Origin of the sequence: Halomonas flagellata (assembly GCF_022487945.1) — a bacterium.
In the GTDB taxonomy this organism is placed as follows: Bacteria; Pseudomonadota; Gammaproteobacteria; order Pseudomonadales; family Halomonadaceae; genus Halomonas; species Halomonas flagellata.
The window spans coordinates 1-44173 of record NZ_JAKVPY010000031.1; the positions used below are offsets into that span (position 1 = coordinate 1).

Genomic DNA, 44173 nt, shown 5'->3' on the forward strand with positions numbered 1-44173 from the left:
AGGCGACCTGGGGGCCGTCGACGCGGGGCTTGGGGTCGGGCGCGGGGCGCCAGGCGGTGTCGGCGGGGGTCAGCACCAGCTCGTTGTGGTACTGGGTCATGCCGGCGCTATCCGCCTGAGTCACCCCGTCCTCCTCCAGGGCCTGGGGCTGCTCGCCGTGGTGCTCGACCGTCACCACCTGCCAGTCGCGGTTGAGGCTCTCGGCATCGTGGTCGGTCAGCGTGAAGCGGGTACCGGGGGCGAGCTCGGGCAGGTCGCTCTCGGCCTCGGCGGTCAGCGCATCGTGGCGCAGGCGTTCGAGGCGGAGGCGGGTGAAGGCCTCGCCGGAGGCGTCGGCCTTGTAGCGGCCGGGGTAGTCGTAGTGCTCGTACTCTCTACCAACGACACCCCGCTGGGCGTGCACTTCCAGGCCGCCGGTCTGGCGATCGTGCGATTGGGCCTGATGTAACTGTGAATAGCCCGGCTGCTTGAACGAGTAGTCCTTCAGGGTCGCCGAGGCCGGCCGGACCCGCGACACCTGGCGGAGCTTGCGCACATGGCGGGTCGGGGCGGTGCCGCCGGCGCGGCCGTGGTAGGGGCGCTCGCCGAGGCCGGCCAGCACCTGGGGGTCGTCGGCGAACACCAGCCGGTGGACGCCGTTCGGCGCCTCCTCGAACTCATGGAAGTAGAACAGCCCCTCCTCGGCGGCCAGGCGCTGGATAAAGGCCAGGTCGGTCTCGCGGTACTGCACGCAGTACTCGCGCTCGGCGGGCTCACGGGTCACCGCGAAGGCCACATCACGCAGGCCGTGCTCCTCGCACAGGGTGTTGATGATGGTCAGCGGCGAGACCTTCTGGAAGACCCGCGAGTTGTGGCGCAGCCCGAGGCGCCACAGCGCCGGCTGGAGGGTCAGTGTGTAGCGGGTGCGGCGGTGGCCGCGGTCGCCGCGGCCGAACTCGGTGGCGATACCGCGGATGCGGCGCAGCGGCGCGCTGTCCTGCCAGATCGTCAGGGTCAGCTCGCGGTCGAGGAAGGCCTCGGGGGAGAGGTCGCCGTCGCGACTGGCGAGATTGACGACCAGCTCGAAGGGCGCCGAGAGGGTTTCGGTCAGCGTGAAGTCGACCACCGCCAGGTCGGGCTCAATGGCCCCGGCGAGCGCCAGGGTGAACTGCAGTCCGGTTGCGTTGGCCATCTGGGCTTCCCTCCTGGAAGGCGTATTGCGCGGCACTCCATTGCCCGGCAGGTTACGTGAGTGCCCCGGCATGGCAAGGGCGCCATGGCCCGAAGGGGCGAAAGCTGACAGGAAGTGTCAGCGATCGCTGACACGCCACGCGGCCAGCACTCGTCGGACAAGCACTGGCCGCGTGACGCCAAGGGCGGGATGCCCCGCCCGCGTCGGCGAGATTGCGAGCGGGGAGCGGGCAGGACATCACGCCAGGCTGACCCTCAGCCCTCGATCGGCGCGCGCCAGTCGTCGGAGCCGGAGGTGCCGGCGACGGTGTGCTCCCAGTCGATCTTGCGGTAGGCCAGGGAGACGTCCATCAGCTGGGTGAACTCGGCCTTGGTGATGTCCTGGGCATGGGGCATGCGCAGGTTGATGTCGACGATGGTGGCGTCGGTCAGGGTGGTGGTGAAGAAGTGCTCCTGCTTGCCTTCCACCGAGGTGCGGTACCACTTCAGCTCGACGTTGGGCAGCATCTCGCCGGAGGCCAGGGCGTTGTACATCAGCGGCACGGCCTTGTTCAGCGCCACGGTGAAGATGAACGGCTTGTGGGCGCGCTGGCCGGAGGGCTGGCCGGACTGCGGGTCGGTAGGCACGGTGACGACGTGCTTGAACTCCTGGACCAGCATCTCGTCCTCGTGGCCTTCCACGTAGATGTTGCCCACGGAATCGGGGGTGAAGGCCCCGGCGGTGATGTTGCCCTGGGTCTGGCCTTCGATGCTGATATAGCAAGGTGTCGGCATGAGTCTGCTCCTTGACGAGGTAAGAGAATGTCCGATGGACACCCCGTATAGGGCAGGCGGCGTGCCAATGTCGGGAAAATCATTGTCCATCAATTAATTAGCTGTTTTTGATGGAATGGGGCTAAATGGAGTTAGGCGAAGCGTTGCGCGGGTCGGGCAAGAAGTTGCCCGCGGGGCCATTTCTTGCTCGCTGCGCGGGGCGCTGTTGCCGGGCACGGTGAAAAAAAGGCGGCCACGAAGGCCGCCCAAGGTACTGCCAGCCGTAAAAGGGTCATGACATCGAGGGAGTGGCCTCAGGCCGCGCAAGATACTCTCTGGCCGCGGGTACATCGCGCTCCAGCGACAGCCGCCGGTCGCACAGCCGCTCGATCAGCGCCGGGTCGTGGCTGACCAGCATGACGCCGCAGCGGTGCTCCCGGGCCAGTTCCACCAGCAGGGCGAGGGTCTCGCGCTGGGTGATGGGGTCGAGCCGCGAGGTGGGTTCGTCGGCGAACAGGAAACGCGGCTCGAGCAGCAGCACCCGCAGGATGGCGAAGCGCTGCAGCTCGCCGCCGGAGATCTCGCCGGGGCGGCGCGCCAGCAGCCGCTCGTCGAGGCCCAGGCGCGCCATCCAGGGCGCGATGGCGCGGCGATCGAGGCGGTGACGGCGCACCAGGTCGTCGAGCAGCCGGCCGAGCGTCCAGTGGGGCGAGAAGGCCGCCGGCGGATCCTGGTAGAGCTTCTGCCGGCCGAGCGGCGAGCCCGGCGCATGGTGTACCTCCCCGGCGTCCGCGTGGGCCACGCCCAGCAGCATATCGCCCAGGGTGCTCTTGCCGCAGCCCGAAGGCCCGACCACGCCGACGATCTCGCCGGGATGGATGGCCAGCGAGAGGTCGCGGAACAGCTCGCGGCCGCCGCGGGCCTTGGCCAGCCCGGTGGCCGCGATCACGGGCGCGCCGCGGTCGCCCGAGAGCGGCGGCGGGGCCGGCCAGCGCGCCGGTTCGGCGGCCAGCAGGCGCAGGCCGTAGTCGCTCTGCGGTGCCGAGAGCAGGCGCTCGGCCGGGCCGCGCTCGACCACCCGGCCCTGGCGCAGGATCGCCACCTCGCCGCCGAGGCGCCGGGCGACGTCGATATCGTGGGTGATGGTCAGCAGGGCCCCGCCCCGTTCCGGCGTGCGCGCCAGCAGTTCCACCACGGCGTCGCGGCGCGGCGCGTCGAGGCCCTTGGTCGGCTCGTCGGCGATCACGATGGTCGCGCCGGCGGCGCTGGCGGCGGCGAACGCCACCCGTTGCGCCATGCCGCCGGAGAGCTCGCCGGGCAGCTTGTGCCCGGCCTCCGCCAGCCCCAGCTCGGCCAGGTCGCGCCGGGCGGCCTCCGTGGCCCGGCGCCGGGACAGGCCGGCCACATGACGATGGCTCTCGGCGACCTGGTGCACCGCCCGCATGGTCGGGTCCAGGGCGTGCCAGGGTTCCTGGGGCAGCAGCGCCAGGGTGCGGCCCCACAGCGGGCGGCGCGAGCGGCCGTCGGCGGCCTCGAAGGCCTCGCCGTCGATCGCCAGCCGGCCGCGGGCGGCGAGGCCGCGGGGCAGGGTGCCCATGATCGCCTGGGCGATCAGGCTCTTGCCCGAGCCGGTCTCGCCGAGCAGGGTGAGGCGCCCGCCCGGGGCCAGGGTGAGCGAGACCGGGGCGATGGTCACGCCATCGCCGTGGATCGCCAGGTCGTCGACCTTCAGCAGGGGCGCGTTCATCGGGGGTCCCTCCCGGCCAGCAGGTTGAGGCTCACCACCAGTACGAACAGCACCAGGATCGGCTGGGCCATGGCCCAGGGGGCCTCGTGGTAGTAGGGCAGCAGCTCGATCATCATCAGCCCCAGTTCGGCGGTGGGCGGGCGCAGGCCGACGCTGACGAACCCGAGCGCGGCCATGGCCAGGATCGCGCTGGCGGCGCCGAAGGCGGCCAGGGTCAGTACCTGGGGGGCGAGCTCCGGCCACAGGTGGCGGCGGAACAGGTAGAGCGGGCCGAAGCCCAGCAGGCGGCTCGCCTCGAGCTGGGGCGAGGCCGCCAGCGCCCGGGTGCGGGCGCGCACCAGGCGGAAGTACTCGATCCACAGCACCAGCGAGATACCCATGTAGAGCGCCCAGAAGTTGCCCGGGGCGATGGCCACCAGCAGCAGCACCAGCAGCAGGCCGGGCAGCGCCAGGCAGGCATCGGCCAGGCTGCCCAGCACCCGGTCCAGCCAGCCGCCGCGCCAGCCGGCGATCACGCCGAGCAGCACGCCGGGCACCGCGGCGGTGGCCACGCTGAGCAGCGCCATGCCGAATGACAGGCGGATGGCGGCGGCCAGCCTGGCCAGCAGGCTGCGGCCCAGGTGGTCGGTGCCCAGCGGCTCGGCCAGCGTGGGCAGCTGCAGGATGCGGGTCAGCTGCTGGCGGGCCGGGTCGGCGTCGAAAAGCCACGGCACCAGCCAGGCGAAGGCCAGCAGCAGCGCCAGCAGCGCCGCCCCCAGGCGCTGGCGGGGGCCGAGCGCCGGCAGGGGCAGGGCGCGTAAGCGAAGAGCGAGGGTCGTCATGCCTGGCGCCTCCTGGGGTCGAGCAGATGGCAGACGATATCCACCAGGGTGTTGAGCGCCACGAACAGCAGCCCCATGACCAGGGCCGTGCCCTGGATCATCGGCACGTCGCGGGCGACGATGGCGTGCACCAGGGCGTGGCCGATGCCGGGCCAGGCGAACAGCGTCTCGACCACCACCACGCCCTCGATCAGGGTGACGAACTGCACGCCGAGATAGGCGATCACCGGTACCGCGGCGTTGCGCAGGCCATGGCGCAGGAAGCTGAGCCGCTCGCTGAGCCCCTTGGTGCGCGAGAAGGCGTAGTAGGCCGACTGGGAGACGTCGGCCATGGCGTTGCGCGCCACCCGGCTGGAGACCGCCGCCAGGGCCAGCGCCAGGGTCAGCGCCGGCAGCACGCTGTGGGCGGTGCGGCCGTGGCCGGCGGCGGGCAGCCAGCCCAGCGTCACCGAGAACAGCAGGATCAGCAGCAGGCCCACGGCGAAGGGCGGCAGGGCGCGCAGCACGCTGGCGGCGACCTCGCTGGCGCGGTCCAGGGCGCCGCCGGGCCTGAGGCCGGCGACCAGGCCCAGCGGTGGGCCCAGCAGCAGCGAGAGCAGGACGGCGGACGCCGCCAGCCCCAGGGAGTGGCCGAGCTGATGCCACAGCTCGTGCACCACCGGTGCGCCGCTGACCAGCGAACGGCCCAGGTCGAACTGCACCAGGTCCCATAGCCAACCGAAGTAGGCGGTGAGGGCCGGCTGCTCCAGGGCCAGCTCGGCGCGTACCGCCTCGGCGGCGGCGCTGTTGACCATGTCATGGCCGTAACGCCCGGCGGCGATGCGGTAGGCCATGTCGCCGGGCAGGGTGCGGGTCAGCACGAAGGTCAGGGTGCCGACCATCCACGCCACCAGCCCGGCCTGGAACAGCCGCGGCAGCAGCAGGCCGCGCAGGCCCGTCATCCAGCGCCCGGGAGCGCTCGGTGCCAGTGCCGTGCTCATTCGGCCCACCTCAGCTCGTCGATGCGGTAGTTGCGTTCCAGCGCGTCGATGGAGAAGCCCTCCAGTTCACCGTTCACCGCGGCGGTCTGCTGGTACCAGGCGACGGGGATGACCGGCATCGCCTCGTGCAGGCGCCTGGCGACCCGGGTCGCCAGCTCGCTGCGGGCGTCGGGGTCGGCTTCATGGCGCAGGGAGTCGAGCCAATCGGCCAGCTCGGCATCCGACCAGCCCATGGCGCCCCAGTCGCCGCCCATGGCGTCCGGATCGCTGCCGAAGTCGTCGAGCAGCGTGCCCAGCGGATCGGGCACCAGGCCGTAGTTGCGGGCCATCAGGCCCAGCTCGAGGCTGCCGTCGCGGTGGCCGGAGGGGATCTCGCTGGCGTTGCCCACCGCCACCTCGAGATCCACGCCCAGCTCGCGCCACTGGTCCTGCAGGGCGGTGGCCACCAGCGGCAGCTCCGGGCGGTCGGCGAAGGTGCGCAGGGTCAGCCGGAAGGGCTCGCCGTCGCGCTCGAGGACGCCGTTGCCGTTCGCCTCCCAGCCCAGCTCGGCCAGTAGCCCCCGGGCCCGGTCGAGGTCCCGGGCCGCATCGGCCTCGAGGCCCAGGTGCCAGGGCCCGAGGCTTTCCGGGAACAGCTCGGCGGCCGCGGCCTCCGGGTGGCGCAGCAGGCCGCTGGCGATGCCGGTGCGATCGATGGCCAGGCCCAGCGCCCGGCGGGCGCGGTCGTCGTCGAGGAGGGGGTGGCCGGCATTGGTCTTGAGCACGATGGTGCGCGGCAGGGGTTCGGCGTGCAGGTCGAGCCGGTCGTGGCGGGAGAGCCGCGCGAGGCTTGCCGGGTCGAGGGTGAAGACGATATCGGCGTCGCCGCTCTCGGCCATCAGCGCGCGGGTCTCGCCGCGGCCCACCGCCAGGTAGCTGGCGTGTTCGATCTCGGGTGTCTCGCCCCAGTAGTCGTCGAAGCGGCTCACCGTGAGCCGTTGGGGCGGTGCCAGGGACTCGACCCGGTAGGGGCCACTGGCGATCATCTCCGTCACCTGGCCATCGTCGCCGTAGGCCGCGGGGGCCAGGATCAGGGTGGTGGAGTGGGCGAGCAGCGCCGGCAGCGGCGCGAAGGCGCTGTCCAGGCTTATCACCACCTCGTCGCCGTCGGCCTCGATGGCGGTGATCGGCGCCGAGTCGAGAATGCCCGGCTTGGCCAGGGCGTGCTCGAGGCTCGAGACGACGGCCTCGGCGGTGACCGGCGAGCCGTCATGGAAGCGGGCGTCGTCGCGGAGGGTGAAACGCCAGCCGAGGCCATCGTCGGCCTGGTGCCAACGGGTGGCCAGCCCCGGCGCGGGTCGGCCGTCGGCGTCGGTGTCGACCAGGGTCTCGGCGACCCGCATGCGGCCGAACACATAGCCCGAGGTGGCAGGGTCGGCGCCGGTGATCTCCCAGGGGGCGACGATATCCAGGCTGCGGGCATCGGCCAGGGCAGCGGTGGAGCTCAAGGCCAGGGCGAGGCCGGCGAGTAGGGGGCGGGGAGGCAACATCTTTTGCAGTCTTCCTTGGTGGGTATGTCGTTGAAAGCGGTGTCGGTGGCGTCGGTTCGGTCGCCTGATCCGGGGCGAGCCATCCGGGGTGGGTCAGCCGGGGTCCAGGGCCAGCAGCAGGCGCGTCCGCCGGGGCCTCGGCCGTGCCAGTCCAGGCGGCCATGGCGAGTCTCTCTTCCACGAATAATAAAGGTTACTATATAACATAACAATTCTTGCTTGGGACAATGCCCCTGGGGGTGAGCGTGTTGGAGGTCGCATCCGTGTCTCGCGGCGGCGGGCGCAGGGCCTGACGTCGGCCAGCACTGTCATGCGTGCCGGGGCTCGGTGAGTCCGGGAGCGAAACGTCATGCGCGTGGCAATCGGCGACCCGGTGGTTGCCGTTTGTCTGCTAACCTCCTAGCCTGACGTCACGATCACGCCCCGTCGGCCTCCTGGACCGGCGGGGTGGTTTTTTGGGCGCCGGCTAGCCGGAGGGGCGGGGAGGGCTCCATGTCATCGTCGTTGAAGGGCATCCTGTTCATGTGTGCGGGCGTCTTCTGCCTGGCACTCGGCGACGCCATCGCCAAGTGGCTGGGCGAGGTGCATTCGCCGCTGCAGATCATCTTCTTCCGTACCCTGGTGTCGCTGCCGCTGATCGCGCTGCTGGCGCATTTCGGCGGCGGCCTGCGCAAGCTGCGCACCCGCCGGCCCGGCGTACACCTGGCCCGCGGGCTGATCTACACCGGCACCATGGTCTTCTTCGTGCTCGGCCTGACCCTGCTGCCGCTGGCCGAGGCCACGGCCATCGCCTTCGCCGCGCCGCTGTTCGTCACGCTGCTGTCGGTGCCGCTGCTCGGCGAAAGGGTCGACCGCCAAGTGCTGGCGGCCTCGTTGCTGGGCTTTGCCGGGGTGCTGGTGGTGGTGCGGCCGGGCGGCGAGGGTTTCCACTCCGGCGCGCTGGTCATGCTGGCCGCGGCGGTCTTCTATGCGTTGCTGATGATCACCTCGCGGCGCTACGGGGGCCGCGAGCATCTCTGGGCCATGGTCTTCTACATCACCCTGGTGCCGCTGATGGTGACCACGGTCACCCTGCCCTGGGTGTGGCAGACGCCGCATCCCTGGCACTGGCTGGGGTTTCTCGGCTCGGGGATCGTCGGTATCGGGGCGACGGCGTGCATCACCCTGGCGTTTCGTTTCGCGCCGGCGGCCATCGCGGCCCCCTTCGACTACAGCGCCATGCTCTGGGCGGTGCTGCTGGGCTGGTGGTTCTGGGGCGAGATGCCCGACCTCTGGGTCTTCGTCGGCAGTCTGCTGATCATCGGCAGCGGCCTGGCGATCGCCTACCACGACCGCCGCACGACCCTGAAGCGCCGCCCCACCTCTTGAGTGCCATCAGTGCCGGGTGAAGAAGGCCCGGGCGGCGGCCTCCGGGTCGGGTTGGCCGCAGATCGCCGAGATCACCGCCAGACCGTCGGCCCCCGCCGAGCGCACCGCCGCGGCATGCTCGGCCTTGAGGCCGCCGATGGCCACCGTGGGCAGGGGGCTGGCGGCGACCAGCGCGGCCAGGCCGTCGAAGCCCAGCGGGCGCGCGTGGTCGTGCTTGGTGGGGGTGGCGAACACCGGGCCCAGGCCCAGGTAGTCCAGCGGGCCCGGATCGAGGCGAGCGAGCTGCGCGTGGGTCTGCACCGAGAGCCCGAGGATCGCCCGCTCGCCCAGGGCGGCACGGGCGGCGGCCACGTCGCCGTCGTCCTGGCCCAGGTGCAGGCCGTCGGCCCCGGCGGCCAGGGCCACCTCGGGGCGGTCGTTGATGATCAGTGGCACGCCGCTGCCGGCGAGTGCGGCCTTGAGGCGGCGGGCCTGGTCGATCAGCTCGGCATCGGAGGCGTGCTTGTCGCGCAGCTGCACCAGGGTCACGCCGCCGCGCACGGCGGCGACCACCGTGTCCACCAGCCCGCGGTCGGCGCAGAGGCCGGGGTCGGTGACCAGGTAGAGGGAAAGGTCGATTGGCATGCTGTCCTCCCGGGCGCGGGACGTGCAGGCTGGCGGGAGCTGCACGACTCCCTACGCCGGCATTATCCGGGTCAGGTTCCGAGGGTGCGTCTCAGCCGTGGCGGTATCGCCGCGGCGCCCCTGTCGTCAGGCCACCACTATCCCTGCCCGCTTCCTGGCTGTAAAGGCAGGTTGTCTAGAGGCGCCGTCTTAAGAATCGCTTAAGGCGGGATGACCGTTGCATGTCAGCGGCGGCGCCGCCCTTCAGGCGGTGCGGGCGAGCCAGCGCAGGGCCACCTTCCGGGCGTGGGCCAGCTCTCGGCAGTAGGTCAGCCGGCCGGCCGTCCGGCGGATGCCTGCACGGCGCAGCTTGACGAGGATCCGCGCCGGCAGGCCGACCAGCACCAGTGCGACCCCCTCGCGGTGCATCTCGTCGATCAGGGCCTTGAGGGCCACGATGGCGGTGCCATCCATGCTCGGCACGTCATGCATGTCGAGGATGACGATCCGCACTTTCGGGTCCACCAGGTGCAGCGAGGTGAGCGCCTTCTCGGCGGCGCCGAAGAACAGCGGGCCGTTGATGTCGTAGAGGGCGACCTCGCCGGGCAGCTCGTCGATGGGGGCATGGGACCCGGTATCGACGCGCAGGGTCTGGGTCAGCAGCGACATGCGCCGGATGAACAGGGCGGCGGCCAGCCCGATGCCCACGGCCACCGCCAGCACCATGTCGAAGAGCACGGTCAGGGTGAAGCAGGTCAACAGGATGGCCACGTCACCCGGCGGGGCCGAGCGCAGGGTGTGGAGGAAGTGCCGGGCCTCGCTCATGTTCCAGGCGACGATGAACAGCAGTGCCGCCAGCGCGGCCATCGGCACCAGCCCCAGCAGGCCCGCCAGGGCGACCACCGCCAGCAGCACCACCAGCGCATGCACCACCGCCGCGATCGGCGAACGGGCGCCGCTGCGGATGTTGGTGGCGGTCCGGGCGATGGCGGCCGTGGCGGTGATGCCCCCGAACAGCGGCGCGACGATGTTGCCGAGCCCCTGGCCGATCAGCTCGGCGTTGGGGTCATGCCGGGTCCGGGTCAGTCCGTCTGACACCATCGCGCACAGCAGCGACTCGATCGCCCCCAGCATGGCGATGGCGAAGGCGGGGCCCAGCAGGGCACGAATCAGCGCGAAATCCAGCACCAGTGGCTCACCATCCGCGCCGGGCAGCCGCCAGGGGGCCGCGAAGCTCGGCGCGATCGGGGGAATGCCACTGCCTGTCTCGCCCTGTGCCTGCCAGGTGAAGCGCGAGGCGATGGTCTCTACCTCCGCGCCCGACCCGGCCAGCCAGAGGTTGACCCCGTAGGCGGCCAGGGCCCCGACCACCAGGCCGACCAGCGGCGCGGGGATGGGCAGCCCCAGCCGCGGCCAGAGCAGCAGGACACCCAGGGTGAAGGCCCCGATCCCCAGCTCGAGCGGATCCAGGCCGGGCAGCGAGACGGCGATCCGTCCCAGATTCTCGACGAAGTGCTCACCCAGCTGCTCGACCTCCAGCCCCAGGAAGTCGGGCAGCTGCAGCACGGCGATCACCACCGCGATCCCCGCCGTGAAGCCGAGCACCACCGGATAGGGCACGTACTGGATGAGGCGCCCCATGCCGGTGATGCCGAGGACCACCAGGATCACCCCGGCCATCATCGAGGCGATCAGCAGGCCGCCCAGGCCGTACTGCTGGACGATGGGGAAGAGGATGACGACGAAGGCCGCCGTCGGACCCGAGACATTGAAGCGTGAACCGCCGGTCAGCGCGATGATCGCGCCGGCGACGATCGCCGTGTAGAGCCCGTGCTGGGGAGGCACGCCGGTGGCGATCGCCAGGGCCATGGAGAGCGGCACGGCCACGGTGCCGATGGTCACGCCGGCCAGGATGTCGCGGCGCAGGTCGACCAGGCCGTAGCCGTCTCGCCAGGCCGCGCGCAGGCCGGTGGCGATGCCGGGAAGGGGTGGGGACGGTCGGTGGCGTGCCATTCACGGGGTCCTCCCTGGGTGGTCACCCGCACCGTGGATGGGCCGGTGGCCACATATCCGGCGGGGATCGATCAGGTTGCTTATGTGAATGACATTAACATGTCGTTAGCATTGTCGACAAATACGTCACCGGCATTGCCCCGGCTGGCAGCGGACATTAACATTTGATGGTAATACTGCCGGAGAATCGCCATGGAGAAGAAGACAGCACGCCTGACCCTGTTGATCGACCCGCACAAGAAGCGAGCCTTCGAGCAGCTGTGTGCGGCCCAGGACCTGACCCCGTCCCAGGTGGTGCGACAGCTGATCCGCGACTACCTGCGCGACCACGGCGTGGAGTACGAGACCCGCCCCGACCTGGCCTCCAGGGACGCGCCGGGGCGGGAGTGATGTGGCGCGCTCCCGCCAGGCCAGCGGCGGCGGGCACGGGGCCCCCGGTGGTCACCGGCACGGCGGGGGGAAGGCAGGGTGTCGGGGCGTCTCCATGACGTTTCCCCGATACTCTGGTCCCGGCAACTTAACGCCCGCTTAAGGGGGCGGATAAATCCACGGCTCGCCGGTTCAGGCGCGGATATAGGCCCAGCCCTCGGCCTGGCGCTCGGCCAGGGTGACCACGGCGGCGTCGATCTCCCCGATGCCGGCGGCGTTGTCGAGTCCCTGAGCCTTGAGGGAGTTGCGGCACAGGCGCAGGTGGGGGTCGGTATCGTCGGACTGTGCCAGGGCGGCGGCCACGGCGCCGCCATTGGCAATGATCAGCACCTCGGCCGCGGGCCGGGCATCGAGCAGGTTACGGGCGTTGCGCCGGGCACGGCCCAGGGCTTGCGGAGTGGGAGCATGCAAGAGTACGCGCAGTGTCGCCATGGGGGGTTCTCCTCGGGTCTTGATCGCCTCAGTGGTCGCCGATACGGGCTTCGACGCCCTGCACCAGGGGGGCGAAATCGGGGTGGTCTCGGCGCTCGTCCAGCGGCAGGTCGACCTCCAGGGTATCCACTACCCTGGCCGGCTGCCCCGGCGCCTGGTCTCCGAGCACCATCACCCGGTCGGCCAGCAGCACGGCCTCCTCGATGTCGTGGGTGACGAACACGATGGCGGCCTCGGTGCGCTGGCGCAGCGCGATCAGCTCCTGCTGCAGCCGCCGGCGAGTGATGGCATCGAGCGCCGAGAAGGGCTCGTCCATGAACAGGACCCGCGGGCGCACGGCGAGCGCGCGGGCGATGCCGACCCGCTGCTGCTGGCCCCCGGAGAGGGTGTGCGGCCAGCGGTCGGCATAGGCGTCCAGGCCGACCAGCGCCAACGGCTCCAGCGCGCGCTGGCGACGCTCGGCCCGCGATAACGCCAGCCCCTCCAGCCCCAGCTCCACGTTGGCCCGCACGCGGCGCCAGGGGAAGAGGCGCGGCGCCTGGAAGACCATCGACCAGGCGCGGGTATCCTCGGCATTGCCGGCGGGAATCACCACCTCGCCGGACTGCGGGGGGAGCAGGCCCGTCAGGGCGCGCAGCAGGGTCGACTTGCCGACGCCGGAGGCACCCACCACGGCGATGAATTCGCGTGGGTAGAGGGTCAGGTCGACGCCGGCGAGCACGGGCGTGTAACCGAAGCCAAGGCTGACTTCGCGTGCACTCAGCACCGGGGACGCGTCGGCGATGGGGCGGTTCATGGCTGCCACCTCAGGACCCGACGCTGGACCAGCATGAACAGGAAGTCGAACAGCGCATAGAGCCCGGCGATGGTCAGCATGTAGACCACCACGATATCGGTGGCCAGCAGGCTCGAGGCCTCCATCATGCGCTGGCCGATACCGGGAATGCCGAACAGCTCGGCGGCCACCACGGTCATCCAGCCCTGTCCCAGGCCGGCGCGCAGGCCGCCCAGGATACCCGGGGCGGCGGCCGGCAGGCTGACCTTGGTCAGCCGGGCCAGGAAGCTGCGCTGGCCAAAGGCCAGGGCCACCTCGTCGAAGCCCGGGTCCACCGAGCGCACCGCGCTGTAGCTGGCGAAGTAGTTGATCCAGAACACGCCGATGCTGATGATGAAGGCGGCGGCAGCCGGATTGATGCCGAACCAGATGATCGCGAAGGGAATCCACGCCAGGGGCGGGATCGGGCGCAGCAGCCGGGCCAGCCAGGCGTGCAGGGCATTGAAGCGCGGCATCAGCGCCGCCGACACCCCCACCGCGATGCCCAGGCTCGAGCCCAGCAGCAGGCCCACGCTGTAGTGGCCGAGGCTCGAGCGCACCACCTCCAGCCAGATGCCGTCGATCAGCTCGTACCAGAAGACCCGCGGGATCGCCGAGGGTAGCGGGACCAGGCTGCCGGGCAGCAGCCCGCTGCGCAGCGACAGCTCCCACAGCAGCAGAAAACCGGACAGGCCCGCGGCGCTGAGCAGGGTGCGCCGCGAGCGGGTCAGGGGAGAGGTCATTGGGTGGCCAGCTCCGCACTCACGTCGTCATACAGGCGGGTGTCGAACAGTGCCTCCAGATCGACCGGCTGGCGCAGCGACCCCTGGGCGAGCTGGAAGTCGTGCATGCGCCGCGTGCCTTCCTGGATCGCATGCGGGTCGCTGACATAGTGGGATGACGGCGAGCTCAGGGCGGCTTCCACCGTCTCCAGGCCGATCAGGCGGCGGCCGACGAACTCGCGCACATGGGGGGCGGCACGGCCGGGCTCCTCGACCAGCATCTCGGTGGCACGCAGATGCAGGGCCATCAGCCGGCGCATCGCTTCGGGCTCCTCCTCGAGCACGCGCTCGCGGGCGGCCAGTACGGCACCGGGCTGGCCGGGCAGCATCTCGCCGGCACGCGCGACCACCCGGGCACTGTCGTCACGTTCCTGGACCGTGGTGAGGATCGGCTCGAGAATCGAGGCGGCGTCCACGGCGCCGGCCAGCAGCGCCTGCTGGACGCGGTCGGCGCCCATGGCGACTATCTCGACCGCCTCCAGGCCGACCCCCAGCTGCTCGATCAGCCAGTAGCGCAGCACGGTGTCGGGGACCGACCCCTGGGGAAAGGTGGCGATCTTGGGCGGGCGATTCTGCTCCTCGGTGAAGCGGGTGATCGCCTCGGCGGCATCGTACTGGTCGAAGTAGCCGGCGAGTTCGCCGCGGGCGACCAGGCCGATCTGCTCCTGGATGCTCGAGGCCAGTACCTTGATCGGCACGCCGTTGGCGCGGGCCACCATGGCGGGGCCGATGCCGAAGTACATGACATCGAGCTCGCCGGAGGCCAGCGCCTGGACCATGGCCGGGCCGCTGGAGAAACGGGTCAGCTCCAGCTCGAGGCCGGCCTCCTCGGTCCAGCCCTCGCCTTCCATCACGAACAGCTGGGCCACCGGCAGGATCGGCATGTAGCCGACCTCGAGCGTGGTCGAATGATCACTGGCCTTGGCCTGGCCGACAGCGCCGAGTACCAGCGTCGCCAGGAGGGCCAGTAGAGGAATGCGTCGTGACATGGGGGGCTCCAGGGGGCGTCGATCGGCATGGCCGATGATCTACTTTTATAACGAAGAAGATTTAATGAGGGCGTTTTTATAATTGTAACCATGCAATCACCCCCTGTGAACATCGACGACAGGCGGAGCGCGCCCGGCCGGAAAGCCGGCCGGCGAGTTCCGTATGGGCAGCGGGCTGGCCCGGGTCGTGGATGCCGGGACTCAAGGCGCCGGCCCGGCGGCGCCGAGGAAGCGCTCCTGCCAGTAGGCGACCTCGAGCGGCACGCTGACCACGTCACGGCCCCGCCCCGGGGCGTGGATCATCTGGCCGTTGCCGCGGTAGATGCCGACATGGGTGGCCGTGCGGCGATCGCCGAAGAACAGCAGGTCGCCCGGACGGGCCTGGCGCACCTCCGGCAGTTCGCGGTACTGGTCGTCGGCGGTGCGTGGCACCGCAATGCCCGCGTTGCGATAGACCAGCTCGACCAGGCCGGAGCAGTCGAGGCCCTCGGGGGTATTGCCGCCCGGGCGATAGGGCGTGCCGAGGGCCTGTTCGGCGGAGGCGAGGATCAGCGCACGCTCGAGGGAGAGGCCCTCGTCGGGGGCGGTGTCGCGGGTGGCCAGGTCGCGGCTGGCACAACCGGCCAGCACCAGCAGCGCCATCCCCGCCGCCAGGAGACGCAGGGCCGGGCCGGAGACAGGGCGCCGCCGGTGGGCGGCGCGACGGGGCGTGCGGGACATGTCGAGCACCGGACGTTATCACTCGCTGAGGGTCATGCCCCCTACATTAGCCCGTGGCGGTCAGGAGCGAAAGGCGATGCGGGTGCCGTAGGCCAGCCGCTCGTCGGGCGTGATGGCATGTCCCGGCACGCCGATCATCTCGTCGCCGCACTGGTCGGCCCAGGTCAGCACGCCGTGGGTCAGGCCCAGGTCGCCGAGCAGGTCCTGGATCTCCCCCGTGCCGAGGAAGGTCCAAGTCTTGCCGTCGGCGTCCGCCAGCTCCGAGACCCCGTTGGCATGGTGGAAGCGCACGATGTAGATGCCGTCCTGGGACTCGACCTCGACGATGGGCGAGAGGCCGTGGGACAGCGCGTAGGACAGTTGCTTGAGGGTGATGTGGTCACCCAGGCTCATGTCGATGGCAGTCATGGTGAACCCTCGACTCCTTCCGGTGGCAGGGGCGTATCCTTATCAACATAGGCGCTCCTTCGCGTCCCTGCCTCACCACCAGGGGGGCTCAGGCGAAGGCGTAGACATCCATGGCCAGCACGCCGTGCTCGACGCTGTGGTGCAGGCGTTGTGCCTGGCCGCCCGCCCCCATCGCCACCAGCAGCGGCTGGAAGTGCTCCGGGGTCGGGTGGTTGGCACGGCCGTGAGGCGTCTGCTCCCAGGCGAGCAGGGCAAGGCGATCGTCGGCCAGCAGGCGCCCGTGCACCCAGTCGATGAAGTCGCTGACCCAGGCGGGCACGGTGCCGTGCTCCGGAGTCATGGCCCCCAGGTTATGGGTCAGGCTGCCCGACCCGATCACCAGCACCTTCTCCTCGCGCAGTCGGGCGAGCTTCTCGCCCAGCGCGACCAGGGCGGCGTTGGACCAGGTGGTGGGCAGCGACAGCGACACCACCGGGATATCGGCCTCCGGCACCATCAGCGAGAGCGGGACCCAGGCGCCGTGGTCGAGGCCGCGCTCCACCGGCGTGGCGCCGAGCTCCTCGGCCAGCCGTCGTGCCAGTTCGGGCTCGCCGGGAGCAGGATACTGGCACTCGTAGAGTTCCCGCGGGAAGCCACCGAAGTCGTGGATGGTCTCGGGACGGGCACTGGTGCTGACGGCCAGGCCGCGGGTCGCCCAGTGGGCCGAGACCACCACGATGGCCGCCGGGCGGTAGCGGCGGCCCAGTTCCCGCAGGAAGTCGTGGGCCGGGGTCGGCGTGAGCGCTAGCATGGGCGAGCCGTGGGAGATGTACAGGCTGGGTAACATCTTGAATCTCCTCTTCATGGGCCAACGCCAGCCCGATTCGGGACCGGCGTCGGCCAGGGGTGATGGCTCAGGCGAAGCGACGGCTGAGGGTCAGGTTACCGCCGCCCAGGCCGGCCTGCACCAGCAGGGCGATGGCCCAGAACACCGGGAATTCCCAGCCGCCGCCTTCGTTGGAGAACATCCAGCCATTGCCCAGGTGAACGGCGGCGGCGCCGAGCAGCACCGGGACCAGGGCCAGGCTCACCCAGCGGGTGTAGAGGCCCAGCAACAGCGCCAGGCCACCGCCGACTTCGGCCAGGATGGTGAGGTAGGCGAGGAAGGCCGGGAAGCCGAGCGACTCGAAGTAGCCGACGGTACCGGGGATGGTGAACACGAACACCTTGAGCAGGCCGTGGGCCAGGGTCATGGTGCCGAGGGAAAGGCGCAGCAGGGTGATGGCATGTGCTTGCATGGGGAATCTCCATTGAGTCTGGCGGGGGGTGATGTCGCTACTCTAGAGAGATTCCTTGGCGGGATAATCACCAATGCTCGAACATCATTGTTTCCTTTTGGGTGACAATCCCAGCTCGGCCTCCCAGTAGGGCGGCTCGCCCCAGGCCTCGGCGAGAAAATCCAGGAAGTGCTCCACCTTGGCCGGCAGGTGTCGCCGGGCCGGATAGAGGCCATAGACCCCCAGCGTCACGGGGGGCGCCTCGGCGAGGATGGGCACGAGGCGCCCCTCCCGGATGCTCTCGGTGAGCAGGAAGCTGGGCTGCTGGATGATCCCCAGCCCATCTTCGGCGGCCTGGACCAGCACCACGCCATTGTTGCTGTCCAGCGGCCCGCTCACCGGCAGGCTGTGATCGCCCAGTTGCCAGGTGGTGCCGCCGCCCGAGGTGCGGTAGCGCAGGCAACGATGCTCGGTCAGCTCCTCGAGGCGTTGCGGTTCCCCGTGGGCGGCCAGGTAGGCGGGCGAGGCGCACAGCAGCAGATGGCAGCGGGTCAGGGGCCGGGCGACCAGGCTCGAGTCCGGCAGGCTGCCGATGCGGATCGCCAGGTCGTAGCCCTCCTCGAGCAGGTCCACCCGGCGGTCGTTGAGGTCGAGGCGCATCTCCAGGGCCGGGTGCCGGACCATGAAGCGTGCCACCAGCGGCGCCAGGTAGTCGGTGCCGAAGGCCATCGGGCCGTTGACCCGCAGCCGGCCGCAGATCTCGGTGACACCGGCGCCGACCTCCGCCTCGGCCTCCTCCAGTGCCTGCAGGATGCCCTGGGCACGTGCCAGGTAGCGTTCGCCGGCCTCGGTCAGGTGCAGGCGTCGGGTGGTACGCTGTAGTAGCCGCACCTGCAGATGCGTCTCCAGCTGCATGACCAGCTTGGAGACCTGGGTGCGCGACAGCTCGAGCTGCTCGGCGGCCCGGGTGTAGCTGCCCAGTTCGGCGACCCGGACGAAGGCCGTCATGGCGACAAGCAGGTTCATGGTGTCTCCTTTCTGCGGCCTGCGACGGCGTCGGGTCGCTTGGCGGGCCGTGTCATCCCTTCAGTAGCCGGTCATCTCCAGATAGCCCACCCCCAGCGCCTCGCCGCCGTCATGGTCGCTGACCGTCACCTCGCCCTCCCAGTAGGACACGCTGGTGGCCATCCAGCGTTCGCTGTGGCGCGCCTCGACCACCAGGTCGAGGCCCTGCGCCGGCAGCTCGAGCCGCCAGCGGGTGGGCATCTCGCGGCCGGCAACGAGGCTGGTGCTCAGTGGCGTCAGGCGCAGTCCTCCCTGGGCGACCGGGGTGGCAGCGCCGTCGGGGGCAATCACATTGCCGAACAGGAAGTCGCCGCCCTCCTCGCCACCGCCCCGCAGCCGGTAGGCCATCAGCTTGTGGCCGCTGTCGAGATGCAGCGCGACCCAGTCCCAGCCGCTCTGCTCGGGTTCGAGCACCTGGCTGCTCCACTCCCGGTCGAGCCAGCCGCGGCCGCTGACCGCGCGGGTCTCGCCGTCGAGCGTGACCTCCCCCTCGATGCGCCAGAAGGGTTGGCTGTAGTAGATCGAGCCCTGGCCGTCGGCGGTCTTCTGGCTGAAACCGGCCTCGCCGTGCAGCACCAGGGGTCCCTCGGCGGTGAGGTCGAGGCGGTAGCCGAAGCCGCCGTGCTCGTCATCCTGGTGGGCGAGCAGCGCGAGTTCGGCGAAGGTATCGGCGTCGGGGTCGTCCACCCGGCTCTCGAGTCGCCAGTCGTCGAGCCAGGCGGCAAAGGGCCGGGCCCGGACGCCAGCCTGGCCATCGTCCTGCCGGGAATGACCGCGGGCGAAGCGCTCCGCCACCCGGTGGGTCGGGCCCCGGGAGACCGCCATATGGGCCATCCACGCCTGGTCGGCGACCCAGGGGCCGGGAGGCGGCCGCTCCTCTGGCGGCACCAGGGCCTGGCGGAACAGGGTCCACTGCAGGCCCAGCGGCTCGCCGCGCTCGTCCTCGAGGTTGGCGGTGAGGTACCACCACTCGATGCGGGTATCCGGGTGGGGGCCATGATCCTCGGGGAAGCGCAGTGTCGTGCCGGGGCGCGCCTGCACGAAGCCCCCGGCCGCCTCGCCCGGCGCGGCGAGGCCGGTGTCGGTGGCCGCATCGCGCTCGCAGCCCATGAGCACCAGCGCGGCCAGCAGGCCGAGCATGGCGAGTCGCGTCATGGGGTCTCCTCCTCGGCCAGCAGGGCCCGGGGCGGGGTGCGCCACAGTGCCAGGGCCGGCAGCACCGTGGCCAGCAGCGCCACCGCCACGGCGGTGGCCAGGGTCAGCAGGATCTCGCCGGGGAAGAGCTGCAGCGGCAGGCGCCAGCCGAAGGCGGCCACGTTGATCACCGCCACCAGCCCCGCCGTGACGGCGATGCCCAGCGGCACGGCGAGCAGGCCGGTGGCCAGCGCCGCGCCGCCAACCTGGACGAGCTGGCTCACCACCAGGCGGGCCCGGGGCACGCCCAGCGCCCAGAGCGGGGCCAGCTGGCGGCGGCGCTCCCGGGCCTGGGCCAGCAGGCTGGCGAACAGCGCCAGGGCCGCCACGCCCAGGGTCAGGGTGTTCAGCGCCCGGGTGATGGTGAAGGTGCGTTCGAAGATTTCGGTGGAGACGCGTTTCACCTCGCGCTGGTCCAGCAGGGACTCGCGGTCCGGGCCGAGGCGGTCGCCGAGGGCGGTGCGCAGCGTCGCCTCGTCGGCGTCGCCGTGGAGCACGATGCCCAGGGACCCCGGCGGTGCCCGGAAGCGCTCGGCAAGCCGTGGCGTGGCCAGCAGCACCTCGCCGCGGGGGTTGCCGTAGTCCGGGTAGATGGCGGCCAGGCTCACCGTCTCCCGGCGGCCCCTGGCGTCGAGGGTCAGCCGGTCGCCCGGCGCCAGGCCGGTGGCGATGGCGAGTTGTTCGTTGATGAAGGCCGCGCCCTCGCGGAAGGCCTGCCAGGCCGCCTCGCGCCCGGCGAGGGTCGACAGCAGCGGCCAGCTCGGCACGAGCCGCTCGCCCGGGGTGATGCCGTAGAGGCCGACCGGCAGGTTGAGCGGCCGGGTGGCGTCGGTGCCGGCGTCGAGCAGGGTGGCGTCGGTGCGGCGGGTGGCCAGCAGTTCGTCGACCTCCGGCCGGTCGGCGAGCCAGTCGTGGATCTCGTCATACCGCTCCGCCGGCGGGCGCAGGTAGAGGTCCGCCACCAGGCGCTGGTCCAGCCAGTCGAGGAAGGTCAGGCGGAAACCGCCCACCATGCTGCTCACCCCCAGGTTGGCGGAGAGCGCGATCAGCAGCGCCATCATCGCCAGGGCCAGGCGCGGCAACTGCAGCTGCAGGTCGGCCAGGGCCCACTGGACCAGCGGCCGCCGCCGGGCGAGGCGTGCGAGCCCGGCGAGGCCCAGCGCCAGCAGCGGCGGCAGCCAGAGCGCGCAGGCGAGCAGCAGCATGGCCATCAGGCCGAAGCCGGCCAGCAGCCCCTCGCCGGGCGGCTGGCGGGCGAGCCAGGCCCACAGCGCCAGGCCGAGCAGGGCACAGGCGGTGCCGGCGGCGGCCATCAGCCGCAGCTGGCGGTGGAACCCCGTGCGCCAGGCCTGGGCCTGGCCGAGGCCCAGTACGCCGAGCCGGGCGGCCCGCCACAGCACGCCGCTGCCGGCCAGCAGCAGGCCGCCCAGGGTCACGGCGAGCCCGCCGAGCCAGTAGTGCCAGGGCAGCTGGAGCTCGGCCGTCACCCCGGCACCATAGAGGCTGTCCAGGGTGGCGGCCACGTCCGGCAGCAGTGCCCGGGCCAGCCAGACGCCGCTGACGATGCCGGCCAGGGCGCCGGCGAGCCCCAGCAGCACCAGTTCGAGCAGCAGCAGACCCACCAGGCGGCGGCCGGGCACGCCCAACGCCCGCAGGGTGCGCAGCATGCCCAGCCGCTGCTCCAGGGCCAGGCCGAGCGCCGCCTGCACGATGAACAGCCCCACCACCAGGGCCAGCAGCGCCATGGCGGTGAGGTTGAGGTGGAAGCTCTCGGTGAGCTGGCCCGGCGCGACCAGGGTCGTCGCCCGGGTCAGCACCAGCCCCTCGGGTGCCTCGGCCAGGGCGTCGGCGGCGCTGACCAGCCGCGTGAGCATTGCGCCGCTGTCCAGCAGAGCCGCCGCGGCGGCGATATCCATCACCAGGGTGTCGGGGGGCAGCGAGGGGGCCAGGGTCAGGGGCGGCAGCCGCCGGCCGTCGGGCAGGCGCGGTTCGGCCCCCGGCGCGTCTCTGGCCGTGACCGCCAGGGCAGGCAGGGTGTCGGGGGCCAGGCGTGTCTGCCACGGCGGCGTGAGGAAGTCGCCGGTGCCGCCGGCGAAGGGGCTGTCGCCGGGCAGGGTCAGCGGGTCGATGCCGATCACCGTCAGCCGGGTGCCGTCCGGGGTCTCCAGCTCGCCCTCGAGCAGCGGCGAGACCGGCAGCCCCGCCCGGCGCAGCCGCAGGAAGTCGTCGCGGGTCAGCGGCTCGCCGTCGCGGCGCTCCAGGCGGTCCAGCCCGGTGGAAAAGAGCGCCTCGGCGCGGGCGTAGCTGTCGCGGGCCGAGGCGTTGATCGCCTGCACGCTGCTCCACAGGGCGCTGGCCACCCACAGGCCCAGCAGCAGCATGGCCAGCTGGCCGGGGTGGCGGCGATAGTGGGAGAGCAGGGTGGCCAGGGCGGTGAGCATGGGGGCACAAGGGTGAGGATCGACCGGGGCCTTGTGGCCCCTTGTGCCGGCATCGTCTCACAGAAGCGGCGAGGCGGGGAGTGGCAGGCACAGCGCGGTCTCGCCCCCCGGCCTCCTTTCGCTGACCGGTCGAGCCCGACGCGGATTAATCGAGATGCAGCCACCTGGCCAGTCGCGAATGACGATGGCGGCTCAGGTACCAGGGCAGCAGGGCCATGACGGCGAGGATCGTGATGGCCGCCGTGGTGCTGAGCAGGGGATGGAGCTCGAACGTATGGCCGAGACTGGCGAATACCACGGTCATCGGCAGCATGCCGATCACGGAGGCCAGGGCGAAACGCCATGCCTTGATGGCGGTCACGCCGGCGGCGTAACTGATCAGGGCGAAGGAAAAGATGGGAATCAGGCGGGTGAGCAGCACGGTGAGGAAGAGCAGCCGCTGCGAACCTTGCGCACCGAACAGCGGATTGTCCCGGAACCGTTCGCGCAACAGGTCACGCCCCAGCAGCCGGGCGAGGAAGAAGGCGATCAGTGCCCCGCACAGGGCGCCGGTCACCGAGAGCAGGGCCCCGGGAAGGATACCGAATGCCAGCCCCGAGGCGGCGGTGACCGGCAGGGTGGGCAGGGGGCCGACCACCACCGTCAGCACCATGAGGGCCACCAGCAGCAGCGGCCCCAGCGCGCCGCGGCCGTTCAGCCACCGCGACAGGGCGTCGGGCGACAGGGAGTCGGGCATGCCCAGCTGCCCCAGCACCAGCCAGACCAGGGTCATGCTCATCGCCGCGGCGATGAGCACGCCCGAACGAAATATCCAGTCACGCCGGGTCATGTCGCTCCCTTGTTGCGTCATTTACCCGGCCATGGGACAGGCGCAGGCAGCGGTCGAGCGGCGCCGCCACCCGGGGGCTGTGGGTCACCACCAGCAGGGCGCTGCCGGCGTCGTGCACCAGGGCCTGCAGCAGCGCGAGCACCTCGTCCGCGGTGGTCTCGTCGAGGTTGCCGGTGGGTTCGTCGGCGAGCAGCAGGGCGGGGCGCGGGGCCAGGGCGCGGCCGATCGCCAGGCGCTGCTGCTGGCCGCCGGAGAGCTGCTCCGGGTAGCGCTTCTCGAGCCCGGCCAGGCCCAACCGCTCGATCAGCCGTGCCGTCCAGGCGGCATTCTCGCGGCCGGCCAGGCGGGCCTGCAGGCGCAGGTTGTCGACGACGTTCAGGCTCGGCACCAGGTGGAACTGCTGGAACACCAGGCCCAGGGATTCACGGCGCAGCCGGGCGCGGTCGGGCTCGGCAAGCATCGAGATCGCCCGGCCCGCCAGTCGCACCTCGCCGGCATCGGGCAGGTCGAGCCCCGCGGCCAGGTGCAGCAGGGTCGACTTGCCGCTGCCCGACTCGCCCATCAGCGCCAGGCTCTCGCCGGCGTGCAGGATCAGGTCGACACCGGCCAGCACCGACAGCGGCCCCTGGGGCGTGGCATAGGCCTTGTGGACCTGGCAGAACTCGAGCATGAAGGGCTCCCGTCACATTCAGGCTTCGATGGTCCCACAAAAAAGGCGCCACCCGTAGGTGGCGCCGGAAACCGTCGTCGGGGACGAGGGTCAGTGGCTATGGCCGTGGCTGTCCTCGTCATGGCCGTGATCGTCACCGCCGTCATCGTCATGGCCCGGCTCGGCCAGGGCGTCATGCAGGGTCTTGGCGTTGTGGCGCATCATGCCCAGATAGGTGCTCGCCTCGCCCTCGGTGGCCAGGGCGTCGGCGTAGAGGGTGCCGGCGATGGGCAGGCCGGTCTCCTCGGCGAGCTGATTGATGACCGCCGGGCTGGTCATGTTCTCGTGGAACAGCGCCTGGACGTTCTGCTCGCGGATCACGTCGATCAGCCGCGCCATGTCGGCGGCGCTGGGCTCGGCCTCGGAGGAGAGCCCGACCGGCGAGAGGAAGCGCAGGCCGTAGGCCTGGGAGAAGTAGCCGAAGGAGTCGTGGCCGGTGATCACGCTGGTGGATGCGGGGATCTCGGTGAGCAGCTCGCGGATCTCGTCCCCGGTGGCCTCGATCTCGTTGATGTAGCGCTCGGCATTGGCCTCGTAGGCCTCGGCGTTGTCCGGGTCGGCCTCGATCAGGCCGTCGCGGATATTGACCACATAGACCTGTCCCAGGGCCAGGTCCTGCCAGGCGTGGGGGTCCTGGTCGCCGTGGTCATGATCGTCATGGCCCTCATCCGCATGGCCTTCATCCTCATGATCGTCATGCGCGTGATCGTCATGGTCGTCGTGCCCATGGGCCCGATCAGGCGCGTGGCCAGGGTAGTCCAGCTGGTCGACGCCCTCGCTGGTGACCACCAGCGGACCGGCATAGTCGCTGGAGTCGATCAGCCGCTCCATCCAGCCCTCGAACCGCAGGCCGTTGAACACCACCAGGTCGGCGTCGGCCAGCGCCCGGGCGTCGCCGGGGCTCGGCGAGAAGACATGGGTGTCGCTGTCGGGGCCGACCAGCGAAGTCACCGCGACGTGCTCGCCGCCGACATTCTCGACCATGTCGGCGAGGATGCTGAAGCTGGCAATCACCTGGATGCGCTCGGCCGCGACGGCGGCCGGCAGTGCCAGCATGGCGGAGGTGCCGATCACCAGGGCGGAGGGTCTGAGACTGCGCAGCATGCAAGGGCTCCTTGGGGGTTAGCAGTATGGAGGCATATCAGTGGGGTTCGGGGGCACCCAGCGGGGCGGCCTGCCGTTGCAGGCGGGCTCGCAGGCTGTGGTGTCGCCCGAGCAGGGCAGAGAGCATGTAGCCGACGCCGGCCAGCAGGATGATCGCCGGGCCGGAGGGAATGCCGAGGTGGTAGGAGAGCAGCAGGCCGCCGCTGCTGGCGACCATGGCGATGCCGACGGCGACGCCGATCAGCCCCTCCAGGCGCTTGCTCCAGAAGCGCGCGGCGGTGGCCGGCAGCATCATCAGGCCCACCGCCATCAGCGTGCCCAGGGTCTGGAAGCCGGCGGTGAGGTTGAGCACCACCAGGCCCAGGAAGATGCCGTGGACCAGGCCGCCGTGGACGCCCTGGCCGCGCAGGAACAGCGGGTCGAGGCACTCCACCACCAGGGCGCGGAAGATGCTCGCGAGTATCACCACGATCAGGCTGCTGATGGCGGCGATCAGGATCAGGGCGGTGCTGTTCACGGCGAGGATCGAGCCGAACAGCACATGGGTGAGGTCGACGCTGCTGCCGCCCAGCGAGACCAGCATCACCCCGGCGGCCAGCGAGATCAGGAAGAAGCTGGCCATGGCGGCATCCTCGCGCTGGCCGGTCATCTGCGACACGCTGCCCGCCAGCACCGCCACCAGCAACCCGGAGAGCACGCCGCCGAGGCTCATGATCGGCAGCGAGAAGCCGGCGACCAGAAAGCCCAGTGCCACGCCCGGCAGGATGGCGTGGGCCATGGCATCGCCGATCAGGCTCATGCCGCGCAGCACCAGGAACACGCCCATGGGCGGGGCGGCCAGGGAGAGGGCCAGGCCGGCCACCAGGGCGCGACGCATGAAGCCATAGTCGAAGGGCGCGATCAGCCACTCGTGAAGCAGTGCTAGCATGTGCCCACCCCCGGCATGGCGATCGACAGCGAGGCGGCCGCCGCGTGGGGGGCCTGGGTCTTGAGGACGGCATCGGGCGAGGACCACTGCACGTGACCGCTGGCGAGGAGCACGACCTCATCGGCCAGCCGGGCGAGCTGCTCCATGTCATGCAACACCACGATGATGGTGGCCCCGGCTTGGGCCATGTCGCGCAGCACGGTCATCAGCACGTCGACGGTTTCGGCATCGACGTTGGCGAAGGGCTCGTCGAGCAGCAGCAGCTCGGCTTCCTGCATCAGGGTGCGGCCGATCAGCGCCCGCTGGCGCTGGCCACCGGAAAGCTCCCCCAGCGGCCGGTGGGCCAGGTGGGAGATGCCCAGGCGGGCCATGATCTCGCGGCCGCGGCGGTAGTGCGAGGCGCAGTAGCCCGTCAGCGCCCCGTGGCTGGGCCAGCTGCCGGTCATCACCAGCTCTTCCACGCTCATGGGGAAGCTGAGGTCCAGGGCCAGCTGCTGCGGCAGCCAGGCGCGTCGCTCCCTGGGCACCGAGCACTCGACACGACCGGCGATCGGCTTGAGCATGCCCATGATGCCCTGGATCAGGGTGCTCTTGCCGGTGCCGTTGGCGCCGATCAGCGCCGTGATGGCGCCGTCGCGGAAGCTGCCTTCCACATGCTCGAGTACGGTACGGTTGCCCTGGGCCAGCTGCAGGTCGTGCAGCCGCAGTCGAGTCGCTGTGGCCCGGGACATCAGGACCACCACCCCGCCGCCCAGGACACCGTCAGCCACAGCAGGGCGAGCGGTATCGTCGCCAGCAGCAGCCGGCGCGTGGCGGAAAGCGACATCAGGGAGAAATGGCAGGGCCCCTCGGGGCGGTGCCGATGGGTGTGTGAGCGGTGTGCCATGACACGGCTCCTCTGGGTATCAGGATTAAGATATAACATAACAAATGCGAGACCCGATCGCAGCCTCGGGATCGACCTCACCCCGCTTGATTCGTCGCGGGGAGTGCAGTATCCCGCATTTCGCGAAAAATGGAACCGCCCCGGGCTGCTCCGCTGTAGATGTAATGTTATATCATAACCATTTGGGCGCTGTCTATCTTTCATGTCGGACCACCCTTCAGGACGGGGCGCGGGTCAGTAGCGCAGCGCGACTCCCAGTCGGTTGGGCCCCACCAGGAAGGCGTACTCCCCCTCGAGATGGATATCGCCGAGCGACACCCGCGCCGGCTGGAAGCGGTTCACCGCCGCCAAGGCCTGGCGCGGCTGGGTCTGCAGCTGCAGCTCGCTGACCAGCATGCCGGTGGCGAAGTTGATCGCCCCGTCGCCCTCGCGGCCGTCGCCCACGGCGATCACCAGCCCCGCCAGGGTGTTCACGGCCAGTGACCCCAGCCGCGCCTCCAGGCTGCGCCGCCGGCGCTCCTCCTCGGCCACGGCCTGGAGCAGCCGCCGGGCGCTCTCGAGATCGCCCTCGCCGTCACGCAGCTCGCGATGGGCCCGAGGGTGTGGCTGGCGATCCAGGAACATGCCTCCCAGTGCCAGGGCGGACTTCACCACCCCCACCCGGGCATCGAAGCGATCGTCGCGGTCGCTCGCCTCGCTGGCCAGCCAGGCGTTGACGGCCAGGCCGGTCGCATAGACCCCGGTCCAGCCCGCCTGCCAGCGGTTGGCGTGGCGCTCGCCACGGGCCAGGGCATCCTCGTAGGCCTGCAACTCCTGTTCGGGCGTCTGGGCCAGGGTGGGGGCGGCAAGACCGGTCAGCAGCAGGGCAAGCAGGGCGGCAAGCAGACGAGTCGATGGCATGGTGGTCTCCGGGTGACAGGGCTGGGCCTTCCAAGCGTAGCACCGGCGGCCGGATGTTCCTCTCGATGGCGATGCAAGCGGCGTGAGCCGGCACCGCCGCCCGGAGAAGTGACCGCTCACCGGCGGATATCGTAGAGTCGAAGGGCGCAGCCATGAGGAGGACCCCATGCGCCCGTCCCTCGACGACCACGCCCTCGACACCCTCTTTCGAGAGGCGCACACCGCCCACGGCTTTCTCGACGAGCCCGTCGACCCGGCCACCTGGCGGCGGCTCTATGACCTGCTGAAGTGGGGCCCCACCTCGATGAACTGCCAGCCGGCGCGTTACGCCTTCGTGACCAGCCTCGAGGCCAAGTCGCGGCTGATTCCGGCGCTCTCCGAAGGCAACCGCGACCAGACCGTCCAGGCCGCCGCCACCGTGATCGTGGCCACCGATACCCGCTTCTACGAGCACCTGCCGACGCAGTACCCCACCTCGCCCAACGCCCGCGAGCGCTTCGCCGCCAACCCCGAGAAGGCCTGCGAAACCGCCCTGCGCAACGCCACCCTGCAGGGCGGCTACCTGATTCTCGCCGCCCGCACCCTGGGCCTGGACGTCGGCCCCATGAGCGGCTTCGACAATGCCATGGTGGACGAGGAGTTCTTCCCCGACGGCCGCTACCGGAGCAACTTCCTGGTCAACCTGGGTGTCGCCGACCCCAGGATGACTCGCCCCCGAGCGCCACGGCTCGCCTTCGAGGAGGTGGCGGAGATACTTTGAGGGCTGCGGGTTCCCGGAAATCTCGATGCAACATCAGTTTGTTGGGGCGTTTATCCCCCGCAATACACCGCCCCGTGCCCTCGAAGGATCGCTGCCTCGCCTGGTGTCCACTAGGCTTGAGGGTGAGCCAGGGGAGGCCGCGGCGTTGGAAGCTGCGGTGGCGGGGCTTGAGTGCAGGTTCACTTGCTGAAGACAGGAGGTGCGTGATGGGTATCTGTGCAACTTGCGGCAATCATTACGAAGGCACTTTCACGGTCAGCAAGGACGGTGAGAGCTTCGATTTCGATTCCTTCGAATGCGCCATCCACAAGCTGGCGCCGGCATGTGCGCAGTGCGGCTGCCGGGTGATCGGGCACGGTGTTCAGCACGGCGACACGATCTTTTGCTGCGCCAACTGTGCCGAACTGGCCGGCGAAGTCGGACTGGTCGACCATGACTGAAACAGGGTCGCCCACCCGCCCGGCTCGACACCGAGCAAGACATGGCGCTGCCGCGCTCTCGTGACGACCAGCACGCCCCCGCCTCTTGGCTCCTCGAGCCTAAGCCAACGCGTAGGCGGGGGGCTTGTTTCGGGCTAGCCAAACTCTTCGGTGTCGATATCCGCCTGCTGGGCCTCGCTGTAGCGGGCGCCCGCCACCTGGTCCGGCGTCATCATGGCGTTTAGCCGGGTGATGGTCGCGGTATCCAGGCGGAGGCTTTCCGCCCCCAGGTTCTCGCGCATGTGATCGACGGAGCGGGAGCCGGGGATCGGAATGACGTCATCTCCCTGGGCCGTGAGCCAGGCCAGGGCCAGCTGGCCGGGCGTCACGTCCAGTTCGCTTGCCACGGCCATGAAGTCTTCCAGCAGGCTCAGGTTCCTGGGGTAGTTCTCAGCGCTGAAGCGCGGCATGTGGCGGCGCATGTCGCTCTCTTCGAGGCGGGCGGGATCCCTGACGGTCCCCGTCAAAAAGCCCCTTCCCAGGGGGCTGAAGGCCACCAGCGCCGTGTATGTCTCCCGACACGCCTCGAGCAGCGCGATCTCGGGGTTGCGGGTCCACAGCGAGTATTCGGACTGCACCGCCGCGACGGGGTGCTCGGCCCGGGCGCGGCGCAGGGTGGCCGCGGACACCTCGGACAGCCCGATTCCCCGTATCTTGCCCTCTTCTACCAACCGCCCCAGCGCCCCCACGCTCTCCTCGATGGGCACCCGGCGATCCAGGCGGTGCAGGTAGTAGAGGTCCAGATGATCGGTGCCCAGGCGCCGAAGACTCGCCTCGCACTGCCGGCGCAGCGTCTCGGGGCGCCCATCGACCACCTTCCGGCCGAGCTCGGGATCGAAGGCCATGCCGCCCTTGCTGGCCAGCAGCACCTGGTCCCGCTTGCCCGCCAGCGCCTTGCCCACCAGGCGCTCGTTGGCCGTCTTTCCGTACAGGGTCGCGGTATCGAAGTGGCGATAGCCCATGTCGAACGCCGCATCGAGGGCACGCAGCGCCTCGGCCTCGGGAACCGGGCTGCCGTAGGCATGGGAGAGGTTCATGCAGCCCAGGCCGCTGCGGGGCGAGGCCACTTCCTTCAGGCGAGCGAAGACGGTCGACATGGAGACTCCTGGTCAGGGGGCGGGAAAGGCAATCACCGGCGGAGCCGGCGACAGTGTCGGGTCATCATGCCGAGGCGGGGTAGGGGATCGCAAGGCAGAACTACCCTGACTGGGCTATCCGGCCGGGTTGCCAGCGCTGGGAGAGCCCTGGGGGGCAGATTCTGAGGAGTCCCTCTGGAGTATTGCTGAAAAATCAGTATGTTGAGGGTGTTCAAGCGGTGGGCTGCCAACGCTGGGAAGCCCTAGGGGGTCAGACCCCGGCGGTGTCGAATCCGCTTGCCAGGGGCACGATGACAAGCCTGGCAACTCGGCTGGGGTCTGACCCCATAGGGGCGGGCATTGGCGCCTTTGTTCGGCGAACGTGCCGCTATTGTCGAGAAATTTGTGGAGAGGTCCCAGGATCAATCCCAGCGGATCCAGGTGGCCAGCGCCTCGCGGTTGGCGATCTCGATCTGCTGGGCGCGCGGATCGGGTTCGCTGTGATGCGGGTTCACACCGAGTTCCCGCAGGGCATAGAGCACCAGCGGGCCTCGGCAATACAGCAGGAGCTCACCATCCGTCATGCCGTAGTCCATGGCGAGGAGCTCACGCTCGGCTTCGGGCAACCGCCGGTCGGGGATCAGCCTGACCGCCACCTGGGTGTGCCACTGCTCGTCATGCTGGCCGCCATGAGCCCCCAGCATCTCTCCGCAGGGCTCCGGCACGCCGCGGAAGCGGCTCAACACGAAGTCCCGATAGGCAAGGTGCTTTTCGCAGAAAGCTCGCACATGCCAGCGCCCGGCAGCGAATACCAGGGTGTGCGGCACGATGATGCGCTCCTCCCCCGCCGGGCTGGAAAACGACGCATAGGTCACCTCCAGCCGTAGCCCCTGGCGCGACGCCTTGACCAGTTCGCGTACTACCCCCGGTGACACCTGGCGGCTGGGCAGGGGCAACGACTCGGTATCCGCCGCCCCCAGGCCGAGCCCGGTGAAAGGCGAGTCCAGCCCCTGACCCGACCCCAGCAGATGTAGGTACTCTTCGACCCGGCCGAGGGTGAAGTGTGGCGAGAAGTCCTCGGCGGGCAGGAAGCCCTTGCGCGACTCGTCATACACCAGGTTCGCGGGCACCAATTCCCGATAGCGCTTGAGCACCTTTTGCGCCTGCTGGCGCCCGATGCCGAAGGCCTGGCCAAGCTGCGACGCCACCACCCGGCCCTCCCATAGCGCCAGGATCTCGATCAACCGGTAGCGGGCCAGGGTGTCCCAGGGAAGTGGTGCCATTGCGGTCATACAACCTCCTTGTAAGGTGCGGTTCTGCGACCATGGCCATGATCAATATCGGCCTGAAAAATATGCTGGTCTCATGGACAGTGGTGGTGGCAACAGGGATAGGGTGCTTAGATGGATACATAATAGAAACATTCTGGATGTGGTGGGCACCTCATGGACGACCTCTCTCCTTCGGATCTGAAGACGATCCTCCATTCCAAACGTGCGAATCTCTATTACCTTCAGCATTGCCGCGTGCTGGTCAATGGAGGACGTGTCGAGTACGTCACCGACGAGGGCAGCCAGTCGCGCTATTGGAATATCCCCATTGCCAACACCACGTCGCTGCTGCTGGGAACGGGGACCTCGATCACCCAGGCGGCGATGCGTGAACTGGCCAAGGCTGGGGTTCTTGTCGGCTTTTGTGGTGGGGGAGGTACACCGCTGTTTGCCGCCAACGAGGTGGATGTCGATGTGGCCTGGCTGACGCCCCAGAGCGAGTACCGTCCCACCGAGTATCTGCAGCATTGGGTCCGCTTCTGGTTCGATGATGAAAAGCGGCTGGAGGCGGCGCGCCGGTTTCAGCTAGCTCGGCTGGAGAGAATCGAAAGGCAATGGGCGGACCGAGCTTTTAAAGATGCTGGGTTCACGGTTTCTCCGGATACCCTGCATCAAGCGCTGGAAAGCCACCGGAGTGCCATCGCCAAGGCACCCAGTACCACCGATCTGCTGACTCTGGAGGCCCGCCTTACCAAGGCCTTGTTCAAGCATGCCGTTCAAGCAGTCAATTACGGCGACTTCACCCGTGCCAAGCGCGGCACTGGCAGTGATCCCGCCAACCGCTTCCTCGACCATGGCAACTACCTGGCCTACGGGCTGGCGGCGACTGCTACCTGGGTGCTGGGTATTCCCCATGGCCTGGCGGTACTGCACGGCAAGACGCGACGAGGCGGATTGGTTTTCGATGTTGCCGACCTGGTCAAGGATGCCGTGATCCTGCCCCAGGCGTTCCTTTCCGCCATGCAGGGAGACGAGGAGCAGGAATTTCGCCAGGCCTGCATCGAACGGCTGACGCGCACCGAGTCGCTCGACTTCATGATCGACTCTCTCAAGTCCATTGCGCTGGACCTTGGGGGGCCGGGCGCATGAATGTGTTGCTGGTTTCCCAGTGCAGCAAGAACGCGCTCACCGAGACGCGCAGGATTCTCGATCAGTTCGCCGAGCGGCGTGGCGACAGGACCTGGCAGACGCCGATTACCATGGAAGGGCTAGACACCTTGCGGCGCCTACTGCGCAAGAAAGCGCGCAAGAATACCGCCGTGGCCTGCCACTGGATTCGGGGGCGCGACCATAGCGAACTGATGTGGATCGTCGGTGATGCCAAACGCTTCAACCTGCAAGGTGCCGTGCCCACCAACACGACTTCCCGGGACATTCTACGCCGCAGCGACGAAAACGACTGGCACACCGGAGAGGATATTCTGCTGCTGGCCGCCATGGCGGCACTGCTGCACGATCTGGGCAAGGCCTGTGAGGCCTTCCAGCGCCGCCTGGCCGGCAAGCTGGAAGGTCGCAACCTGTATCGTCATGAATGGATATCGCTGCGCCTGTTCCAGGCCTTTGTCGGCGATGACGATGATGAGGCCTGGCTGACCCGGCTCGCCGAGGGCTCCGACCTGGGCGTCGATGATTGGCTGGGCCGTCTACAACGCGATGGCTTGGATGAGGTGGCATCGCCATTCCTGACTCTACCACCCCTGGCGGCGGCCATCGGCTGGCTGCTCGTGACGCATCATCGTCTGCCGTTGTTGCCGGGCGACAGCAAGTCCGACGGTGACGCGGCGAGTCGATCAAGAAGGGAAACGCCGGCCTTCCAAGCGGACCGGCTACGCGACCTGCCGGCGGTGATTACGGCTGACTGGAATGAGATGGCCAAGCCCCTGGGTGATAACCTGCCTGGGCTCTACTGGACCTTTCATCACGGCCTGCCGGTCACCACCCATAAGTGGCGCGAGCGGACGCGGCAGCGGGCTGAGCGGCTACTCAAGCGGCTCTCCTCGCACCGAACGGCCTGGCTCGACGATCCGTACACCCTCCATCTGGCTCGGCTTAGTTTGATGCTGGCCGACCACCACTACTCGAGCCTCGAGGATCCTCGTCATCGCGTGTGCGGCGAGTCCAACTATCCGCTGCATGCCAATACGATCCGCAAGACGGGCCGACCCAATCAGCCGCTGGACGAACACATCCTGGGCGTCGAAAAACATGCTGCAGCGGTGGCCAGGGCTCTGCCGAGCCTGACTCGTCACCTTCCCCGCCTGGCGCGCCACAAGGGATTTCGCAAACGTAGCGCGGATCCGCGCTTTCGCTGGCAGGATCACGCCTACGACCTGTCTCAGGCGCTGCGCGAACGCAGCGAACAACAGGGCTTCTTCGGCATCAACATGGCCTCCACCGGTTGCGGTAAGACGCTCGCCAACGGCCGCATCCTCTATGCACTGGCAGACCCCCAGCAGGGGGCACGCTTCAGCGTGGCGCTGGGGCTGCGTACCCTGACCCTGCAGACCGGCCAGGCCTACCGCGAGCGGCTCAGTCTGGGTAAGGACGAGCTGGCGATTCGGGTGGGCGGCAGTGCCAGCCGGGCCCTCTTCGAGCACCACGAACGCGAGGCGGAGCGCACCGGCTCGGCCTCCGTCCAGGAACTGGTCGAGGAGGATGGTCATGTCCTCTACGAGGGCGACTTCGAGGGCCATCCGGTGCTGCGCCGGCTTGGTGGCGATGCCTCGGCCAGGGCGCTGGTCGCCGCACCGATCCTGGTCTGTACCGTCGATCACCTGGTGCCGGCCACCGAGGGCACGCGAGGTGGGCGCCAGATCGCGCCGATGCTGCGCCTGATGGGCAGTGATCTCGTGCTGGACGAGATCGACGACTTCGACATCCACGATTTGCCGGCGTTGACGCGGCTAGTGCACTGGGCCGGGTTGCTCGGGTCGCGGGTATTGCTGTCTTCGGCAACGCTGCCCCCGGGCTTGGTGCGTGGCCTCTTCGAGGCCTACCGGGATGGCCGTGTCCACTTTCAGCGCAACCGTGGCGAGCCGGGGCGGCCGGTGGACATCTGCTGTGCCTGGTTCGACGAGCATGACCGGCAGCACGCCGACTGTGCCAATGGTGAGGCGTTTGCCGTGGCGCATCGCCGTTTCGCGACCCGCCGTCACGGAAGGCTGGCGAAAGCCCCAGTTCGTCGACGTGGTGAGCTGGTGGCGCTGGAGGGGATGGGGCGGCACCGCGATGAGATTCGCCAGGCTCTCGCCGAGCGTTTGAGAGATCATGCCTTCACGCTGCATGCCCGGCACCACAGCGTCGACCCCCATAGCGGCAAGCGGGTCAGCTTCGGTCTGATCCGCCTGGCCAATATCGAGCCGATCGTCGATGTCGCCCAGGCGCTGTTTCGCCTGGGCGCGGCTGAGGGTCAGTGCGTCCACCTCTGCGTCTATCACTCTCAGTATCCACTGTTGATGCGCTCGACCATCGAGCGGCGTCTCGATCGTGCACTGGATCGTCGCGACGCGAAGGCCGTGTTCGACCTGCCCGATATCCGCCGGCGCTTGGATGCCTCCGTCGAGGAGAATCAACTCTTTATCGTGCTGGGCAGCCCGGTGACCGAGGTCGGTCGGGATCACGACTATGACTGGGCCATCGTCGAGCCCTCGTCAATGCGCTCCTTGATCCAGTTGGCTGGACGCGTTCGGCGCCATCGCGATGGCGAATGCGACACGCCCAATCTCATGGTGCTCGAAACCAACCTGAAGTACCTGGAGAGTCCCGATCAGCCGGCCTTCTGCCGGCCCGGCTTCGAGGCTGAGGGCTGGAACCTCGACAGCCACTCGTTGAACGAGCTGCTGCATCCCGAGGAGTGGGAGGTGATCGACGCCCGGCCGCGTATCGTCGAGCGCGAAACGCTGCACCCGCGAACCAGCCTCGTCGATCTGGAGCATGCCCGTCTCGAGCGTGACATGCTGGCTCCTGAGGTCGAAGCCGTGCCGGAGGTTCCGGCAGACTTCGACAAGTTGACGCCTCGCCAGCGCCGACGCCTGAAACACGGTCCGCCCGCGCCTCCCCTGGGGGCCTACACTTGGTACGCCATGCCGCGGGTGAATCTGGTGGGCGTCATGGCTCAGTGCCAGCCCTTCCGGCGTCAGACCATCCCGCAGGTGGAGTTGGTCCTGTTGCCCGATGAGAGCGGTGAAGGCTGGGAGCTGCACCAGATCCATGACGGACAGCGGCGCGGCGAGGCGCTCTACGTCAAGGTTGAGGACAGCCTGCTGCGGCGCATTGATCCCTTGGGCGAAGCAGGCCCACGCATCCGCCCTTGGGGTGAAACGGACTACCTGGAAGCCCTGGTGGCACTGGCGGATGACATGGAGCTGCCGTTGGACGAGGCGGCCAGGCGCTTCGGGACGGTTACCATGCCGGAATCCATCCATGGCTGGTCGTTCCACCCCGTGGTGGGGTTCAGCAAACGGCGTTGAATGGAGTTGGGCCGGCTGGCGCCGGCCCGCTGCCTGTGCGGCAGCCGTATGTTCCCTAAAGGGAAGGCCATGATTTTCTGAGCTGCCTTGCGGCAGGCCTCTAGAGTAGCTACGTTTAGCTTAAGGATCATTTTTCCCTGTATCCCTAAAAGTAAGACCATGATGGATAAAAAGGTGTGACCATGCCGAATTTCACCAGTCAGGAGCTACGCGCCCGGATCGAGACATTCTTGCAGGAGCGCTTCGAGGGCAAGGCCGAGAAGCTGGCCGAGGACGATCCCAAGCGCCGGCTCCTGGCCGAGCAGTTCGCCTTCGAGGCCTGGATCGACAATGCGGCGCGACGAGTGAGTCAGCTCCAAGTCGTCACTCACTCTCTGAAACCCATCCACCCCGATGCCAAGGGCACCAACCTCTATGTGCCGCCAGAGACGCTGACGCGGCATAACCTGGTCGGCAGTCATGCGATTCCCGAGGATTTTCAGGCCGATGTGGTTGGCAATGCGGCGGCGCTGGACGTCTACAAGTTCCTCAAGCTAGAACATGACGGCAAGTCGCTGCTCGAGCGGGTCCTCGAGGAGGATGCCGAGTTGGCAAGCGCCTTGAGCGATGATCCGGAGCAGGCGCGAGAGTGGATGCGGGCTTTCGCCGCGATCACCGAGCCCCGTGGCGAGGCGGCTTCGCATGCCAATGCCAAGCAGCTCTACTGGTTGGCGAAGGGCGACGACCCTGTGGATGACCGGGCGTACCACCTGCTGGCGCCGCTCTATGCCACTTCGTTGACCCACCGCGTCTTCCAGACCATCAACGAGGACCGATTCGGTGAGTCGGCCAAGCTGGCGCGAGAGGCGAGGCGCAAGAACCTGGCCTCCGAGACCGGCTATCGCGACTATCCCAACTTGGCGGTCCAGAAGCTGGGCGGTACCAAGCCACAGAACATATCTCAACTCAATAGCGAGCGGGGCGGCAACAACTACCTGCTGGCCTCATTGCCACCTAACTGGGTGTCGCGAGAGATCCGGGTACCGCTGGGCACGGATTCCGTCTTTCCTCGCTTCGGCCGTCGTCGCGAGGTGCGCCAACTGGTGAGCGACCTGCGACGCTTCCTCGAGTCGAATCCCGATCCCAACTATGAATCCCGCGATCTCCGTGACGACCTGAACGCTGCGCTGATGGACGAATTGATGGTCTTCAGCATGGAGTTTCACCGGCTACCGCCGGGATGGAGCGATGATCCCAAGTGCCGCTTGGCGATCGAGGAAATCTACTGGCTGGATCCTGGCCGCGCTGAGCTGGATGAAGACTTCTGTCAGGCGAGGCAGGAGGGAGACTGGCCCAACGAGGTCAGGAAGCGTTTCGCCAACTGGCTGAATCAGCGACTCGGCCGCCAGCTGCCCATGGGGGATACCGAGCACCGGCGCTGGGACAAGACGCTGGAGCGCGACCCCAGCTTCCAGCGCTGGCTGGAGCGCGATCGCCGCTGGATGGAATCCCTGGAGCATGAACTGGATGAGTGGCAGGAGGGCGTGGGCCATGAATGAGATCAAGAATCTGCTGATCCTGCCTCACCTGCGCGTGCAGAACGCCAATGCCATCTCCAGCCCGATGACCTGGGGGTTTCCCGCCATGAGTGCCTTCGTCGGACTGATGCATGCTCTGGAACGCAAACTGCCCGAGCATCTCGAGCTGGAGTTCCAGGGTGTCGGGGTGATCTGCCATGACTACCAGGCACAAGCGTCGCGGGGCGGCTTCACCCGGAGCTTTCATCTGACCCGGAATCCCGTCGACAAGTCCGGCAAAACGGCAGCTATCGTGGAAGAGGGCCGCATTCATCTCGAGATCACCCTGGTCTTTGCCGTCAGCGGCGAGGCCTGTCACGGCGATGAGGAAGGTCAGCGGGTGGCGCGCGAAGTCGCCGAGATCGTCTCGGGTATGCGCATCGCCGGGGGCAGCGTGGTACCGGCTCCTCTCGGAGAAGAGCCGCGGCAGCATCCCTGGCTGGAGCGGTTGGATGACGATCTCGAAGCTCGGGCCCTCAGGTTCAGGAGGCTTCGTCGCCGCTGGCTGCCGGGCTTTGCGCTGGTCTGTCGCGATGACCTGCTGACCCGGCGGTTGGCGGAGATGCGTGAGGAATCCTCCGAGGCCACCGTCCTGGACGCCTGGCTCGACATGTCACGGCTCAACCATGAATGCCGGCTGACGGAGACCGAGAACACCGAGGGCGAGCTTCGAGAGGAAGTGAGTTGGGAAATTCGACGCCCGCCGGGCTGGCTCGTGCCGATTCCCGTCGGGTATGGCGCGATCTCGCGACTGTTCGAGCCCGGTGAGGTCGCCAGTGCCCGAGACGCCGTCACGCCTTTCCGTTTCGTCGAGAGCCTCTACACCATCGGGCAATGGATCAGCCCACACCGTCTTTCGAGCCCGGAGGAGCTGCTCTGGTACGTGGACAACGATCTCGATGCCGGACTCTATCGGCTGGCCAACAAATTCCCGGCCCGCCACACCGCCACCCAGTGAAGAAGAAGGAATTGACTCATGGCCAAGAACGATACCCTCAAGACCGCTTCCGTCCTCGCCTTCGAGCGCAAGCTGGATCCCTCCGATGCCCTCTTCTATGCAGGGAAATGGGAGGGACGGGCCCAGACCAGTGAGTGGCCCGCTATCAGTATCCGTGAAAAGTCGGTGCGGGGAACAATTTCCAATCGCCTGAAGACCTCGGAGCAGGACCCCGCCAAGCTGGACGCTGCCATCCAGAATCCCAACCTGCAGACAGTCGATGTCGCGACCCTGCCACATGAGGCCGATACCCTGATGGCTCGCTTCACCCTGAGAGTTCTGGGCGGCGCCGGTACGCCCTCGGCCTGCAACAATGCCGAATACCAGGCGAAGCTCAAGCGGGTGGTGCGCGACTATGTCGCTTCTCATGGCTTCCGGGAACTTGCCAAGCGCTATGCGCACAATCTTGCCAATGGGCGCTTCCTGTGGCGTAACCGGGTCGGTGCCGAAGAGATGGAAGTCCAGATTCGTCAAATGGAGCAGGGAGAGGTCGCCAGGTCCTGGACCTTCGATGCCCTCGGGCAATCACTGCGGAAGTTCGAGGGTGGTCAAGATGTCGCCGAGCTGGGCCACCTGATCGCGGATGCCTTGGAAGGGGAGCGCTATCTACTGCTAGAGGTGGTGGCCTTCGCCCGCGTCGGAGCGGGCCAGGAGGTTTTCCCCTCCCAGGAGCTGATCCTCGATCGGAGCCGTGGCGACAAGAGCAAGACCCTCTATCGTGTCGGCGAAGTGGCCGGTATTCACTCCCAGAAGCTGGGTAATGCCATCCGTACCATCGACACCTGGTATCCCCAGCCGGAGGACGGTGATCTCGGCCCAATCGCGGTCGAACCGTATGGCTCCGTGACGACCCAGGGCAAGGCCTATCGCCAGCCGAAGCAGAAAGTGGACTTCTATTCCCTGCTGGATAACTGGCTGCTGAAGGACAAGGAGCCCGACACCGAGCAGCAGCATTTCGTGATGGCCACCCTGATTCGGGGCGGCGTATTTGGTGAGGCGGGGTAAGCCGTCATGGATTACTACATCGATATTCGGCTCCTCCCAGACCCGGAGTTTCCTGCAGCCATGCTGATGGGGGCACTATTCAGCAAGCTTCACCGGGCCCTGGTCGACCTGCGGGCGACCGATCTCGGGGTCAGCTTCCCTGAGCACCGGAATGGCCACAAGAAGTCCCTCGGTCAGGTGCTGCGTCTCCATGGCAGCGCTGCGGCTCTGGATCACCTGATGGCCACTGGCTGGCTGAAGGGGATGCGAGACCATATCAGCGCATCGGACATGGCCGAGGTACCCGCCGATACTCGCTACCTGGTCGTATGTCGCAGGCAGTTCAAGACCAGCGCGGAGCGGCTGAGACGTAGGCGTGCCCGAAGGCATGGCGAAACCCTGGAGCAAGCCCGGGAACATATCCCCGATAGCGTCGAGCGCAAGGTTGATCTGCCCTTCGCTACGATCCGCAGTCTGAGCACCAGGCAAACCTTCCACCTCTTCGTCGAGCATGGCGATATCCGACAGGACCCTGTGGCTGGGCGCTTCAATGCCTATGGTCTCAGCGATGAAGCGACAGTGCCCTGGTTCTGACCCTTTTTGTGATGCGTCCTTGTAGGGGCGTAATATCAATGAGTTAGCGACGCCTTCCTGAATAAGGGAGGCGTCGCTGTATCGAAGCATGGCTCTTTAACAATCAGCATGTTAGCTTGATATAGCTCTACTTCGCTGCCGCATAGGCAGCTCAGAAAGGCTCCTCGTCCTTGGGGGTCAGGCGCAAGAGCTTCGCTGCCGCATAGGCAGCTCAGAAATGTGCCTTCTCTGGCTCTCGAAAACGCTCCTGCTTCGCTGCCGCATAGGCAGCTCAGAAACGGTGTGAATGGCCTGTTTATTACCGGTTCCTCTTCGCTGCCGCATAGGCAGCTCAGAAAACCATCGTCAAGGCGAAGATATCCATCACCCTCTTCGCTGCCGCATAGGCAGCTCAGAAATGTGACACCCGTGGACGTTGAGGCCCACTCGGCTTCGCTGCCGCATAGGCAGCTCAGAAAGCCGAGCAGATGATCAGGCTGGAGAAACAGGCCTTCGCTGCCGCATAGGCAGCTCAGAAAAATGCCAGCGCGCCCGCCACCAGCGGCGGCCACTTCGCTGCCGCATAGGCAGCTCAGAAAACATAGGAGATGGAGGAATCGAGGGACGAGGCCTTCGCTGCCGCATAGGCAGCTCAGAAAGAAGCGTCGCACCTTCAGCACCTTGTCCAGGGCTTCGCTGCCGCATAGGCAGCTCAGAAAACCACCGAGATTGACGCGACCACCCTCGCTAGCTTCGCTGCCGCATAGGCAGCTCAGAAAATTCTCCTCAGTTACCCAGGCTAGTCTCAAGACTTCGCTGCCGCATAGGCAGCTCAGAAAGCAGAGCATAGAGCGAACCACGATGGGGCAATCTTCGCTGCCGCATAGGCAGCTCAGAAAGTCACATTAGATGACAGCAGCAGAACGTCAGTCTTCGCTGCCGCATAGGCAGCTCAGAAATCAAGAGTCTGCGCAACTGTCGGCGTATCATTCTTCGCTGCCGCATAGGCAGCTCAGAAATCCTGCATCCGGATAGACAACACGATGCTCCTCTTCGCTGCCGCATAGGCAGCTCAGAAAACCTCAAGCGCCAGGGAGGGGCGCCAGAGGCGCTTCGCTGCCGCATAGGCAGCTCAGAAAGATTAGTGTAAGGCGAGGTCGAACAGCGACCCCTTCGCTGCCGCATAGGCAGCTCAGAAATTCTCAAGCTGGTCATAAAGCGCCCGCGCAACCTTCGCTGCCGCATAGGCAGCTCAGAAAATCTGGATCCCACGGGTGGCTTCCCCTCACCATCTTCGCTGCCGCATAGGCAGCTCAGAAAGTGAAGCCGATCCAGGATCAGCTTGCTGCTAACTTCGCTGCCGCATAGGCAGCTCAGAAAATGGTATGCAAGGCTTTTTCACACCCACAACACTTCGCTGCCGCATAGGCAGCTCAGAAAATTCCAGAATCCTGGCTCGCCCACATCCACCCCTTCGCTGCCGCATAGGCAGCTCAGAAACAAGCCCGCCGGCACCATCACCGCCGTGGGCGCTTCGCTGCCGCATAGGCAGCTCAGAAATGGAGCACATCTACCGCCGCGCATCTGACGCCCTTCGCTGCCGCATAGGCAGCTCAGAAATCCAGAAACTATGGAGCCGCGCCCGCGCCAAGCTTCGCTGCCGCATAGGCAGCTCAGAAAATGTTGAAGGCGTCGAATAACCCGATGATCGACTTCGCTGCCGCATAGGCAGCTCAGAAAAGATGGGAACATGGTCCATCGCCTTATGGTGACTTCGCTGCCGCATAGGCAGCTCAGAAAAAGAAACTGGAGAGCTACGAGCCCAAGCCTGACTTCGCTGCCGCATAGGCAGCTCAGAAACACCTCCAGCTTGCGCTCCGACTTGTCCTGACCTTCGCTGCCGCATAGGCAGCTCAGAAACTAGACGCAGTGGTTAGCGACCGCTCGGACAGCTTCGCTGCCGCATAGGCAGCTCAGAAAATCGACTTTCAGGCCGAGGCCGGTAACTTTGACTTCGCTGCCGCATAGGCAGCTCAGAAAACGATACGGCGGCACAGGCCAAGGCAGCAGCGCTTCGCTGCCGCATAGGCAGCTCAGAAAAGCTCCTGGTGCTCGATGAACGCGCTCTCGTCCTTCGCTGCCGCATAGGCAGCTCAGAAACTGACCAGCCGGGATGTTCAGCTCGGTGACTGCTTCGCTGCCGCATAGGCAGCTCAGAAATGCCCCACAATAGACAACGCCCCGGACTGTGCCTTCGCTGCCGCATAGGCAGCTCAGAAAAGTAGCCGGTGACGTAGCCCAGCACGGCGATCCTTCGCTGCCGCATAGGCAGCTCAGAAAATATAAGTCGGCATGATCACTCCCCCTTTAGCCTTCGCTGCCGCATAGGCAGCTCAGAAAAGTAATAGTTACCGTTGATACTCTTAAACGACCTTCGCTGCCGCATAGGCAGCTCAGAAAGACATCGGTGCCAAGGCGCAGGACGAACTCGCCTTCGCTGCCGCATAGGCAGCTCAGAAATTGCAACAGACGTACTCCTTTTGTCTTCCAGTCTTCGCTGCCGCATAGGCAGCTCAGAAAGACAGCCTGCACGATGTGCTCGCGGCGATCGGCTTCGCTGCCGCATAGGCAGCTCAGAAAGCAACAATATGGAACTGGCGCGCATCGGCATACTTCGCTGCCGCATAGGCAGCTCAGAAAAGCTCGAGTCGATGATGGGCGGCATGGAGCAGCTTCGCTGCCGCATAGGCAGCTCAGAAAGAGAGGAAACGGGGATTTTTGAGGGGGTTAGACTTCGCTGCCGCATAGGCAGCTCAGAAACTGGATAACCATGTTGAAGGCATCGAATAGTCCTTCGCTGCCGCATAGGCAGCTCAGAAATGTTCGACGAGTTCTGGCAGGCAGGTCTCCGCCTTCGCTGCCGCATAGGCAGCTCAGAAAACGAGGTGATGCGCGCCCTGGGCCGTGCCCGTCTTCGCTGCCGCATAGGCAGCTCAGAAAACGATGGGCGTATGACTGAATTATCAACTCGCCTTCGCTGCCGCATAGGCAGCTCAGAAATCGCGGCGCCATGCCCTTTACAGATAGATCACCTTCGCTGCCGCATAGGCAGCTCAGAAACAATTGAGCTACACGCCAAAAACTGGAGCCACCTTCGCTGCCGCATAGGCAGCTCAGAAAAGCGCGGTACCGAGATCGCCAAGACCTGCTACCTTCGCTGCCGCATAGGCAGCTCAGAAATGATGCGCCAGGGCTACTACCGCCTGCTCCAGCTTCGCTGCCGCATAGGCAGCTCAGAAACTTGCCCACCAGGCCGACCGCCGCAGCCAGACCTTCGCTGCCGCATAGGCAGCTCAGAAATAGCGGCGCGGGGATCTTGTCCAGCCCCATGTCTTCGCTGCCGCATAGGCAGCTCAGAAATAGTCGGCATGATTGATACCATCGCCTACCGGCTTCGCTGCCGCATAGGCAGCTCAGAAAAACATCGCCACCGTCTGGCCCGTGACGACTAACTTCGCTGCCGCATAGGCAGCTCAGAAAAGACGACCGGATGAAGTTTCACGCGCGGCCCTCTTCGCTGCCGCATAGGCAGCTCAGAAAAGTCGCGGCCGTATGCGGCCTGGTGGATGACCCTTCGCTGCCGCATAGGCAGCTCAGAAAAGATCACTGAGACGGGAACGTTTGCTACCGACCTTCGCTGCCGCATAGGCAGCTCAGAAAAACAAAGAACTGAACGCCGCCCGCCTGCAACTCTTCGCTGCCGCATAGGCAGCTCAGAAAGGGCTCGGCGTCTGCTGCCCGCGTGCCCAGCGCTTCGCTGCCGCATAGGCAGCTCAGAAATCGGGCAGCGGGTACGTCCTCACTCTTCAGACCTTCGCTGCCGCATAGGCAGCTCAGAAATTGGCGGCAGAAGCAATGGAGGGAACTGCCAACTTCGCTGCCGCATAGGCAGCTCAGAAATCCAGCCCCTTGCCGGCCATGCGCGCGGCCATCTTCGCTGCCGCATAGGCAGCTCAGAAATCGATACCCTGACCTTCACCCTCCCGGTCGAGCTTCGCTGCCGCATAGGCAGCTCAGAAACTGGTCTGGGCTGGCGTCCAGTACGCGCCTTCCTTCGCTGCCGCATAGGCAGCTCAGAAATCGCGCTGCGCCACATGATCCCGGGCGCAGTCCTTCGCTGCCGCATAGGCAGCTCAGAAAACTTGAACCCGACGTTTCCCCGCGGGGATACCCTTCGCTGCCGCATAGGCAGCTCAGAAATTAACAACCGGGGGGCCTATGGTTTCGGCCGCCTTCGCTGCCGCATAGGCAGCTCAGAAATGGCGGGCCCGCATAGCGGGGGAGGCGTGACACTTCGCTGCCGCATAGGCAGCTCAGAAACTCCTCATTAGCCGATACCAGGGCGCGCAAACCTTCGCTGCCGCATAGGCAGCTCAGAAATCCCCGTATGTTGTGCGCTTTGCGGGGAGCGTCTTCGCTGCCGCATAGGCAGCTCAGAAATGAGCAGAGCCTGGCGCTTGCCCGGCACACCTCTTCGCTGCCGCATAGGCAGCTCAGAAAATCTGCGAGAACTCATCGTTCGGCAGGTAGCTCTTCGCTGCCGCATAGGCAGCTCAGAAAGTAAAAAACCACACGACTCGCCGGGTAGTGCTCTTCGCTGCCGCATAGGCAGCTCAGAAATGGAGACGGCCAGCGAACTGGCGCTGGTCGTGCTTCGCTGCCGCATAGGCAGCTCAGAAAATGGACCCCCAGGCGCTGCCGGCGCCAGTGGCCTTCGCTGCCGCATAGGCAGCTCAGAAATTACATCGTCGGCGCTGCTATCGGCATCATAGCTTCGCTGCCGCATAGGCAGCTCAGAAAAATGTCCGCGCGGTCGCGCGACCTTGGACGCTCTTCGCTGCCGCATAGGCAGCTCAGAAAAGACCGCCACCAACTACAACTGGGCGGAGGCTATAGAGCGACAATTACTCTGGCCGGTGGACGACAACTATTCTGACCGGTTGCCCTAAGCTTGACTGCTTGTCCCGACCCACCAGGGAGCCGGTATGGCGGTCACCAGCCAACAGGTCACGCTCTAC

Annotated in this window: 38 protein-coding genes, 1 CRISPR repeat array and 1 riboswitch; of the genes, 10 read left to right on the plus strand and 28 right to left on the minus strand. The window is 67.5% G+C overall.

Annotation, left to right across the window (positions count from 1 at the left end):
- From tssI to MKP05_RS18980, 6 genes are all read right to left on the minus strand, one after another.
- Positions 1-1171 (minus strand): type VI secretion system tip protein TssI/VgrG (gene tssI / locus MKP05_RS18955; protein ID WP_240569715.1); only part of this gene is annotated, 1171 nt, incomplete at its 3' end.
- A gap of 254 nt (positions 1172-1425) precedes the next feature.
- Positions 1426-1944, minus strand: coding sequence for an Hcp family type VI secretion system effector (locus MKP05_RS18960; RefSeq protein WP_110284166.1), 519 nt, complete (start codon positions 1942-1944; stop codon positions 1426-1428).
- Between the two features lie 271 nt (positions 1945-2215).
- Complete coding sequence (locus tag MKP05_RS18965) at positions 2216-3670, minus strand: ABC transporter ATP-binding protein (RefSeq protein WP_240569716.1); 1455 nt, start codon at positions 3668-3670, stop codon at positions 2216-2218.
- On the minus strand, positions 3667-4491 hold the full coding sequence (locus MKP05_RS18970) for an ABC transporter permease (RefSeq protein WP_240569717.1): 825 nt from the start codon (positions 4489-4491) through the stop codon (positions 3667-3669). Before MKP05_RS18970 ends, MKP05_RS18965 begins: the two co-directional genes overlap by 4 nt.
- A complete protein-coding gene (locus tag MKP05_RS18975; RefSeq protein WP_240569718.1) occupies positions 4488-5471 on the minus strand; it encodes an ABC transporter permease in 984 nt (327 codons plus the stop codon). The genes MKP05_RS18970 and MKP05_RS18975 overlap by 4 nt, the downstream gene beginning before the upstream one ends.
- On the minus strand, positions 5468-7000 hold the full coding sequence (locus MKP05_RS18980; protein ID WP_240569719.1) for an ABC transporter substrate-binding protein: 1533 nt from the start codon (positions 6998-7000) through the stop codon (positions 5468-5470). The genes MKP05_RS18975 and MKP05_RS18980 overlap by 4 nt, the downstream gene beginning before the upstream one ends.
- A 492-nt stretch (positions 7001-7492) precedes the next feature.
- On the opposite strand from MKP05_RS18980, the gene MKP05_RS18985 reads away from it, so the two are divergent.
- Complete coding sequence (locus MKP05_RS18985) at positions 7493-8368, plus strand: DMT family transporter (protein WP_240569720.1); 876 nt, start codon at positions 7493-7495, stop codon at positions 8366-8368.
- A 6-nt stretch (positions 8369-8374) separates the two neighbouring features.
- On the opposite strand, the gene thiE is transcribed toward MKP05_RS18985, so the two are convergent.
- The gene (thiE, locus tag MKP05_RS18990) at positions 8375-8992 is read right to left on the minus strand and encodes a thiamine phosphate synthase (protein ID WP_110284161.1); all 618 of its coding nucleotides are present in this window, start codon (positions 8990-8992) and stop codon (positions 8375-8377) included.
- Between the two features lie 31 nt (positions 8993-9023).
- Positions 9024-9124: riboswitch (TPP riboswitch) on the minus strand.
- A gap of 111 nt (positions 9125-9235) precedes the next feature.
- Positions 9236-10984 carry a C4-dicarboxylic acid transporter DauA gene (gene dauA / locus MKP05_RS18995; RefSeq protein WP_240569721.1) on the minus strand — a complete coding sequence of 583 codons (1749 nt, stop codon included), beginning with the start codon at positions 10982-10984 and terminating at the stop codon, positions 9236-9238.
- A gap of 192 nt (positions 10985-11176) precedes the next feature.
- Here dauA and MKP05_RS19000 point away from each other — a divergent pair, with 192 nt between their 5' ends.
- The gene (locus MKP05_RS19000; RefSeq protein WP_240569722.1) at positions 11177-11374 is read left to right on the plus strand and encodes a ribbon-helix-helix protein; all 198 of its coding nucleotides are present in this window, start codon (positions 11177-11179) and stop codon (positions 11372-11374) included.
- 171 nt (positions 11375-11545) lie between these two features.
- Here the strand turns inward: MKP05_RS19000 and MKP05_RS19005 are convergent, their stop codons facing one another.
- The 18 genes from MKP05_RS19005 to MKP05_RS19090 form a co-directional block, all read right to left on the minus strand.
- Entirely contained in the window at positions 11546-11845 is a 300-nt protein-coding gene (locus MKP05_RS19005) for a DsrE family protein (protein ID WP_110284158.1), read from the minus strand.
- A 28-nt stretch (positions 11846-11873) separates the two neighbouring features.
- Positions 11874-12641 (minus strand): ABC transporter ATP-binding protein, encoded by a 768-nt coding sequence (locus tag MKP05_RS19010; RefSeq protein WP_240569723.1) that lies wholly within the window; start codon positions 12639-12641, stop codon positions 11874-11876.
- Complete coding sequence (locus MKP05_RS19015; protein ID WP_240569725.1) at positions 12638-13402, minus strand: ABC transporter permease; 765 nt, start codon at positions 13400-13402, stop codon at positions 12638-12640. Before MKP05_RS19015 ends, MKP05_RS19010 begins: the two co-directional genes overlap by 4 nt.
- Positions 13399-14430 carry an ABC transporter substrate-binding protein gene (locus MKP05_RS19020; RefSeq protein ID WP_240569727.1) on the minus strand — a complete coding sequence of 344 codons (1032 nt, stop codon included), beginning with the start codon at positions 14428-14430 and terminating at the stop codon, positions 13399-13401. The genes MKP05_RS19015 and MKP05_RS19020 overlap by 4 nt, the downstream gene beginning before the upstream one ends.
- 201 nt (positions 14431-14631) lie before the next feature.
- A complete protein-coding gene (locus MKP05_RS19025; protein ID WP_439109005.1) occupies positions 14632-15150 on the minus strand; it encodes a C40 family peptidase in 519 nt (172 codons plus the stop codon).
- 60 nt (positions 15151-15210) lie between these two features.
- A complete protein-coding gene (locus MKP05_RS19030) occupies positions 15211-15558 on the minus strand; it encodes a hypothetical protein (RefSeq protein ID WP_240569729.1) in 348 nt (115 codons plus the stop codon).
- 88 nt (positions 15559-15646) lie between these two features.
- Positions 15647-16384, minus strand: a complete 738-nt coding sequence (locus tag MKP05_RS19035; protein ID WP_240569731.1) for a dioxygenase family protein — start codon at positions 16382-16384, stop codon at positions 15647-15649.
- A gap of 67 nt (positions 16385-16451) precedes the next feature.
- A complete protein-coding gene (locus tag MKP05_RS19040) occupies positions 16452-16835 on the minus strand; it encodes a DoxX family protein (RefSeq protein ID WP_240569732.1) in 384 nt (127 codons plus the stop codon).
- A gap of 84 nt (positions 16836-16919) precedes the next feature.
- Positions 16920-17840 carry a LysR family transcriptional regulator gene (locus tag MKP05_RS19045; RefSeq protein ID WP_240569733.1) on the minus strand — a complete coding sequence of 307 codons (921 nt, stop codon included), beginning with the start codon at positions 17838-17840 and terminating at the stop codon, positions 16920-16922.
- Between the two features lie 60 nt (positions 17841-17900).
- The gene (locus tag MKP05_RS19050) at positions 17901-19034 is read right to left on the minus strand and encodes a lipocalin-like domain-containing protein (protein ID WP_240569735.1); all 1134 of its coding nucleotides are present in this window, start codon (positions 19032-19034) and stop codon (positions 17901-17903) included.
- Positions 19031-21514, minus strand: coding sequence for an FtsX-like permease family protein (locus MKP05_RS19055; RefSeq protein ID WP_240569736.1), 2484 nt, complete (start codon positions 21512-21514; stop codon positions 19031-19033). Before MKP05_RS19055 ends, MKP05_RS19050 begins: the two co-directional genes overlap by 4 nt.
- A 145-nt stretch (positions 21515-21659) precedes the next feature.
- On the minus strand, positions 21660-22343 hold the full coding sequence (locus tag MKP05_RS19060; RefSeq protein WP_240569737.1) for a TVP38/TMEM64 family protein: 684 nt from the start codon (positions 22341-22343) through the stop codon (positions 21660-21662).
- Positions 22330-23013, minus strand: a complete 684-nt coding sequence (locus tag MKP05_RS19065; protein ID WP_240569738.1) for an ABC transporter ATP-binding protein — start codon at positions 23011-23013, stop codon at positions 22330-22332. Before MKP05_RS19065 ends, MKP05_RS19060 begins: the two co-directional genes overlap by 14 nt.
- Positions 23014-23103: 90 nt before the next feature.
- Positions 23104-24156 carry a metal ABC transporter solute-binding protein, Zn/Mn family gene (locus tag MKP05_RS19070; protein WP_240569739.1) on the minus strand — a complete coding sequence of 351 codons (1053 nt, stop codon included), beginning with the start codon at positions 24154-24156 and terminating at the stop codon, positions 23104-23106.
- A 37-nt stretch (positions 24157-24193) separates the two neighbouring features.
- Positions 24194-25084 (minus strand): metal ABC transporter permease, encoded by an 891-nt coding sequence (locus MKP05_RS19075; RefSeq protein WP_110284144.1) that lies wholly within the window; start codon positions 25082-25084, stop codon positions 24194-24196.
- Positions 25078-25815 (minus strand): metal ABC transporter ATP-binding protein, encoded by a 738-nt coding sequence (locus tag MKP05_RS19080; RefSeq protein ID WP_110284143.1) that lies wholly within the window; start codon positions 25813-25815, stop codon positions 25078-25080. Before MKP05_RS19080 ends, MKP05_RS19075 begins: the two co-directional genes overlap by 7 nt.
- The gene (locus tag MKP05_RS19085; protein WP_181422068.1) at positions 25815-25970 is read right to left on the minus strand and encodes a hypothetical protein; all 156 of its coding nucleotides are present in this window, start codon (positions 25968-25970) and stop codon (positions 25815-25817) included. The genes MKP05_RS19080 and MKP05_RS19085 overlap by 1 nt, the downstream gene beginning before the upstream one ends.
- 234 nt (positions 25971-26204) lie before the next feature.
- Positions 26205-26870, minus strand: a complete 666-nt coding sequence (locus MKP05_RS19090; protein WP_240569741.1) for a hypothetical protein — start codon at positions 26868-26870, stop codon at positions 26205-26207.
- A gap of 166 nt (positions 26871-27036) precedes the next feature.
- Between MKP05_RS19090 and MKP05_RS19095 the strand changes: the two genes are divergently transcribed.
- A complete protein-coding gene (locus MKP05_RS19095) occupies positions 27037-27630 on the plus strand; it encodes a malonic semialdehyde reductase (protein ID WP_240569743.1) in 594 nt (197 codons plus the stop codon).
- 206 nt (positions 27631-27836) lie between these two features.
- Positions 27837-28070 (plus strand): metallothionein, encoded by a 234-nt coding sequence (locus tag MKP05_RS19100; RefSeq protein WP_240569744.1) that lies wholly within the window; start codon positions 27837-27839, stop codon positions 28068-28070.
- 134 nt (positions 28071-28204) lie between these two features.
- Here the strand turns inward: MKP05_RS19100 and MKP05_RS19105 are convergent, their stop codons facing one another.
- Positions 28205-29206 carry an aldo/keto reductase gene (locus tag MKP05_RS19105; RefSeq protein WP_240569745.1) on the minus strand — a complete coding sequence of 334 codons (1002 nt, stop codon included), beginning with the start codon at positions 29204-29206 and terminating at the stop codon, positions 28205-28207.
- 401 nt (positions 29207-29607) lie between these two features.
- The gene (locus MKP05_RS19110) at positions 29608-30477 is read right to left on the minus strand and encodes a WYL domain-containing protein (RefSeq protein WP_240569747.1); all 870 of its coding nucleotides are present in this window, start codon (positions 30475-30477) and stop codon (positions 29608-29610) included.
- Between the two features lie 153 nt (positions 30478-30630).
- Between MKP05_RS19110 and cas1f the strand changes: the two genes are divergently transcribed.
- From cas1f to cas6f, 6 genes are all read left to right on the plus strand, one after another.
- Entirely contained in the window at positions 30631-31605 is a 975-nt protein-coding gene (gene cas1f / locus MKP05_RS19115; RefSeq protein ID WP_240569749.1) for a type I-F CRISPR-associated endonuclease Cas1f, read from the plus strand.
- Entirely contained in the window at positions 31602-34985 is a 3384-nt protein-coding gene (cas3f, locus tag MKP05_RS19120) for a type I-F CRISPR-associated helicase Cas3f (protein WP_240569750.1), read from the plus strand. Before cas1f ends, cas3f begins: the two co-directional genes overlap by 4 nt.
- A gap of 182 nt (positions 34986-35167) precedes the next feature.
- Complete coding sequence (gene csy1 / locus MKP05_RS19125; RefSeq protein WP_240569751.1) at positions 35168-36523, plus strand: type I-F CRISPR-associated protein Csy1; 1356 nt, start codon at positions 35168-35170, stop codon at positions 36521-36523.
- Positions 36516-37499, plus strand: coding sequence for a type I-F CRISPR-associated protein Csy2 (gene csy2, locus MKP05_RS19130; protein ID WP_240569753.1), 984 nt, complete (start codon positions 36516-36518; stop codon positions 37497-37499). The genes csy1 and csy2 overlap by 8 nt, the downstream gene beginning before the upstream one ends.
- 18 nt (positions 37500-37517) lie before the next feature.
- The gene (gene csy3, locus MKP05_RS19135; protein WP_240569755.1) at positions 37518-38543 is read left to right on the plus strand and encodes a type I-F CRISPR-associated protein Csy3; all 1026 of its coding nucleotides are present in this window, start codon (positions 37518-37520) and stop codon (positions 38541-38543) included.
- A gap of 6 nt (positions 38544-38549) precedes the next feature.
- A complete protein-coding gene (gene cas6f / locus MKP05_RS19140; RefSeq protein ID WP_240569756.1) occupies positions 38550-39116 on the plus strand; it encodes a type I-F CRISPR-associated endoribonuclease Cas6/Csy4 in 567 nt (188 codons plus the stop codon).
- A 130-nt stretch (positions 39117-39246) separates the two neighbouring features.
- Positions 39247-44015: direct repeats of the CRISPR family, unit length 28 nt; unit sequence CTTCGCTGCCGCATAGGCAGCTCAGAAA.
- Positions 44016-44173: the final 158 nt, after the last annotated feature.

Excerpts from the sequence above, each read along its gene's own strand:
- MKP05_RS18960 (WP_110284166.1), bottom strand. The coding sequence starts at position 1,944 with ATGCCGACACCTTGCTATATCAGCATCGAAGGCCAGACCCAGGGCAAC.
- MKP05_RS18965 (WP_240569716.1), bottom strand. The coding sequence starts at position 3,670 with ATGAACGCGCCCCTGCTGAAGGTCGACGACCTGGCGATCCACGGCGAT.
- MKP05_RS18970 (WP_240569717.1), bottom strand. The coding sequence starts at position 4,491 with ATGACGACCCTCGCTCTTCGCTTACGCGCCCTGCCCCTGCCGGCGCTC.
- MKP05_RS18975 (WP_240569718.1), bottom strand. The coding sequence starts at position 5,471 with ATGAGCACGGCACTGGCACCGAGCGCTCCCGGGCGCTGGATGACGGGC.
- MKP05_RS18980 (WP_240569719.1), bottom strand. The coding sequence starts at position 7,000 with ATGTTGCCTCCCCGCCCCCTACTCGCCGGCCTCGCCCTGGCCTTGAGC.
- MKP05_RS18985 (WP_240569720.1), top strand. The coding sequence starts at position 7,493 with ATGTCATCGTCGTTGAAGGGCATCCTGTTCATGTGTGCGGGCGTCTTC.
- thiE (WP_110284161.1), bottom strand. The coding sequence starts at position 8,992 with ATGCCAATCGACCTTTCCCTCTACCTGGTCACCGACCCCGGCCTCTGC.
- dauA (WP_240569721.1), bottom strand. The coding sequence starts at position 10,984 with ATGGCACGCCACCGACCGTCCCCACCCCTTCCCGGCATCGCCACCGGC.
- MKP05_RS19000 (WP_240569722.1), top strand. The coding sequence starts at position 11,177 with ATGGAGAAGAAGACAGCACGCCTGACCCTGTTGATCGACCCGCACAAG.
- MKP05_RS19005 (WP_110284158.1), bottom strand. The coding sequence starts at position 11,845 with ATGGCGACACTGCGCGTACTCTTGCATGCTCCCACTCCGCAAGCCCTG.
- MKP05_RS19010 (WP_240569723.1), bottom strand. The coding sequence starts at position 12,641 with ATGAACCGCCCCATCGCCGACGCGTCCCCGGTGCTGAGTGCACGCGAA.
- MKP05_RS19015 (WP_240569725.1), bottom strand. The coding sequence starts at position 13,402 with ATGACCTCTCCCCTGACCCGCTCGCGGCGCACCCTGCTCAGCGCCGCG.
- MKP05_RS19020 (WP_240569727.1), bottom strand. The coding sequence starts at position 14,430 with ATGTCACGACGCATTCCTCTACTGGCCCTCCTGGCGACGCTGGTACTC.
- MKP05_RS19025 (WP_439109005.1), bottom strand. The coding sequence starts at position 15,150 with ATGTCCCGCACGCCCCGTCGCGCCGCCCACCGGCGGCGCCCTGTCTCC.
- MKP05_RS19030 (WP_240569729.1), bottom strand. The coding sequence starts at position 15,558 with ATGACTGCCATCGACATGAGCCTGGGTGACCACATCACCCTCAAGCAA.
- MKP05_RS19035 (WP_240569731.1), bottom strand. The coding sequence starts at position 16,384 with ATGTTACCCAGCCTGTACATCTCCCACGGCTCGCCCATGCTAGCGCTC.
- MKP05_RS19040 (WP_240569732.1), bottom strand. The coding sequence starts at position 16,835 with ATGCAAGCACATGCCATCACCCTGCTGCGCCTTTCCCTCGGCACCATG.
- MKP05_RS19045 (WP_240569733.1), bottom strand. The coding sequence starts at position 17,840 with ATGAACCTGCTTGTCGCCATGACGGCCTTCGTCCGGGTCGCCGAACTG.
- MKP05_RS19050 (WP_240569735.1), bottom strand. The coding sequence starts at position 19,034 with ATGACGCGACTCGCCATGCTCGGCCTGCTGGCCGCGCTGGTGCTCATG.
- MKP05_RS19055 (WP_240569736.1), bottom strand. The coding sequence starts at position 21,514 with ATGCTCACCGCCCTGGCCACCCTGCTCTCCCACTATCGCCGCCACCCC.
- MKP05_RS19060 (WP_240569737.1), bottom strand. The coding sequence starts at position 22,343 with ATGACCCGGCGTGACTGGATATTTCGTTCGGGCGTGCTCATCGCCGCG.
- MKP05_RS19065 (WP_240569738.1), bottom strand. The coding sequence starts at position 23,013 with ATGCTCGAGTTCTGCCAGGTCCACAAGGCCTATGCCACGCCCCAGGGG.
- MKP05_RS19070 (WP_240569739.1), bottom strand. The coding sequence starts at position 24,156 with ATGCTGCGCAGTCTCAGACCCTCCGCCCTGGTGATCGGCACCTCCGCC.
- MKP05_RS19075 (WP_110284144.1), bottom strand. The coding sequence starts at position 25,084 with ATGCTAGCACTGCTTCACGAGTGGCTGATCGCGCCCTTCGACTATGGC.
- MKP05_RS19080 (WP_110284143.1), bottom strand. The coding sequence starts at position 25,815 with ATGTCCCGGGCCACAGCGACTCGACTGCGGCTGCACGACCTGCAGCTG.
- MKP05_RS19085 (WP_181422068.1), bottom strand. The coding sequence starts at position 25,970 with ATGGCACACCGCTCACACACCCATCGGCACCGCCCCGAGGGGCCCTGC.
- MKP05_RS19090 (WP_240569741.1), bottom strand. The coding sequence starts at position 26,870 with ATGCCATCGACTCGTCTGCTTGCCGCCCTGCTTGCCCTGCTGCTGACC.
- MKP05_RS19095 (WP_240569743.1), top strand. The coding sequence starts at position 27,037 with ATGCGCCCGTCCCTCGACGACCACGCCCTCGACACCCTCTTTCGAGAG.
- MKP05_RS19100 (WP_240569744.1), top strand. The coding sequence starts at position 27,837 with ATGGGTATCTGTGCAACTTGCGGCAATCATTACGAAGGCACTTTCACG.
- MKP05_RS19105 (WP_240569745.1), bottom strand. The coding sequence starts at position 29,206 with ATGTCGACCGTCTTCGCTCGCCTGAAGGAAGTGGCCTCGCCCCGCAGC.
- MKP05_RS19110 (WP_240569747.1), bottom strand. The coding sequence starts at position 30,477 with ATGACCGCAATGGCACCACTTCCCTGGGACACCCTGGCCCGCTACCGG.
- cas1f (WP_240569749.1), top strand. The coding sequence starts at position 30,631 with ATGGACGACCTCTCTCCTTCGGATCTGAAGACGATCCTCCATTCCAAA.
- cas3f (WP_240569750.1), top strand. The coding sequence starts at position 31,602 with ATGAATGTGTTGCTGGTTTCCCAGTGCAGCAAGAACGCGCTCACCGAG.
- csy1 (WP_240569751.1), top strand. The coding sequence starts at position 35,168 with ATGCCGAATTTCACCAGTCAGGAGCTACGCGCCCGGATCGAGACATTC.
- csy2 (WP_240569753.1), top strand. The coding sequence starts at position 36,516 with ATGAATGAGATCAAGAATCTGCTGATCCTGCCTCACCTGCGCGTGCAG.
- csy3 (WP_240569755.1), top strand. The coding sequence starts at position 37,518 with ATGGCCAAGAACGATACCCTCAAGACCGCTTCCGTCCTCGCCTTCGAG.
- cas6f (WP_240569756.1), top strand. The coding sequence starts at position 38,550 with ATGGATTACTACATCGATATTCGGCTCCTCCCAGACCCGGAGTTTCCT.